General features: G+C 64.0%; 45 protein-coding genes and 3 pseudogenes (1 of these 48 running past the window's edge). 28 read left to right on the top strand and 20 right to left on the bottom strand.

Going from position 1 to position 57,671, the window contains the following annotated elements:
• Position 1: 1 nt before the first annotated feature.
• Together BRAD3257_RS27085 and BRAD3257_RS27080 are read right to left on the bottom strand one after the other, a co-directional pair.
• Positions 2-1,294, bottom strand: a complete 1,293-nt coding sequence (locus BRAD3257_RS27085; RefSeq protein ID WP_122404419.1) for an IS701 family transposase — start codon at positions 1,292-1,294, stop codon at positions 2-4.
• Between the two features lie 441 nt (positions 1,295-1,735).
• Positions 1,736-5,212 (bottom strand): indolepyruvate ferredoxin oxidoreductase family protein, encoded by a 3,477-nt coding sequence (locus BRAD3257_RS27080; protein ID WP_122404418.1) that lies wholly within the window; start codon positions 5,210-5,212, stop codon positions 1,736-1,738.
• A gap of 162 nt (positions 5,213-5,374) precedes the next feature.
• On the opposite strand from BRAD3257_RS27080, the gene BRAD3257_RS27075 reads away from it, so the two are divergent.
• The 3 genes from BRAD3257_RS27075 to BRAD3257_RS27065 all read left to right on the top strand — a co-directional run bounded on the left by BRAD3257_RS27075 (position 5,375) and on the right by BRAD3257_RS27065 (position 8,990).
• Positions 5,375-6,316 carry a hypothetical protein gene (locus BRAD3257_RS27075; RefSeq protein WP_122404417.1) on the top strand — a complete coding sequence of 314 codons (942 nt, stop codon included), beginning with the start codon at positions 5,375-5,377 and terminating at the stop codon, positions 6,314-6,316.
• A gap of 296 nt (positions 6,317-6,612) precedes the next feature.
• A complete protein-coding gene (locus BRAD3257_RS27070) occupies positions 6,613-7,326 on the top strand; it encodes a cysteine hydrolase family protein (RefSeq protein WP_122404416.1) in 714 nt (237 codons plus the stop codon).
• A complete protein-coding gene (locus BRAD3257_RS27065) occupies positions 7,323-8,990 on the top strand; it encodes a regulator (protein ID WP_122404415.1) in 1,668 nt (555 codons plus the stop codon). The genes BRAD3257_RS27070 and BRAD3257_RS27065 overlap by 4 nt, the downstream gene beginning before the upstream one ends.
• A 52-nt stretch (positions 8,991-9,042) precedes the next feature.
• On the opposite strand, the gene soxA is transcribed toward BRAD3257_RS27065, so the two are convergent.
• From soxA to BRAD3257_RS27030, 7 genes are all read right to left on the bottom strand, one after another.
• The gene (gene soxA / locus BRAD3257_RS27060; RefSeq protein ID WP_162500387.1) at positions 9,043-9,822 is read right to left on the bottom strand and encodes a sulfur oxidation c-type cytochrome SoxA; all 780 of its coding nucleotides are present in this window, start codon (positions 9,820-9,822) and stop codon (positions 9,043-9,045) included.
• The gene (gene soxZ / locus BRAD3257_RS27055) at positions 9,819-10,136 is read right to left on the bottom strand and encodes a thiosulfate oxidation carrier complex protein SoxZ (RefSeq protein ID WP_122404413.1); all 318 of its coding nucleotides are present in this window, start codon (positions 10,134-10,136) and stop codon (positions 9,819-9,821) included. The genes soxA and soxZ overlap by 4 nt, the downstream gene beginning before the upstream one ends.
• A complete protein-coding gene (locus BRAD3257_RS27050; RefSeq protein ID WP_122404412.1) occupies positions 10,136-10,603 on the bottom strand; it encodes a SoxY-related AACIE arm protein in 468 nt (155 codons plus the stop codon). The genes soxZ and BRAD3257_RS27050 overlap by 1 nt, the downstream gene beginning before the upstream one ends.
• A gap of 4 nt (positions 10,604-10,607) precedes the next feature.
• Complete coding sequence (gene soxX, locus BRAD3257_RS41180) at positions 10,608-10,979, bottom strand: sulfur oxidation c-type cytochrome SoxX (protein ID WP_244607693.1); 372 nt, start codon at positions 10,977-10,979, stop codon at positions 10,608-10,610.
• A 265-nt stretch (positions 10,980-11,244) separates the two neighbouring features.
• A complete protein-coding gene (locus BRAD3257_RS27040) occupies positions 11,245-12,516 on the bottom strand; it encodes an FCSD flavin-binding domain-containing protein (RefSeq protein ID WP_122404410.1) in 1,272 nt (423 codons plus the stop codon).
• Between the two features lie 52 nt (positions 12,517-12,568).
• A complete protein-coding gene (locus tag BRAD3257_RS27035; protein WP_122404409.1) occupies positions 12,569-14,755 on the bottom strand; it encodes a xanthine dehydrogenase family protein molybdopterin-binding subunit in 2,187 nt (728 codons plus the stop codon).
• Between the two features lie 12 nt (positions 14,756-14,767).
• Positions 14,768-15,217, bottom strand: a complete 450-nt coding sequence (locus BRAD3257_RS27030) for a (2Fe-2S)-binding protein (RefSeq protein ID WP_162500386.1) — start codon at positions 15,215-15,217, stop codon at positions 14,768-14,770.
• A 313-nt stretch (positions 15,218-15,530) separates the two neighbouring features.
• On the opposite strand from BRAD3257_RS27030, the gene BRAD3257_RS27025 reads away from it, so the two are divergent.
• Complete coding sequence (locus BRAD3257_RS27025) at positions 15,531-17,135, top strand: B12-binding domain-containing radical SAM protein (RefSeq protein WP_122404407.1); 1,605 nt, start codon at positions 15,531-15,533, stop codon at positions 17,133-17,135.
• Positions 17,136-17,139: 4 nt separating this feature from the next.
• Here the strand turns inward: BRAD3257_RS27025 and BRAD3257_RS27020 are convergent, their stop codons facing one another.
• Entirely contained in the window at positions 17,140-18,528 is a 1,389-nt protein-coding gene (locus BRAD3257_RS27020) for an MFS transporter (protein WP_122404406.1), read from the bottom strand.
• Positions 18,529-19,879: 1,351 nt separating this feature from the next.
• Here BRAD3257_RS27020 and BRAD3257_RS27015 point away from each other — a divergent pair.
• The 5 genes from BRAD3257_RS27015 to BRAD3257_RS26995 all read left to right on the top strand — a co-directional run bounded on the left by BRAD3257_RS27015 (position 19,880) and on the right by BRAD3257_RS26995 (position 25,900).
• Positions 19,880-21,514: a calcium-binding protein gene (locus tag BRAD3257_RS27015; protein ID WP_129145173.1), complete on the top strand. Its 1,635-nt coding sequence runs from the start codon at positions 19,880-19,882 to the stop codon at positions 21,512-21,514.
• Positions 21,515-21,899: 385 nt separating this feature from the next.
• On the top strand, positions 21,900-23,528 hold the full coding sequence (locus tag BRAD3257_RS27010; protein WP_122404404.1) for a coiled-coil domain-containing protein: 1,629 nt from the start codon (positions 21,900-21,902) through the stop codon (positions 23,526-23,528).
• Between the two features lie 63 nt (positions 23,529-23,591).
• Positions 23,592-24,635, top strand: coding sequence for a TAXI family TRAP transporter solute-binding subunit (locus tag BRAD3257_RS27005; RefSeq protein ID WP_122404403.1), 1,044 nt, complete (start codon positions 23,592-23,594; stop codon positions 24,633-24,635).
• A complete protein-coding gene (locus BRAD3257_RS27000; RefSeq protein WP_244607692.1) occupies positions 24,632-25,261 on the top strand; it encodes a hypothetical protein in 630 nt (209 codons plus the stop codon). The genes BRAD3257_RS27005 and BRAD3257_RS27000 overlap by 4 nt, the downstream gene beginning before the upstream one ends.
• Positions 25,262-25,285: 24 nt before the next feature.
• Positions 25,286-25,900 carry a DsrE family protein gene (locus BRAD3257_RS26995; protein WP_160118846.1) on the top strand — a complete coding sequence of 205 codons (615 nt, stop codon included), beginning with the start codon at positions 25,286-25,288 and terminating at the stop codon, positions 25,898-25,900.
• Between the two features lie 123 nt (positions 25,901-26,023).
• On the opposite strand, the gene BRAD3257_RS26990 is transcribed toward BRAD3257_RS26995, so the two are convergent.
• Positions 26,024-26,767 (bottom strand): SDR family NAD(P)-dependent oxidoreductase, encoded by a 744-nt coding sequence (locus BRAD3257_RS26990; protein WP_122404401.1) that lies wholly within the window; start codon positions 26,765-26,767, stop codon positions 26,024-26,026.
• A gap of 143 nt (positions 26,768-26,910) precedes the next feature.
• Between BRAD3257_RS26990 and BRAD3257_RS26985 the strand changes: the two genes are divergently transcribed.
• The 5 genes and pseudogenes from BRAD3257_RS26985 (at position 26,911) to BRAD3257_RS26970 (ending at position 33,087) form a co-directional block, all read left to right on the top strand.
• On the top strand, positions 26,911-27,681 hold the full coding sequence (locus BRAD3257_RS26985; RefSeq protein ID WP_122404400.1) for a methyltransferase domain-containing protein: 771 nt from the start codon (positions 26,911-26,913) through the stop codon (positions 27,679-27,681).
• A 198-nt stretch (positions 27,682-27,879) separates the two neighbouring features.
• Positions 27,880-28,881: a DctP family TRAP transporter solute-binding subunit gene (locus tag BRAD3257_RS26980; protein WP_122404399.1), complete on the top strand. Its 1,002-nt coding sequence runs from the start codon at positions 27,880-27,882 to the stop codon at positions 28,879-28,881.
• Positions 28,882-28,946: 65 nt separating this feature from the next.
• Positions 28,947-29,507 (top strand): annotated as a pseudogene (locus tag BRAD3257_RS42010) (TRAP transporter small permease); the annotation flags it as partial.
• A gap of 216 nt (positions 29,508-29,723) precedes the next feature.
• Positions 29,724-31,004 carry a TRAP transporter large permease gene (locus BRAD3257_RS42005; protein ID WP_244608027.1) on the top strand — a complete coding sequence of 427 codons (1,281 nt, stop codon included), beginning with the start codon at positions 29,724-29,726 and terminating at the stop codon, positions 31,002-31,004.
• Between the two features lie 154 nt (positions 31,005-31,158).
• Complete coding sequence (locus BRAD3257_RS26970; RefSeq protein WP_122404398.1) at positions 31,159-33,087, top strand: alkyl/aryl-sulfatase; 1,929 nt, start codon at positions 31,159-31,161, stop codon at positions 33,085-33,087.
• A gap of 186 nt (positions 33,088-33,273) precedes the next feature.
• On the opposite strand, the gene BRAD3257_RS26965 is transcribed toward BRAD3257_RS26970, so the two are convergent.
• On the bottom strand, positions 33,274-34,344 hold the full coding sequence (locus BRAD3257_RS26965; RefSeq protein ID WP_122404397.1) for a glycosyltransferase family 4 protein: 1,071 nt from the start codon (positions 34,342-34,344) through the stop codon (positions 33,274-33,276).
• Between the two features lie 275 nt (positions 34,345-34,619).
• Here BRAD3257_RS26965 and BRAD3257_RS26960 point away from each other — a divergent pair, with 275 nt between their 5' ends.
• The 4 genes and pseudogenes from BRAD3257_RS26960 (at position 34,620) to BRAD3257_RS26945 (ending at position 40,564) form a co-directional block, all read left to right on the top strand.
• The gene (locus BRAD3257_RS26960) at positions 34,620-36,383 is read left to right on the top strand and encodes an ABC transporter ATP-binding protein (protein WP_122404396.1); all 1,764 of its coding nucleotides are present in this window, start codon (positions 34,620-34,622) and stop codon (positions 36,381-36,383) included.
• Between the two features lie 58 nt (positions 36,384-36,441).
• A pseudogene (locus BRAD3257_RS26955) lies at positions 36,442-38,645 on the top strand (amylo-alpha-1,6-glucosidase).
• A 23-nt stretch (positions 38,646-38,668) separates the two neighbouring features.
• Positions 38,669-39,190 carry a PRC-barrel domain-containing protein gene (locus BRAD3257_RS26950; RefSeq protein WP_162500385.1) on the top strand — a complete coding sequence of 174 codons (522 nt, stop codon included), beginning with the start codon at positions 38,669-38,671 and terminating at the stop codon, positions 39,188-39,190.
• 23 nt (positions 39,191-39,213) lie between these two features.
• Positions 39,214-40,564, top strand: a pseudogene (locus BRAD3257_RS26945) (MFS transporter).
• Between the two features lie 81 nt (positions 40,565-40,645).
• Here BRAD3257_RS26945 and BRAD3257_RS26940 read toward each other — a convergent pair.
• Complete coding sequence (locus BRAD3257_RS26940) at positions 40,646-41,848, bottom strand: MFS transporter (protein ID WP_122404395.1); 1,203 nt, start codon at positions 41,846-41,848, stop codon at positions 40,646-40,648.
• 134 nt (positions 41,849-41,982) lie between these two features.
• The gene (locus tag BRAD3257_RS26935; protein ID WP_122404394.1) at positions 41,983-42,462 is read right to left on the bottom strand and encodes a cupin domain-containing protein; all 480 of its coding nucleotides are present in this window, start codon (positions 42,460-42,462) and stop codon (positions 41,983-41,985) included.
• Positions 42,463-42,699: 237 nt separating this feature from the next.
• Here BRAD3257_RS26935 and BRAD3257_RS26930 point away from each other — a divergent pair, with 237 nt between their 5' ends.
• On the top strand, positions 42,700-42,984 hold the full coding sequence (locus BRAD3257_RS26930) for a hypothetical protein (protein ID WP_122406772.1): 285 nt from the start codon (positions 42,700-42,702) through the stop codon (positions 42,982-42,984).
• 83 nt (positions 42,985-43,067) lie between these two features.
• Positions 43,068-43,784: a peroxiredoxin-like family protein gene (locus BRAD3257_RS26925; RefSeq protein WP_122404393.1), complete on the top strand. Its 717-nt coding sequence runs from the start codon at positions 43,068-43,070 to the stop codon at positions 43,782-43,784.
• 77 nt (positions 43,785-43,861) lie between these two features.
• On the opposite strand, the gene BRAD3257_RS26920 is transcribed toward BRAD3257_RS26925, so the two are convergent.
• The gene (locus BRAD3257_RS26920) at positions 43,862-44,749 is read right to left on the bottom strand and encodes a LysR family transcriptional regulator (RefSeq protein ID WP_162500384.1); all 888 of its coding nucleotides are present in this window, start codon (positions 44,747-44,749) and stop codon (positions 43,862-43,864) included.
• A 178-nt stretch (positions 44,750-44,927) separates the two neighbouring features.
• Between BRAD3257_RS26920 and BRAD3257_RS26915 the strand changes: the two genes are divergently transcribed.
• The 3 genes from BRAD3257_RS26915 to BRAD3257_RS26905 all read left to right on the top strand — a co-directional run bounded on the left by BRAD3257_RS26915 (position 44,928) and on the right by BRAD3257_RS26905 (position 48,017).
• Positions 44,928-45,752 (top strand): 3-hydroxybutyrate dehydrogenase, encoded by an 825-nt coding sequence (locus BRAD3257_RS26915; protein ID WP_122404391.1) that lies wholly within the window; start codon positions 44,928-44,930, stop codon positions 45,750-45,752.
• An 85-nt stretch (positions 45,753-45,837) separates the two neighbouring features.
• Positions 45,838-46,986 (top strand): patatin-like phospholipase family protein, encoded by a 1,149-nt coding sequence (locus BRAD3257_RS26910; protein ID WP_122404390.1) that lies wholly within the window; start codon positions 45,838-45,840, stop codon positions 46,984-46,986.
• A gap of 86 nt (positions 46,987-47,072) precedes the next feature.
• Positions 47,073-48,017 carry an oxygenase MpaB family protein gene (locus tag BRAD3257_RS26905; protein ID WP_162500383.1) on the top strand — a complete coding sequence of 315 codons (945 nt, stop codon included), beginning with the start codon at positions 47,073-47,075 and terminating at the stop codon, positions 48,015-48,017.
• Between the two features lie 64 nt (positions 48,018-48,081).
• Here BRAD3257_RS26905 and glgA read toward each other — a convergent pair whose 3' ends face one another.
• Positions 48,082-49,497 (bottom strand): glycogen synthase GlgA, encoded by a 1,416-nt coding sequence (gene glgA, locus BRAD3257_RS26900; protein WP_122404388.1) that lies wholly within the window; start codon positions 49,495-49,497, stop codon positions 48,082-48,084.
• A gap of 181 nt (positions 49,498-49,678) precedes the next feature.
• Between glgA and BRAD3257_RS26895 the strand changes: the two genes are divergently transcribed.
• The 3 genes from BRAD3257_RS26895 to BRAD3257_RS26885 all read left to right on the top strand — a co-directional run bounded on the left by BRAD3257_RS26895 (position 49,679) and on the right by BRAD3257_RS26885 (position 53,302).
• Positions 49,679-50,875 carry a CaiB/BaiF CoA transferase family protein gene (locus BRAD3257_RS26895; protein ID WP_122404387.1) on the top strand — a complete coding sequence of 399 codons (1,197 nt, stop codon included), beginning with the start codon at positions 49,679-49,681 and terminating at the stop codon, positions 50,873-50,875.
• Between the two features lie 147 nt (positions 50,876-51,022).
• Positions 51,023-52,090, top strand: a complete 1,068-nt coding sequence (locus tag BRAD3257_RS26890) for an alcohol dehydrogenase (RefSeq protein ID WP_122404386.1) — start codon at positions 51,023-51,025, stop codon at positions 52,088-52,090.
• Between the two features lie 132 nt (positions 52,091-52,222).
• Positions 52,223-53,302 carry an isocitrate/isopropylmalate dehydrogenase family protein gene (locus BRAD3257_RS26885; RefSeq protein WP_122404385.1) on the top strand — a complete coding sequence of 360 codons (1,080 nt, stop codon included), beginning with the start codon at positions 52,223-52,225 and terminating at the stop codon, positions 53,300-53,302.
• A 57-nt stretch (positions 53,303-53,359) separates the two neighbouring features.
• Here the strand turns inward: BRAD3257_RS26885 and BRAD3257_RS26880 are convergent, their stop codons facing one another.
• The 4 genes from BRAD3257_RS26880 to BRAD3257_RS26865 form a co-directional block, all read right to left on the bottom strand.
• Complete coding sequence (locus BRAD3257_RS26880) at positions 53,360-53,638, bottom strand: hypothetical protein (protein ID WP_122404384.1); 279 nt, start codon at positions 53,636-53,638, stop codon at positions 53,360-53,362.
• A gap of 104 nt (positions 53,639-53,742) precedes the next feature.
• Positions 53,743-54,564, bottom strand: a complete 822-nt coding sequence (locus BRAD3257_RS26875) for an enoyl-CoA hydratase (protein ID WP_122404383.1) — start codon at positions 54,562-54,564, stop codon at positions 53,743-53,745.
• A 284-nt stretch (positions 54,565-54,848) separates the two neighbouring features.
• Complete coding sequence (locus BRAD3257_RS26870; protein ID WP_020608151.1) at positions 54,849-55,220, bottom strand: helix-turn-helix domain-containing protein; 372 nt, start codon at positions 55,218-55,220, stop codon at positions 54,849-54,851.
• A gap of 29 nt (positions 55,221-55,249) precedes the next feature.
• Entirely contained in the window at positions 55,250-56,299 is a 1,050-nt protein-coding gene (locus tag BRAD3257_RS26865; RefSeq protein ID WP_122404382.1) for a LysR family transcriptional regulator, read from the bottom strand.
• A gap of 484 nt (positions 56,300-56,783) precedes the next feature.
• Here BRAD3257_RS26865 and BRAD3257_RS26855 point away from each other — a divergent pair, with 484 nt between their 5' ends.
• Both BRAD3257_RS26855 and BRAD3257_RS26850 read left to right on the top strand, forming a co-directional pair.
• Complete coding sequence (locus BRAD3257_RS26855) at positions 56,784-57,050, top strand: hypothetical protein (protein ID WP_122404381.1); 267 nt, start codon at positions 56,784-56,786, stop codon at positions 57,048-57,050.
• 206 nt (positions 57,051-57,256) lie between these two features.
• Positions 57,257-57,671 carry the 5' portion of a cytochrome c biogenesis CcdA family protein gene (locus tag BRAD3257_RS26850; RefSeq protein ID WP_122404380.1) on the top strand. The gene runs 317 nt beyond the window's last position, so the window shows 415 of its 732 coding nt (coding positions 1-415); the start codon lies at positions 57,257-57,259; its stop codon lies off the right edge, out of view.

The raw sequence follows: 57,671 nt of genomic DNA, 5'->3' as shown, positions 1-57,671 counted from the left end.
ATCAACGATGGCGTGACGTACGGCTGGCATGGTTGGCTGAGGCGGAGGCCCGTAGATTCTTTTTTTTCCGCCCCGCGTATGCGAGGCGACGATGTTGCAGGAAGGCGTAGGCAATCATTGTCATCAGGGCGTGGCGATGAAGACCTTGCCATGATCGCCCTTCGAAGTGATCAAGTCCAAGTTCCTCCTTCAACTGCTGATGCGCCTGCTCACAAATCCACCGTGCCTTGATGGTGGCGGCCAGCGTGCGCAGATCCGTCGCCGCCGGAAGATTGGCCAGATAGTATTTCTTCTCCCCGGACGCACGTTGCTCGCCAATGAGCCAGGCTTCGTCGCCTGGGAGATGCTGCTGACCTTTATCCCATATCCGCTGCGGAGGGCCGTCGGCGGTCCGGACACGGACCGCAGCAAATTGGGCTTTAAGCCGACCTTTCGTCCCGCTACGCCAACTCACGGTTTTCCATTTGGCGCCGGCCAGCATTTGCTCGGCCGCAATTGATAAGATATCGGGCACGTGGTGCTTTCGTGGTTTCCCGCGGGCTTTGGTAATCGGCCAAATGAGCTTCACATCGACCGGATACACTTTCAGGTGCCGCGGGATTCCGACAGCCCAGACCAGCCCGCGCTCTGTTAGCCCTTGTCGAAACGGTGCGCTGAGGCCGTATCCTGCATCCGCCAGCACATATCCAAAGCGCACGCTGGCTGCTATCGCGCGGTCAATCTCGGCCAAAGCAATCTCCGGCTTGGACCGTGGCGTTCGATGTTCGACTGGCACGCGAGCGCGCTTCAAACGAGATTCGTCGCTTGTCCAACTGTCAGGCAGAAAGAGACGTAACGCGACCATCACGGGTACTTCGCCGCGCGCAAGCGTCAAAGACACCAGTGTTTGGCAATTTGCCGTTTTACCGAGAGCCGAGGCGTATTGAGCCGCAACACCGACCGAGCGCTCACCCTTCTTGGGAAGTGAGGTGTCATCAATAACCAGCACCGCATCCCTGCCGCCGACAAGTCGGTCCGCCTGGTTGAGCAACTCTGTCTCCAGCGGCGTCGCGTCCCAGACACCGTCCGCAATGAAATGGTGCAACTGGTCGTAGGTGCTGGTGGCAAGGCGTTCCGCCATCGGCTGAACGCTCTTACGATCGCCGGGACCGATCAATCCCGCAACATACAGAGGACACATCCGCTGCCGGGTCTTATGACCCAGTCGGTCCAAGAACGGCATCAGCCAGCGTTCGAGTTCGTCTTCCCATCCCGGCATGGTCAGCCCTCCAAGAGCCGACCACCCATGAATCATTGAAAAATTGATTCGGGAATCCTATAAAACGCGCCAAAATCAACAATCTGCCAAAGTAGTGCTAGCGCGGAATGGGTGAGCTTCCGTCTAAAGCGCGATGAGATTTGGATGAATCGTCATCGCGCTTTAGCTTGTTGTTTACGCATGATCTTTCCGGAAAACCGCGTCGCACTTTTCCGGATCATGCTTTAGCCCTTGGCATCGCTGTGATGCCCGCGCAGGCGGGCATCCAGTCCGCCGCGGTCTATCGTTGAGCCACAATCATCTCGGCATACTGGATCGTCCGGTCGAGCCGGGCGAACACGGCGAGTGCGTGGCGAGCGCGTCCCCACAATCTCGTCATTGCGGGCGAAGCGAAGCAATCCGGAGTCTTTCCACGGCTGCGGTCAGGATTGCTTCGCTTCGCCCGCAATAACGCGTGGAAAGAGCACGGTTCTTTCGCTACTCCGCCGCTGCGGCAAAGCGGCTGTTCTCCAGTTCCGCCTCAAGCCGCGCCGCCTCGGACCTCGCCAGCTTGATATTGGCTTCCTTGACATGACCGAAGCCGCGGATCGTCTCCGGTACGCGCGCGAGCCGTGTCAGCAGCGGGATCTGCTCGGCCTTCAACCCGGCGATGCGCTGATCGATGATCGCGAGATAATCCTCGACCAGCTTGCGCTCGGTCCGGCGCTCCTCGGTGCGGCCGAACGGATCGAACGCGGTGCCGCGCAGGAACTTGAGCCTGGCGAGAATGCGGAAAGCGTGGATCATCCAGGCGCCGAACTCCTGCTTCTGAAGCCGGCCTGTCGCCTTGTCTCGCTTCGCGAAGATCGGCGGTGCCAGGTGATACTTCAGTGTGAAGTCGCCGCCGAACTTCTCGGACACTTTCTTGGCGAAGCTGCCGTCGGTATAGAGCCGCGCAACCTTGTACTCGTCCTTGTAGGACATCAGCTTGAACAGGTTTTTCGCGACTGCCTCGGTCAGCTCCGTGGATGCGGGCGAAGCCGCGCTCTCGGCCTTGCGCACCTTGGCGACAGCCGCAAGGTAACGGTCGGCATAGGGTTCGTCCTGATAGAAGGTCAGGAACTCGGCGCGGGTGGCGATGATCTCGTCGAGCGATTTCGCCGGCGCGGATGCGCGGTTCTTGAACTGGAGCACGCTGCGCACCCGCGACATGTCGTGGGCCGCGAGGCGGCCCCAGGTGAAGGCGAGCTTGTTCATCTCGATCGCGGCGCCGTTGATCTCGATGGAGCGGAGCAGGGCCTCCAGCGACAGCGGGATCGCGCCCTTTTGGAAGGCGAAGCCGAGCATGAAGGGATTGGTGGCGATGCTGTCGCCCATCAGCGCCGCGGCGATGCCCGTGGCATCGACAATGTCGAGGTTCTTGTCGCCGATCGCGTCGCGCAGCACGGTCTGCATCGTGCCCATTTCGAAATCGAGATCGGGATTTTGCACGAAGCTCGCCGTCGGCTGCAAATCGGCGTTGATAAAGGCCTTGGTCACGCCGCGCTCGGCGCGGCTCAGCGCAGTCGGGCCGGCCGAGACGATCATGTCGCAGCCGAGGATGACGTCGGCGCCGCCGGTGGTGATGCGGACCGCGGAAATGTCCTCCGGCTTCGGGGCGATGCGGACATGGCTCATCACCGCGCCGTTCTTCTGCGACAGGCCGGTGAAGTCCAGCGCCGAGCAGCCGCGACCGTCGACATGGGCGGCCATGCCTAGCAGGGCGCCGATTGTGATGACGCCAGTGCCGCCGATGCCGGTGACGAGGATGTTGTAGGGGCCGTCGAGGTCGCGCGCGGGCGGCAGCGGCAGATCGGCGAACAGCTGGCCTGAATCCACCGCCGTGGTCTTCATCCGCTTCAGGCTGCCGCCGTGCACCGTCACAAAACTCGGGCAAAAACCTTCGACGCAGGAAAAGTCCTTGTTGCAGTTCGACTGGTCGATCTGCCGCTTGCGGCCGAACTCGGTCTCCAGCGGCTGCACCGAGACGCAGTTGGAGGCCTGCGAGCAGTCGCCGCAGCCTTCGCAGACCAGCTCGTTGATGAAGGCGCGCTTGGCCGGATCAGGATAGAGCCCGCGCTTGCGGCGGCGGCGCTTTTCGGCGGCGCAGGTCTGGTCGTAGATGATGACGGTGAGGCCCTTGATGTCACGCAGCTCGCGCTGCACGGCATCGAGCTCGCGGCGGTGATGGATGGTCGCGCCTTGCGGGAAGTAGTTGCCTTGCGGGTACTTGCCCGGATCGTCCGAGACGATCGCAAGCCGCTTGACGCCCTCGGCCCAGACCTGGTGCGCGATCTGTGCGACGTTGAAGGCCCCTTCCGCCGGCTGGCCGCCGGTCATCGCCACGGCGTCGTTATAGAGGATCTTGTAGGTGATGTTGATGCCGGCGGCGGAGGCGGCGCGTAGGGCCAGGAGACCGGAATGGGTGTAGGTGCCGTCGCCGAGATTCTGGAAGATGTGCGTCTCGGTCGTGAAGGGCGACTGGCCGATCCAGTTCACGCCCTCGGCACCCATATGCGAGATCAGGTCGGTGCGGCGGGTCGGCATGCTCAGGGCCATGCCGTGGCAGCCGATGCCGGCCATGGCGCGGCTGCCTTCGGGCACGCGCGTCGAGGTGTTGTGCGGACAGCCCGAGCAGAAGAACGGCGTGCGCGCGAGCTTGATCGGTGCGCTGGCGGTGACGGGATTGTCGAACGCCTCCAGGCGTGCCAAGCGCTGTTCCAGCACCGGGCTGTGATGGCCGAGCTTGCGCAAGCGCGCCACCAGCGCGGACGCGACGATGGTCGGCGTCAGCTCGCCCTCACTCGGCAGCAGCGGCGCGCCGCGCTCGTCGCGCTTGCCCGTGACCGTCGGGCGTCTGGACGCATCCACGTTGTAGAGGATGCGCATCAGCTGGTCTTCGATGAAGCCGCGCTTCTCCTCGACCACCAGAACGTCCTGGAGACCTTCGGCGAAACGTTTGGCGCCGCTCTCCTCCAGCGGCCATGTCATCGCGACCTTGTAGATGCGAAGGCCCAGATCCTGCGCGTCCTTGTCGGTGATCCCCAAATCGGCGAGGGCCTGGCGGAGATCGAGATAGGCCTTGCCGGTCGCGACGATACCGAGCCGCGCAGGCTTGGAATCGAGCACGATGCGATCGAGCTGGTTGGCGCGGGCGAAGGCCTGCACCGCCGCCATCTTCGGGCCGAACAGCCGCTTCTCGGCCTCCAGCGGCGGATCGGGCCAGCGGATGTTGAGGCCACCGGGCGGCATCTCGAAATCCTCGGGGAGCACGATCTTGACGCGCTCGGGATCGCTGTAGATCGACGCCGAGCTCTCGACGGTCTCGCTGATCGCCTTGAAGCCGACCCAGCAGCCGGAGAAGCGCGACAGCGCAAAGCCGTAGAGGCCGAGATCGAGATAGTCCTGCAGCGTCGCCGGGTTGATCACGGGGATCAGCGACGCGGCGAACACCTGCTCGCTCTGATGCGCCAGGGTCGAGGACTGGCAGCCGTGGTCATCGCCGGCGAGCGCGAGCACGCCGCCATTGACCGAGGTGCCGGCCGCATTGGCGTGCTTGAGCGCATCGACCGAGCGATCGACGCCCGGGCCCTTGCCGTACCAGATGCCGAACACGCCGTCGACCTTGGCCCCGGGAAACAGCCCAACCTGCTGGCTGCCCCAGACCGCGGTCGCGGCCAAGTCTTCGTTGAGTCCCGGAACGAAGGCAATGTCGTGCTGCTGAAGGTGCGACTTCGCCCGCCATAGCGCATGATCGTACATGCCAAGCGGGGAACCGCGATATCCTGAGATGAAGCCGCCGGTGTTCAGTCCCTGAAGCCTGTCGCGTTCGCGCTGCAACATGGGAAGGCGGACCAGCGCCTGCGTGCCCGACAGGAAGATCCGCTTCGATTCGAGCCGGTATTTGTCGTCCAGCTCGACCTGCAACAGCGTCATTTCAGAAGTCCTCGGCTTTGGTTCTTGGGGTTTGCGCTGCGGGAAGGATTGCGGCTGCGCGACGCGATTGTGACAGTCAAATGCATGGCTCAGCGAAGTCAATATCGCTGGCCGCATCCGTGGCGCTCCTGCTAGTCATGGCTTGCGAGCGGAGGAGCGCGCATGATGGCGTTTGACACACAAATCACCCGAATAGGAGGCGCCTTGATTGGACCGTGGCGCCGGCCGCGGCAGATGCTACAGGCGCAAACCTATGATGCGCATGCCTCGATCCATGATGACGCGACGGCGCAGAAGCTCGGTTTCAAGGGCGGCACCATCGAGGGGCCGACCCATTTCAGCCAGTTCGCTCCACTTTGCGAGCGGCAATGGGGCCGGGCGTGGTTTGAGCGAGGGTGTCTCTCGGTGCATTACCGTAGTGTCTGCTACGAAGGTGAGGAGGTGCAGGCGACGCTGCTAGCCTCTTCGACCGAACAGCCCGAGTGTCAGGTACAGATGCTCAAGCGCGACGGCACCGAGGTGCTGCGCGGCACCGCATCCATCGTTGAGAGCCCGACAGCCCTCGACATCCGCCTCCGCGAGCTCAAGCCGCTGGCTGATCCCGTGATCCTGCGCGACGTCAAGGTGGCGCAGACGAGCAAGCGCCAGACGGTGCGGATGGCTTTCGACCAGAACATGGGCGACCTCTATCCGTTCTCCCTTCGGCAGAAGCTCGCCGTCATCACCGAGAACTCGCAATACTACTCGACCGCAGACAATCCATGGGGCAAGCCCATCATCCCGATGGAGATGCTCAGCGTGCTGTTCCAGTACCGCTCCAAGGACGATCCGCTGCCGGCCAAGGGCCCTGCCGTCGGCCTGTTCGCCGACCAGGAGATCCGCCTGGTGAAGGGCCCGCTGTTCGTCGACGAGGAGTACGAAGTCGAGCGCGAGGTGGTCGCACTCTCCGGCAGCCGCCGCACCGAAAGCGCCTGGGTCAAGACGCGCGTGTTCGCCAAGGCGGGCACGTTGGTGGCCACGATGTTGCTGAACATGGCGACGCTGAAGGACTCGTATGCGCCGTACGAGGAGGAGTATCGGCGGCTGTACGGGGCCGGGCGGTAGTCTCCTCGTCATCCCGCGGCGACGCGGAGCGTCGAGCCCGGGATGGCCGCACCGCATGAGGTGAAATGGATTCCAGGCACGCGCTGCGCGCCACGGAATGACGGAAGATGCCGCTCATCCTCTAGGCAAATGCACGTCGCAAAGCCGTCGCACAGGGAATAAGCAGGCGATCGCATTCTACGCAAGTTTTTGAGTACACTACAAATTCTGTCGCCGCCCGCGCCCCACTGCAATTGTACACAATGGCACGGCGCTTGCAGAACTCTGGCCAAGAGAGTTCTCGCGGGGCCTGCGTCATGTTGAACTCAGCCAATCCGACAAAGGGCGTCGTCAGCGCCGAGCCCGAGCCGATCGCGCTCGACTGGCCGGCCACCGCGCTTCTCATCATCGACATGCAGCGCGACTTCATGGAGCCCGGCGGCTTCGGCGAAACGCTCGGCAACGACGTCAGCCAGCTTGCACGCGCGGTGAAGCCGATCGGCGCGGTGCTGACGGCGGCGCGCGACATCGGCATGCTGGTGATCCACACGCGCGAGGGGCATCTGCCCGATCTCTCCGACGCGCCGCCGGCAAAGATCGAACGCGGCGCGCCGAGCCTTCGTATCGGCGATCCCGGTCCGATGGGACGAATCCTCATTCGCGGTGAGGCCGGCCACGACATCATTCCCGAGCTCTATCCGTTCGACAGCGAAATCGTGATCGACAAGCCGGGCAAGGGCGCCTTCTACGCCACCGAGCTCGGCGATGTCCTGGAGAATTACGGTATCGAGAATCTCTTGGTGTGCGGCGTCACGACAGAAGTTTGCGTCAACACCACCGTGCGCGAGGCCAATGACCGCGGCTATCGCTGCGTCGTCGTGTCCGATGGCTGCGCATCCTACTTCCCCGAATTTCACGAGATGGGCCTGAACATGATCAAGGCCCAGGGCGGCATCTTCGGCTGGGTCGCAAGCTCAGCCGCAGTCTTGGAGGCGATGAAGAGTTCGAACACATTGGGGGTAACATCATGAGCAAATTGACGGGGACGGCCGGCAAGTCTGAGATCAATACGTCCGACTTCAAGCTGGCGCTATGGACATCGGGCGACTGGAACGCGTTTTTCGGCTTCGGTACCAACATCCTCGTCAACATGCTGGTGCTCACGGGCCTGCTTCGCTTCGTGTTGAAGATGCCTGATGGTCTCGTGTTCGGGCGCATCCTGCCCGCGCTCGGGCTGATGATGTGCCTCTCCACCTTCTACTATGCGTATCTCGCCTATCGCCTCGCGCAGAAGACCGGCCGCAACGACGTCTGCGCGCTGCCGTCCGGCGTCAGCGTGCCGCACATGTTCATCGTCACCTTCGTGATCATGCTTCCGATCACGCTGAAGACCGGCGATCCTCTCAAGGGCTGGTCGGCGGGTCTCGTCTGGGTGTTCTTCCAGAGCTTCATTCTCATGATCGGCGGCTTCATCGCGCCGTTCATCCGCAGGATCACGCCGCGCGCGGCGCTACTCGGCACGCTTGCCGGCGTCTCCATCACCTTCATCTCGATGCGGCCGGCGCTGGAAATGTACATGACGCCGCAGATCGGTCTCGTCTGCTTCGCCATCATCCTGGTGAGCTGGTTCGGCGGGGTGAAATATTGGCGCGGCGTTCCCGCAGGCCTCGTCGCGATCGCGGCCGGCATGATCATCGCCTGGGGCTCGAACCTGTTCGGGCTCGGTCTCGGCGGCCTGAGCCTCAAAGGTGTCGGCGCGGCCTTTGCCAATTTCGGCTTTTCTGTGCCGATCCCGGCGGTAAACCATGTCTTCTCCGGCTTCGAATTCCTGGGCATCATCCTCGTCACCGCCATTCCGTTCGGCATCTACGATCTCGTCGAGGCCATGGACAATGTCGAGAGCGCGGAAGCGGCCGGCGACGAATATCCGACCACGCGCGTGCTCACCGCCGACGGCGTCGTCAGCCTGATCGGCTGCCTGATGGGCAATCCCTTCATCAACGCCGTCTATATCGGCCATCCCGGCTGGAAGGCGATGGGCGGTCGGATCGGTTACTCGGCGGCGACCGGCGTCATGGTGGTCGTGCTGTCCTGGTTCGGCATCATCTCGGTGCTGCTGGCACTCGTGCCTGTCGTCGCGATCTCGCCGATCTTGCTCTACATCGGCATGCTGATCGGGGCGCAGGCATTCCAGACGACACCGGTCAAGCACGCGCCCGCCATCGTGCTGGCGCTGACGCCGCATCTCGCCGCCTGGGCCAAGCTCCAGATCGACACGATGCTCGGCTCCACCATGAACGCGGCGGCAACCGTCGGCGGCTTGGCGGCCGACAAGGCCGATGCGGTCAAAGCCGCCGCGATCGCCGCGCTGCCGCAGCAGGGCGTGTTCTACCACGGTCTTGAGGTGATGGGCGGCGGCTCCATCCTCGGCGGCCTCATCCTCGGCGCCATCGGCGTCTTCATCATCGAGCGCGATTTCGAGAAGGCGTCCGCCTTTGCGCTGGTCGGGGCGGTGCTGACCTATTTCGGCTTCATGCACGGCGAAGCCGTCGGCATTGGCGGCGGCTTTGGCGTGACGCCCGCGGTCGCCCTGGCCTACGCCGTGATGGCCGCTGGGCTGTTCGCCGCCGGCAAGCTCGGCGCCAGCGAGCCCTACGCCGCACATCCGGAGATGTCCGCCGCGCCGGCGGAGTAGGCGCAGCTTTCGATACGCGGAACGGTCGAGCGGATGGCTCGGCCGTTTAGGCTCAGGGACGTACGGCCGGCGTCTCCATTGGCAGGCCATGCGCCCGCGACATCAGATAGAGTTCGAGCGCGACCAGCTCGGGCGATCCGTAGTCATAGGCCTGGGCACGGACGCCGCTCATGCAGCTGCGCAGCCGCCGCTCCAGCGAGCCCAGTGTCTGCCATTCCAACCGATAGAGCGGATAGCCGGTCGGTTGCGCTTGCGTGATCGGCGCGCCGGCGAGGCGCTTGTCGAAATTGTCGTCGTGGCAGTTGGTGCAGGCGAGGTTGAGCTGTCCCTCACGCTGCATGTACAGCGCGCGGCCCTGCTCGACAAAGGGTTTGGCTTGCGGACCGTCACCGGCCGTGATCGGGGTGCCGCGCGACTGATGGGCGATGAAGGCGGACAATGCGAGCAGATCGTGGCTCTCATAGGGCAGCGGTATCGCCTGCTGATGATTGGCGCGGCAGAGATTGATCCGCTGATCGAGCGTGACGGGGCGGCCGAGGGCCTTGTCGAAGGCGGGATAGCGCGCCGCGACGCCTTTCATGCTGCTGCGCGCATCGCCATGACAATCCGTGCAGGATTTGGCGGCGCTGCCGGTCTTCTTCGCCCACAGCGCTTCGCCGTCGAGCACGAACAGCATGCCGGGATTGCTGGTGTCGTCCTCCTGCATGGCGCGCGTGTCCGGACCCATGAAGGCATAGCCGGAACGGCGTGCATCGGGCGGGATTTCGCCCGCGAGCAGGGCAGGCGCCGCGGCAAACAATGCTGCCGCGGCTATCGCGCGCCAAGACATCATTCGACCGTGATCGATGCCGAAGCAGCGGAGGAATAGCCGTTGTCGCCGATCCACTCGAACTCGAACTTGCCGCTTTCCTTGACGACCGCGAAAAACGACAAATACGGGTTCGCGGCGATAGCCGGAAACAGATCGGCGCGAAAAATCTCAGCGCCGTTGTAACGGCAGGTGAAGCTCGTGATGATGTTGCGCGGCACCAGATTGCCGTCGGCGGTGTGGCGGAAGCCGGTCTCCATGATGTGCGAGGTCAGCGTGCGGATCTCGACGATGTCGCCGCGTTTGGCCTTCGAGGGGACGTTGATGAGGGCAGCCATCAGTTCATCTCCTCGGTGCAGGCGGCCAGTGTCACGACGACGTCGGCGGCAATTTGCCAGAACGTGTCGTCGGAGAGACGCGCGATCGCAACCACCTTCTGGGTGTCGGCGAGCCGAATCCGTGTCGAGACCTGGGCACGGCCGGAGGCAGGGCCGAAATAGAAATTGCCGATGTTCGGCTGCGGGTTCTTCTCGTTGAAGACGTGGATGCTCTTGACGTGGTCATCGGCCGTCATCGGGCTTGCGACGCTCACCGTCAGCGGCACGGTGTTGCCGTTCTCGACCAGCGGCGGAATATCCAGCTTGATCCTGCCGGTGTGAATCTGCGCTTCGCCGACCACGTTGCGGATCGCCGCGTTGAGCATCGCCGGTGTCGCCTCGAGCGGCCGCAGCGTGACGATCGGGATCGTCCCGGCGACTGTCGCGCCTCCGGCGAGGCTCAGGAATTGTCGTCGCGTGGTCGGCATGAACCTAGTCCCGAAGTGTTGCAAGAAAGGCCACGATGTCCTCGATCTCCGCAGCCGACAAGATCGGCTTGCCGGCGAAGTTACGTCCGACGCGGACGAAGCCGTCGTTGCGATAGTAGGATGGCATGATGGTGTCCGGATTGAAGCGCGAGGCATCGACCAGTCGAAGTCGCAACTGGCTCACCGACCACCGGTTCCCGGCGCCGGAGAGATCAGGCGCAAGGTCGCCCTGGAACCGCGTTTCCGGAAATGGGCCGGAATGGCAGAGGATGCAGGTCGTCGTGCGCGCGAGCACCAGCGCGCGGCCGCGCGCGGCATCGCCGGACGAGCCCGTGAGTGATGCAGGAATGCCGTCGCCGATGATTGTGTAGGGCACGAGGTCATCGGCTTTTGAAGGCGAACAGAAGGCGAGGCTTGCGACGACGAGTGCGGCATTCGCAACTCTTGGAAGAGGCGAGTGAGATCGCCGGGCACTCCTCTGACCTCTCTCGCTTGCGGAAGAGGTCGCCGCGCAGCGGCGGGTGAGGGTTCTTTCCTCTCGGGGGCTCTCGCGTGTGGAGACACCCTCTCTCCGACCCTTCCCCACAAGCGCGGGAGGGGGTGCACTTTGGCTGTGGCGGCAGGCTCGTTTCATTATGGCTCTAGCCAAACGTATTCGCCGTGATGGTTTGAAACCAGCGCTCGGCCTCAGCCGCCTCGCGGGCGCGCAGCTCGCGCGGGGCATCGACCGGGCTGGTCGCGACGCCCTCGACCTCGGCGAAGATGTCGCCTTTGGGCTGGTAATTGCCGATGAGCGAGAAGCCGTAGCCGGGTGCGACGGTGTCGTAGCAGATGCCCGTCAATCGCGGCGCCTCCGGCGTGCGGCCCGCGAGCAAAGCGACGATCGCGCCAGCGCATGCCTTGCCCTGAGCGCTCGCAGCCGATGCCGATTTGGGGATGCCGCCGCCGAGGCAGGCATCGCCAATGACGTGGATGTTCGGAACGAGTTTCGACTCGAAGGTGACGGGATCGATCGGGCACCAGCCGGTCGTGTCCGCGGTGCCTGCGATCCCGGCAATGCGCCCCGCGCGCTGCGGCGGGATGACATTGGCGACATCAGGGGTGTAGTTGCCGAACTCCGTGAGGATGGTTCTCGTCGCGGGATCGACCGAGGTGACGCGACCGCCTTGCGATAGCGCGATGCGCTCGATCATGTCGCCATAGAGCTCTTTCCACGCCTTCTCGAACAGCCGCTGCTGCGAGAAACTGTCCTTGGCATCGAGGATCAGAACCTTCGAGCGCGGCTTCTTCGTCTTCAGGTAATGCGCGATCAGGCTTGCGCGCTCGTAAGGTGCTGGCGGGCAACGGGAAGGATTGGCCGGGATTGCAACGACGACCGTGCCGCCGTCCGCCATCGCTTCCAATTGCCTGCGCAGCAAAAGCGTCTGCGCACCGGCTTTCCAGGCGTGCGGCATCGTCTCCGACGCGGCGGCGTCGTAGCCAGGCAGGGCTTCGGGATGGAAGTCGATGCCGGGCGAGAGCACGAGCCGGTCATAACCAAACGCGGTACCGCCGTCCGTCGTCACCCTACGCTTTTGCGTGTCGATGCTCGTCACAGCCTGAGCGACGATGCTGATGCCGTCGGCCGCGAGCTTGTCGTAGCCGAACTGCTGCGCCTCGATCTCGCGCAGGCCCGCGATCACCTCATTGCTGAAGGGGCAGGAGATGTAGGTCTTGTTCGGCTCGATCAGGGTGACCGGCAATTTTGCATCGGCGCGCTTGAGCGCGCGGGCGCAAGCGGCGCCGCCAAAGCCGCCGCCGATCACGACGATCTGACCCATCGATTGGGCGCGCAGGATCGAAGGTGCGGCGAGCGATGTGGCCGCGACGGCGATGCCGAGGGCGGCACTCCGCCGTGTCACCGGCGTATTCATGAGACTTGTCCGGAAAATGCAGCGGCGGCCGGCGTGGCCGCCGCAGCTCTTCTTACGCGAAGGTGATGTTCTGATCGCGCAGCGGCACCGAACGGATGCGTTTGCCGGTTGCGGCGAAGTACGCATTGAGCACCGCCGGCGCCGCGACGCCGATGGTCGGCTCACCGACACCGCCCCAGAACCCGCCGCTCGGCACCATCACTGTCTCCACTTTCGGCATCTCGCTGATACGCATCGAGTTGTAGGTGTCGAAGTTGGTCTGCTCGATCTTGCCGTCCTTGACGGTGCAGCCGCCATAGAACAGCGCGGAGAGGCCATAGACGAAGGAGCCGGCAACCTGTCGCTCCACCTGCGCCGGATTGACGACGTAGCCGGGATCAGTGGAGGCGACGATGCGATGCACCTTGATCTTGCTGCCGTCGACCACGGAGATCTCGGCGGCGCCGGCGACATAGCTGCCATAGCCCATGACCTGCGCGATGCCGCGATAGACGCCCTGCGGCGCCGGCGTGGTCCAGCCGATCTTCTCGGCAACCGCATTGAGCACAGCGAGGTGCTTGGGGTGGTTGCCCATCAGCTTGCGGCGGAATTCGAGCGGGTCCTGGCCTGCGGCCTGGGCCAGCTCGTCCATGAAGCACTCCATGTAGATTGCATTGTGATTGACGTTGACGCCGCGCCAGAAGCCCGGCGGAACGTGCGGGTTGCGCATCGCATGCTCGATCAACAGGTTCGGCACCGAATAGCCGAACGCGGCCTCGCCCGATTGGGCGACGCCCTGGAACGCTGCCGGATCCATGCCGTTCTGCAGCGCTTCGGGGCGCAGCGAGAACAGGATCGACTGCCCGGACAGGCGGTAGTGCAGCGCGATCAGATTGTTGTTGGCATCGAAGGCGCCGGTCATCTTGCACTGCGTGACCGGGTGATACTTGCCGTGCGCCATGTCCTCTTCGCGCGACCACAATAGCTTGATCGGCGTGCCCGGCATCTGCTTGGCGATCATGACGGCCTGGCGAACATAGTCGGTCTGGCCGCGCCGGCCGAAGCCGCCGCCGAGCATCACCTTGTGGACGTCGCACTTCTCGGCCGGCAGGCCGGACGCCTCCAGCACTGCCGCGAAGGCCGCCTCGCCATTCTGCGTGCCGCACCAGACCTCGCACTTGTCCGCCGTGTAGAGCGCGGTGGCGTTCATCGGCTCCATGGTGGCGTGGTTCTGGTAGGGATAGCTGTAGACGGCCTCGACCTTCTTTGCGGCCCCGGCGATCGCGGCTTTCGCGTCGCCGTTCTTGTTGCCGACATAGGCCGGCTGCGCATCGTCGAGCCCCTCGGCCAGCCACTTCGCAATCGACTCGCTGGAGACCTTGGCGTTGTCGCCCTCGTCCCAGGTGATCGGCAGTGCCTCCAGCGCGGTCTTGGCGTGCCACCAGGTGTCGGCAACGACGGCGACCGCGGTGTCGCCGACCGTGACGACCTTTTTGACGCCCTTCATGCCGGCGACCTTGGCCTCGTCATAGCTCTTCAGCTTGCCGCCGAACACCGGGCAGTCCTTGATCGCGGCGTTCAGCACGCCCGGCAGCTTGACATCGATGCCGTAGACCATGGCGCCGGTGGTCTTGTCGACGGTGTCGAGCCGCTTCACGCCCTTGCCGATCAGCTTCCAGTCCTTGGGATCCTTCAGCTTGACGTCCGCCGGCGGCGTCAGCTTCGCCGCGGCCTCGGCGACCTTGCCGTAGGTCGTGGTCCGGCCCGAGGGCGTATGGGTGATGACGCTGTTCGCGGCCGTGCATTCGGAGGCCGGCACCTTCCATGCGTCGGCGGCGGCTTGGATCAGCATCACGCGCGCGGTGGCGCCACCCTTGCGGACATAGTCCTGCGAGGAGCGGATGCCGCGGCTGCCGCCGGTGGAGAAATCGCCCCAGACGCGCTTGCGGGCCACGCTCTGGCCGGGGGTCGGATATTCGGTCGTGACCTTGGTCCAGTCGCATTCGAGCTCCTCGGCGACGAGCTGCGCAAGGCCGGTGAGCGAGCCCTGGCCCATCTCGGAGCGGGCGATGCGGATCACCACGGTGTCGTCGGGCCTGACCACCACCCAGGCGCCGATCTCGGGCGAGCCGTCGGCGGCGCGGACCACGGCAGGGCCCCCGAAGGGGATGTCGAGGCCGATTGCCAAGCCGGCGCCCAGGGTGGCGCTTCCGATCACGAAGGCGCGGCGGTTCATTTGGAGCGAGACGTGCTTGTTCATGGGGCGGCTCCTTTAAGCGCTTGCGATCGTGTGGATCGCCTCGCGCACCTGCTGGAAGGTGCCGCAGCGGCAGATATTGGTGATGGCCTCGTCGATGTCGGCGTCGGTCGGCTTCGGCTTCTCGTTCAAGAGCGCCGCCACCGCCATGATCATGCCGCTCTGGCAATAGCCGCATTGCGGCACGTCCTGAGCGATCCAGGCCTCCTGCACCTTGTGCAGCGAATCCCCGGATGCGAGCCCTTCGATGGTGGTGATCTTCTTGCCCTCGGCCTCACTGACCGAAAGGCCGCAGGAGCGCATCGCTACGCCGTCGATGTGAACCGTGCAGGCGCCGCATTGTGCAATGCCGCAACCGTATTTGGTGCCGGTCAGGCCGGCGTTCTCGCGGATCGCCCAGAGCAGCGGCGTATCCGGCTCGACGTCGAGGGTGAGGGTTTTTCCGTTGATTGTTAGGTTTGCCATCGCAGTCCCCTGATTGGCCCAATCCACCGATTGAACTCAGGGGCGCAATGTGTCCGGCAAACTGGAACTGTTCAAATCAACAGTCCGAGGGGTGGCTGGAATGCATTGCGTCGCTCTTGGGGGATGGACCGGCGCGTTGTTTTGCCTCATCCCTTGTCGAGCGATTCGGGTTGACGCCTTTTCGTGGGCGCCAATCCGCGGCTTGAAGCGACGTCCGGGGCGGATTGCCGTGCAGAGGCCACAGTTTGTCCTTTTTGCCGGGGTGCAAGATGAGGGCACTTTGGTACACTGCCCCGCCGCCAACAGGAGTTCCATGAACGTGCCGAGTCCCTGCAACGTACTGATGCTCTACCCGCTGTTCTCGGCAGAGTCCTTCTGGAGCTTTGGCGAATCCTGCAAAGTGATGGGCGTCAAGCGTCCCGCCGCCCCTTTGGGCCTGATCACCGTTGCCGCGATGTTGCCCCAGAGCTGGACGGTCCGGCTGATCGATTGCAACACGGCACCGCTCGGCGACGAGGATCTTGCCTGGGCCGATGTCGTCTTCACCGGCGGAATGTTGCCGCAGCAGGCCGACACGCTGCGCCTGATCGAGCTCTGCCGCGCGGCTGGCAAGCCGGTGGTGGTCGGCGGCCCCGATCCCACCTCGAGCCCCCACATCTATGAGCGGGCCGATTTCCAGGTGCTCGGCGAGGCCGAGAGCGTCATCGACCAATTCATCGCGGCCTGGGAAAGTGGTGCGCGGTCCGGCGTCTTCACCGCGCCGAAATTCCAGGCCGACGTCACCAAGACGCCGGTGCCGCGTTTCGACCTGCTCAATTTCGAGGACTATCTCTATCTCGGTGTCCAGTATTCACGCGGCTGTCCCTTCACCTGCGAATTCTGCGACATCATCGAGCTCTATGGGCGCGTGCCGCGGACCAAGACGATCGAGCAGATGTTCGTCGAGCTCGAGACGCTCTACGAGATGGGCTACCGCGGCCATCTCGATTTCGTCGATGACAATTTCATCGGCAACAAGAAGTCGCTGCGGCAATTCCTGCCAAGGCTCGCCGAATGGCAGCGTGCGCACGGCTACCCCTTCGAATTCTCCACGGAAGCCTCGGTCAACCTCGCCGACGATCCGGAACTCTTGGAGCTGATGGGCGCGGCGAATTTCTTCGGCATCTTCGTCGGCATCGAAAGTCCGGACCCGGCGACGCTTGTCGCGATGCGGAAGAAGCAGAATACGCGGCGCAACATCGCCGAGAGCATCCACAAGATCTACGCCGCCGGCATGCTGGTCACCGCGGGCTTCATCGTCGGCTTCGACAACGAGAGTGTCTCGATGGCGGAGTCCATGATCGAGTTCATCGAGGAGGCGGCGATTCCCGTCGCCATGGTCGGCCTGCTCTATGCCTTGCCGAACACGCAGCTCACGCGCCGGCTCGAGCGCGAAGGCCGGCTGCATCAGGGCCACGACGTGGCGCCGACCATCGGCGCCGATCAGTGCACGGCCGGCATCAACTTCGATCCGGTCCGCCCGCTGCGCGACATCCTGTTGGACTACAAGCGGGTGCTGGAACACATCTACAGCCCGGCGGCCTATGCAGCACGCGTCGATCGTTTGATGACACTGCTCGACCGTTCCCGGCAGCGCGCCGAGCTCGCCGAAGGAGACATCCGCGCCAGGCTCGGGGCGATGGAGACGGTGCACAAGGTGGTCACCGCCCTTCCCGAGGCGCGGGGGCCGCTCTGGCAGACCTTCATGAACTGCGCCAAGCGCGACACGTCATCGGCGCGCATCGCCGTGCAGATGATCGCGGCCTATGCGCATCTCGGACCGTTCTCGCGCAAGGTCATCGCGGCCATCGACGCGCGCTTGGCTGCGCTGGATAACGAGACCGTCACTCCGGCGGCTGTCGGCGTGACGGCGGCCTGACGGCTTACTTCACCGCAAGCCGCAAGAAGCTCATCACGCTGCCGAGCGCCGCAAAGCCGGCGCCGAGCGCCAGCGCCAGTGTCGCACCGTCGTGTCCGGCGAGCGCGAAGCACAAGGCGGCGAGCGCGGCCCCGGTGGTTTGTCCCGTCAGGCGCGCGGTCGCGACGATGCCGGAGGCGCTGCCGCTGCGATGCGGCGGCGCGCTCGACATCACCGCCTTCATGTTCGGTGCCTGGAAGAAGCCGAACCCCATGCCGCAGATCACCATCCGCCAGATGATGTCGGCGATGGCGGGGTTGGCCGGAAGCGTCGCGAGCAGCGCCATGCCGAGGCCGAGCAGCACCAGCCCAATGCCGCCGAGCAGGCCGACCGCGTGACGGTCCGACAGGCGGCCTGCGATCGGCGCCATGATGCCGACCACCAGCGGCCATGGCGTCATGAAGAATCCGGTCTCGACCTGCGAGCGGCCGAGCACGTCCTCGAAATAGAACGGCAGCGAGACGAAAGCGAGGCCCTGGACCGCGAAGGAGCACACCGCGGTCGCCGCCGACAGCGCGAACATCGGACGGCTGAACAGGTCGATCGGCAGCATCGGCGCGGGATGCTCGGCATGGCGCCGCGTCAGGATGAAGCCGAGCGCGAGGGCCGTGACCAGCTCAACGCCCACGACGATCGGCGACAGGTTATGCGCTGCGCTGCCAATGCCGGTGATGAACAGGCCGAGGCAGGCGGCGGCGAGGATCGCGCCGAGAAAGTCGAAGCCGTGATCGGCGCGCGGCGTCTTCGGCAGCATCGCAAAGCCGATGCCGATGGCGATGAGGCCGAACGGGATGTTGACGGCGAACAGCCAGGGCCACGGGCCGAGCGCCAGGATCGCGGAGGCGATCGAGGGCCCGAAGGTAAAGGCGGTCGCGACCACCAGCGCGTTGTGGCCGAAGCCGCGGCCGAGCATCCGCCCCGGATAGACGAAGCGCACCAGCGCGGTGTTGACGCTCATGATGCCGCTCGCGCCCAATCCTTGCAGCGTGCGCGCGACCAGGAGGCTCTCCAGCGACCATGCCACCGCACAGAGCAGCGAGGCGATGGTGAACAGGATAAGGCCGCCGAGATAGATGCGCTGATGCCCGACGATCTCGCCGAGCGCTCCGAGCGGCAGCAGCGTCGCCACCAGTGCGATCTGGTAGACGTTGACCACCCAGACCGACTGCTCCGGGCTGACATGCAGATCGGCGGCGATGGCAGGCAGGGCGATGTTGGCGATCGCGGTATCGAGCGAAGCCATCGCCAGCGCGGTGAAGATCGCGGCAATCGCCCAGCGCCGTTGCGCGGCCGGAACGCCGTCGGCGATCGGCGGAGCGGGTTCGCGCGCGGCGGCAGGTAACGTGATTGTCATTGCGTTGGCGCGTTGCTCCGGCGGCAGGCTATGCCTGTACTACGGCTCGGCGGCCGGCCACAGGCTTATGCGTGCATGCTGTGTATGCGCCGATGCCGCACGCGCCGCGGAAAGGGCAGGGCAAGCGCGCCGTTCGCCTGCTTTCGGTGCCGGTCACGACGTTCAAAGCAAAAAGTCGAAAAACAACCCCATGCACAGTAGAAGAGCCCTTGATCTATAAGGGAATTTTCCAACTGCCTTGCGATGACATTCGCAGCCGCGATCAAGTTGACCCGTCGGGCAAAACACTGGCAGGATGAAATCGTGGCAGGACGCTCGGAAGGACCAGCATGCGCGCGTCGACGTCGCATAGTCGTCGCGGCCACGCCCAGAGCCGTCGCCCCTAACGCACTTCCGTCACGGTCGGATCGACCACCGATGGCGGGCTTGCGACTGTCGACTCGCCGCTACTGCCAAAATCGGCGCCGCATCGGCCAGATACCAGTGACTTTTGAACGTCTGCGGCTTCGTCTTTCCTCGGCCTTTTCCAGTCGGGTACGCAGGTTCTGAAGCTCTGCCAATTGAGAGCTGAGTGACGAGACACGCTGACGCAGAACCACCATACGGTCGCACACCTGGCCACGAGTACTCATGACGCGCCCCTAAACTGTGACTATTAAACAATGATCGACGTCGGGCGAAAACAAAATGGGCTCAACCTATAGGTTTAGTTAAATGACGGTTAGCACAGGTTCATTGAAAAAATATGAAATAGCCGACACGCACGGCAGGAGACGTGGCCCGACCGCGGTCCGGGGAGACGGCAAGGGTCAAACCGCCGCTGGATCGTGATTTCGAGCGAGAGCCCAAGTCGCTTCCGAATTCGTCTGCGGGAAACCGCCGCTAGAGTAGAAGCCCCAGCGCCAACCAGGTTGCAACAGACAAGCAGACGCCAATTCCTAAGTACGGCAATGCAATGCGCATCGGTCACTCCTCGGCTTCGAGACGCGACGAGAACACGGTCAGATACGCATATTCGCGGCGCCGAGCCTATATTCCATGCGATGTACGGGCTTTGTCATGTAACCGCCGGAACGCAGCGTGCTTGGCTGAAATCCGGTGTGATCAGGCGTGACTGCTTACCGAGTGCGGGTGAATTCCGATGTAGCGTCATCGAGGCTTTAGCGGGGGTGGGCGGGTGAGCTGGACCGTCGGCTGAACCACCGCTGTTCCCCGCTCTTATTTTGACGCCCGCCCTGATTTAAAAGACTAATTCAATTTTATTAAAAATTGTGATTTAATTTAGAAAATGATACGTTGTAAACGTTAGCGCCACATCCTGCACGAACCCGCAAATGCGAGGGAGGGGCACGTGGCTATTCTATTTGGCGATACGAATGGATCACTCACGGGCCGACAGCACGGCGGAGCCCAGACACTGGTCGGTTCCGATCCGACCAACATGCTGTTCGGAGATGCCGGCGTTGACTTGCGCGACCGCGCGGTCGGCGGCAACGACACCTTGCTGACTTCCGGATCCGGAAGCCTGTTTGGTGATGCGGGCGGAAACATTTCTGATTACGCGCTGGGCGGCAACGACACGTTGTCCGCCGATGTGCCGGCGTCTGCCATCATCCCCGGCGAGACTTTCATTCTGAGCATGTACGGTGATGCCGGAGGCAGCATCTCGGATCGGGCCCTTGGTGGCAACGACAGCCTCAATGTCGAACTGCCGCTGGCCTTCACGCCCGGTGTGAGAGTGAATGCCTATGGCGACGCAGGCGAAACATTGGCCGGTCAAGCCCGTGGAGGTGATGATCATTTCGGCGTTTCCGGTGGCGGGCACCAAACCGTCGCCGTGTATGGAGATGCCGGCGGCAATCTGATCAATCGCGCAGTCGGCGGTAACGACACCTTCGTTGGTCACACCGGACCGGATAGCACTTTTGAGTTCTATGGCGACGCCGGTGGAAGCCTGTTCGGGTATGCCCGCGGCGGAAGCGACAGCTTCACCGCGAGCGGATCCGAGTACAACAATCATCTCTATGGTGATGCCGGAGGCGACATGGCCGGCCATGCAGCCGGTGGTAATGATAGTTTTGCTGTGAGCGGGATCAACCCGTTCAACTTCGTCTTTGGCGACGGCGGTGGAAACATGTCCGCTTCCGCCGCCGGCGGAAACGACACGTTCAACGACTCGAGCGATGCGACACTCGCCGATCGCAACGTCTTTGCCGGCGATGCGGGCGGGAACATGTCCGGTCTGGCCCGCGGAGGGGACGACACCTTCAACAAGACCGGTCTTGGCGGGAGCACGTTCTATGGCGATGCCGCGGGTGACATGTCCGATGGCGCCCACGGCGGCAATGACACCTTCCAGGCTTCGGGCACGCAAGACCAAAATGTCTTCTACGGCGATGCCGGCGGCAACATGGGGGATCAGGCCGTCGGCGGCGACGACACCTATATCGGCGGCAACGTCTTTTCCCAGCTCGCCAATCAGGCGTACGGGGATGCGTCGACCATGTCGGGCCACGCGCATGGCGGGAACGACACGCTGGTCGGCGGCGATGATCCCAATCCACATCCGGCGGGCAGCTACGAAACCACTCTCGTCGGCGATGCCAAATCGATGTCCGACTACGCAAGCGGCGGCAATGACAAGCTGGTAAGCGGCACTGGAAATGACGACATCTGGGGCGATGCGCAGGTGATGCTCGGCTTCGCCAATGGTGGGAACGATACGTTCGTGTTCAATTTCGACAGCGGCCACGACAGGATCGAGGATTTCGGGCAGGCGCTGTCGAACTTGGGATCCGATCACATCGATGTCTCTGCGCTCGGCATCGCGGATTTCAGTGATCTCAGCATCTCAAAGTTCGATCCCGCAACGCATGAGAGTACGATCACGTTCAGCCCGGGCAACGACGTGGTCGTGCATAGCGAGGAAGCGCTCAGGCCCGAGGACTTCATCTTCGCGCCCCATCAGGACCTGCTAATGGCCTGAGCCAAGTGTCTCGTTGCTTAGCTGTCGGTCGAGGACGGAGGCAGCATTCATGCCGCCACGAGGCGGAGTGCATTCCACGGTCTTGTCAGTGGTTCGCGAGCGAGGTTCGAGTGGCAGCTCTCCCATAAAGCTCCCATAAAGAGAGGCTTGCTTTGTTCGCCAGAGAGTGCGTGAGCGGGCCGGGGCCAGCCCGCGCCGGCGACGATTTAATTTGACTTTTGCGCATGAGCAAAATTATATGGATTTAAGTTAATTTATCTATTTAATTTGAGCGCCTTGCCGCGGCGCAGCATCACTATCTACGCGTGTTCTGATGGGTACCGAAACCATGCGCACAGGCCAAGTGATCGCTCCATTGGAGTTGCACTTGAGAGAGGCGTGATCCATGCGCCGATCAATCGATACTGCACCGAAGGGGCGAGAGAACACTCGGATAGAAGACGCGGCGGGGGCTGTTGAGGTCGGTCACCGGTTGCCCGAGACGGGTAGATGGGTCGCGAAGGACGGCTCGCCGATCTGCTTGTCACCGACTCATTGGTGTCCCGAGACCGAGGATGTCGATCCCGTGGAGGCAAAATCGGGCAGTTCGCTCGTTGCGGCTGTCGTTCTGGTCCCCCTCATCTTCGTTGGGGCGGCCCTGCTCGGTGCGTTCGACCCGTTCAAGGCACAGACGATTCCGGAAATGACGCGCATCGACCGCGAGAGCGCCGCCGACCTCGACCGGCGGCCTGAAATCGCGAGCGGATCGCTAGCACTCCTTCAAGGCGAAGCGACGGGGGCCCTGATGCAGGCGATGCCGGCAAGCACAGTGGGACCTCGACAAGGGCTCGACGCAGACGCTCCGCGCAACGACGCACTCTCCGGTGAGCTGGCCGGCGCGCGCAAGGAGCTTGATGAGGCGATCCAGCACACGCACACAGCGGAAATGGCTGCGGAGGAGCTGCGGCAGTCTCTTCAACAGGAGCAAGCCCGCAGCGCCGCAGTCGCGAACGAACTTGCCGGAACCCGCCGCGAAATCGAAACCCGAATCGCACAGGCGCGCAACGCGGATGAGGTGGCCGCGCAGCAGAGAGATGCGGCGGCGCGGGAGATCGCCGAACTGCGGTGGTCCCTGCAGCAGGAGCAGGAAAAGAGCGCCGTCCTGGCGAAGCAGGTGAGCGCCGCGCAGGCAGCAACGGCAAGCGCTGAGCAAGAGCGCTACGAGGCGCAGTCGCGCGCCGCGGCACTCGCAAGCGAACTTGCCGGCATACCTCGCGGATCGCTTGCGGCCGACGGTGCGGCGGCGGAGCAAAGCGAAGCGGCCGGACGGGAGATCGCGGAACTGCGGCAGTCGCTGCAGCAGGAGCGCGAAAGGAACGCAGCCCTCGTGCAGCAGGCGGACGCCGCGCGTTCGACAGCGATGAACGCCGAGCAACAACGTCGTTCCCTCGAAGAGGCCAAGGCTGCCGCGCTGGAGGGCAAACTTGCGGAAGCGCGCCGGGACATCGAAATCCTGAACGGGCAATTGCGCGAGGCGAACGATGCGGTCTCGCAGCAGAGACAGGCCGCGAATCGAGAGATTGCCGAACTGCGGCAGTCGCTGCAACAGGAGCGGAGCAGGACCGAAGCCAGGCAGAGAGACCGCGCCTCGATATCGCGCCGCATCGATGAGCGCGCCCCGATAGAGCAAAGAAACGAAGGCACAATCGCGTCGACGGCGCAGAACGTGATCGCAGCGGAGCCGCCGATGAGTCCAGGGCAAGACGAGGTGGAGGCCCGATTGATCCCGCGTGCCAGAGCGTTGCTCGATCAGGGCAACATTGGCGCAGCGCGGATTGTACTCGAGCTCGCTGCCGAGAAGAACATTGCGCAGGCAATCTTCATGCTGGCGGAGACATATGATCCGGCGGTTCTGTCCGCCTGGGGTGCCTATGGAACGCGCGGCGAGGCGGCTAAGGCGCGAGAGCTCTACGCGAAGGCACAGAGGAGCGGTATTCGCGGAGCCAAGGAACGACTGGACGCATTGCATCACTGAAAGTGGGCTTTTGCGTTTCGACTGGAACGAGTGGTTGCGGTGGGTCATCCGGAAAGAAACAACATGAACAAGGTGCCAAAGTCGCTCTCGTCGCTCCTGCTGGCCGCGCTGGTGCCGATTGCCATGCTGCTTCAACCGGCTTGCCTGGAAGCACAAACCGCAAGAACCGCCAAGACGGATGCACAAATAGTCCGACGGCCGCTCTCTCAGGAGAGCGAAAAGCAGCGGATGAACGCCTGGACAGTCGGGCTCGCCGGCGGGCTGCTCGAGGGCGCGCCGATCCGCCTTGCGGCGGAAATGGCCCGTGTCGTCGATGACGGAGCAGAGCTGCATCTCCTGCCGATCGTCACCCGAGGCGCCACCGACAATCTGAATGCGCTGCTCTATTTGCGTGGTGTCGATACAGCCATCATCAATTCCGACGCGCTGGACGAGTACAAGCTTCAGGTTCCGCAGATCCAAAGCCGCATCACCTACTTGCTCAATCTGTTCCCGTCCGAGTTGCACATTTTCGTGCGACCGGAAATCACGAGCCTGCAAGATCTTGCCGGCAAGAAGGTGAACTTCAACACGCTGGGCACCGCAGCCGCCTATTCTGGACCGCTGATCTTCAGCCGTCTCGGCATCGACGTCGACAAGACGTTCATTCCGCATCAGGTGGCCTTGGAACAGATGCGCAAAGGCGAGATGTCGGCCGTGGTGTTCATCACATCGAAACCCGTCGATGCCTTCGTACGGGGCCGCTGGGAGGCTGGATTCAAGTTCCTCCCGGTCCACTACGACAGGCAGTTCGAGGACTATTATCTGCCGGCGACCTTGGACGCCAACGAGTATCCCAATCTGATCAAGCCAGGTGAGCGGGTCTCGACCATCGCGGTGCCGACGGCGCTGGTTGCGTTCAACTGGCCGCCGCGCTCAAATCACTATCAACGCGTGGCGCGCCTCGTCGAGTACCTGTTCTCGCGAATTGACCGCCTGCAGGGACCCGGTTTCGATCCGAAATGGCAGTCGATCAATCTCGCGGCATCCGTCCCCGGGCTCACCCGCTTCCAAGCCGCGCAGGAATGGCTGGATCGCAAGGCGCGCAGCGTACAGGCGAGGCCATGAAGAGTGCCGCTCCTCCGCTAGCCGTCGCCTTGAACGTAGCCTGCGGAATCGCTTATGCGCAAAACACGAGCGATCCCATGGAAACACTTCGGGCTTGTTCGGCGACGGAGGGGCAAGCCCGGCAGGAATGTCCGCAAGATCTGTCAGGCAAGCTTCCGCCGCCCGGGCGGCGGGCGTCAGACGGTGGCTGGCTGATCAGCGAGACCACCTCGCCAGTCGATTATTCACCGGTCGTCACCGCCACCACCTCGTCCGTCGGCAGCTCGGATGGTGGCACGATGCAACTCGCGATCCACTGCCGCCGAGGGCGCACGGAAGTCACGGTCGCCGGACCGGCGCTGTCACGGAGCGCCAACGAATACGTCATCTCCTTTCGGCTGAATGCGGACACGCCAATGCAATTGACGGCAGCGTCGCCGTCATTCGGCTCCGGCGTCGCTTTCGGCGGCGACGTCGTAAAGTTGCTGAGCTCGCTACCCGAGGATGGTCACATCGTTGTGCGCCTTTTCACCCGCACTGGTCCGGCGCAAGACGGACAATTCCTGCTCAGCGGATTCGAAAACGTGCGCAAGAAAATGGCGGTTGCATGCAAATGGCCACATAGCGTCGCCAGACCAGCAAGGTGATGGTCAGGGAAGGGGAGACACGAGATGAACAATCCAAAGTTGGCGGCGGCAGTCATCAGCGGCCTGGCGATGCTGCTTCTGGTCGAACCGAGCGCGCAGGCGCAGCAGGACAACCGGTTGATCCCGCAGTCGAGCGCGACGAGCCAAGCGAGCCGTCCGAAGCATTCGGTCCAGAAGCAGGCGAGCAAGCCGGGGCAGACTCACACGAGCAAGCAAATCACCGCGACAAGGGCGGCGCTGGCTCAGGCGACAAAACCCGAAATCGACAAAAAGCCGCATCAGCTCATATTGCAGGTCAATTCCAACGACCCTGCGATGATGAACCTGGTCCTCAACAACGCGACCAACGTCGCCGAATACTACCACGACCTCGGTGAGGCAGTGTCGATCGAGGTCGTCACCTTTGGTCCTGGCCTTCACATGCTGCGCGATGACACTTCGCCGGTAAAGCCGCGCATTGAAGTGCTCGCGATGAGCCATCCCGAAATCTCTTTCAAAGCCTGCGGCAATACCCGGGAAAACATGCGTAAGGCGGAGAACAAGGACATAAGCCTGATTCCACAGGCGACCGTCGTCAAATCTGGCGTCGTTCGCGTCATGGAGCTGCAGGAGCAGGGCTGGAGCTACGTCAAACCGTGAGGTCAGGCGGTAATGCGGCCGTCGGGAGTGCAGCTGGCACAACATGCCGTCCCGACCCGAGTGGCCGCTGACGGTCAGACCGACTGTCGGCGGCGTGCCAGACGGTGGCCAAGAGGCCCCGCCCTAGAACTGATACCTCCGCAAGCCCCCATCCACCGGGATCACCGCGCCCGTGATGTAGCGCGCCACAGGCGAGGCCAGAAACACCGCGAGTGCCGCCAGATCCTCCGGCTCGCCCCAATAGCCGACCGGGATTTCTTCTTCGGCAAAGCGCTCGCGATAATCCGGCGGATAGTTGCGGCGGATCTGTTCGCTCATGATGCGGCCGGGCGGGATGCAGTTGATGGTGATGCCGTGGGCGCCGATCTCGCGTGATAGGCCCTTGGCCCAGGCATGCACGGCGGCCTTGGCGGCGAAGGCGGCATTGAGGCCTTCCGGCTCGGACTTGCCGGTGATGTTGATGATGCGGCCCCATTTGCGTTCGATCATCTGCCGCAGCAACGCATGGGCGATGCGGCGGTAGCTGGTGAAGTTGAGCGCGATCGCCTCGTCCCATTTGCCGTCGGGCGCGTCGACGGGGAGGGGACGGCTGCCGCCGGCATTGTTGACGAGGATGTCGACGTGGCCGAACTCCTTCAGCGCGAAGGCCGCGATGTTCTCGGCGGCGCCCTTGGCCATCACGTCCTGCTCGAACGGCGTGATCAATCCGCCTCCGACTTCTTTCACTAGCTCGGCAAGCAGATCGGTGCGGCGCGCCACGCCGACGACACGCACGCCTTCGGCCGCCAGGCCCTTGGCAATGGCGCGGCCGATGCCGATGCTCGCACCCGTGACGACAGCGGTTTTCGATTTGAGCCCGAGGTCCATGGTCACACGCTCTCTTGGTTGTTGCTTTACTTTTTTGCTGTTCGTTTCCTGCCCTGTCCCGGAGGCTTGCGAATTGCCCGACCGGGACGAGCAGTGGTAACCAAGAGCTCTGGCGAAGGAAACCCGAAAAAGAAGAGGCGAAGATGGTCTGGGATCCGCAGCAATATCTGAAGTTCTCCGGCCATCGGCTCCGGCCCGCCGTCGATCTGTTGATGCGGATTCCGGATTTTGCCCCGCGCGCCATCGCCGATCTCGGCGCCGGCGCAGGCAACGTCACCAAATTGATCAGGGAGCGCTGGCCGGATGCACGTGTGACTGGCGTCGAGGGCTCGGCTGAGATGGTTGCCGCGGGACGGAAGGCCGCGCCTGATGTGGAGTGGTCGCATGAGGATCTCGGCCATTGGCGCCCCACACAGCACTACGACTTGATCTATTCCAATGCCGCACTGCACTGGCTGCCCGATCATGCGGCACTGTTTCCGTCGCTGATGGAGAAGGTGACGCGTGGCGGCATGCTCGCGGTGCAGATGCCGCGCAATTTTCTCGCGCCTTCGCATGTGCTGATCGGCGAGACCGCGCTAGACGGTCCGTGGCGATCCAAGGTGGAGCATCTCGTCACCCCGCCGCCGGTGGAAGGGCCGGCCTTCTATCATGATCTTCTCGCGCCGATGTCGGCCAACATCGACATCTGGGAGACCGAATATCTGCAGGTGCTCGAAGGCGAGAACCCCGTGAAGGAATGGACCAAGGGGACCTGGCTGACGCGCTATCTCGATGTCTTGCAAGGCGATGAGAAAGCGGCGTTCGAAGCCGCCTATGGGATGCGCGTCGCAAAGGCCTATCCGAAGAATGCGGCGGGGCAGACGCTGTTCCCGTTCCGGCGCCTCTTCATGGTCGCCCAGCGCAAAGGCTGATTGCACTGCCGCAATGCGGCATAAGCGCTCGCTCCCTTGGACGCGCGCGGGCACCGGGTTGCGCATGCGGCGGTCGTCAAGTTAGCTTGGCTTCGACAAAATTGGGCTTAGGTCTAGTTGTTCGCGTGGCGGATTGCTGCCACTACTGGCCTGAAAAACAAAAAGAACCCGATTTCAGAGTTGTTGGGAGGTACCTTCATGCGCAAGCTGTTTGCCGCGGTCGCTGCCGCGGCTGTTCTCTTGGCTCCCGCCATTGCCCAAGCCCAGAGTCCTATTGTCATCAAGTTCAGCCACGTCGTCGCCAGCGACACCCCCAAGGGCAAGGGCGCGCTGAAGTTCAAGGAGCTCGCTGAAAAATACACCGACGGCAAGGTCAAGGTCGAAGTCTATCCGAACTCCACGCTCTACAAGGACAAGGAGGAGATCGAGGCGCTGCAGCTCGGTTCGGTGCAGATGCTTGCGCCCTCGACCGCGAAGTTCGCCCCGCTCGGCATCAAGGAGTTCGAGGCGCTCGACTTGCCCTGGCTGTTCAAGGACGACCAGACCTACGCCAACGCGATGAAGGGTACGGTCGGCAAATGGCTGTTCCAGAAGCTCGAGGCCAAGGGCATCACCGGCCTCGCTTATTGGGACAACGGCTTCCACATGGTCTCCGCGAATCGGCCGCTGATGAAGCCGACCGATTTCCAGGGCCTCAAGTTCCGCATCTCCGGTTCGAAGATCGCCGACCAGTATTTCCGCTTGCTGGGATCGATTCCGCAGATCATGGCGTTCTCGGAAGTTTACCAGGCCTTGCAGACCGGCGTGGTCGACGGCTGCGAGAACACGGCGTCGAACTATCTGACGCAGAAGTTCTACGAGGTGCAGAAGGACATCACCGTGTCCTATCACGCGCATCTGCAATACGCCGTGATCGTCAACTCGAAATTCTGGTCCGGCCTGCCGCCTGATATCCGTACCCAGCTCGACAAGGCGATGGCGGAGGCGACCGACTACACCAACTCGATCGCGCGCCAGGAGAACGAGGATGCGCTGGCCGAGATCAAGAAGACCGGCAAGACCAATCTGCATTATCTCACCGACGCCGACCGCAAGGCGTGGCAGGAGGCGTTGCAGCCGACTTACAAATGGGCCAAGGGGCGGGTCGGGCAGGAGGTGCTCGATCTCATTGCCAAGGAACTCGACGTCAAGATGAACTGACGGCTGCGGTCCAATAAGAACACGACCAACGGTCGGGGGTGATCGCTCCCGGCCGTTGCGCTTGAATGATCCAACCCGGGGGGACCAAGTTGCTGCGCTTGCTGAATCGTTTTCTCGATCATCTCGAGGAATGGCTGATTGCGACGATGATCGCGGCTGCGACGTCGGTCATCTTCGTCGCGGTGCTGCATCGCTACGGCGCCGGACTGTCGATCGACATCGCCAGATGGGCGGAAGCCCGCAACCTGGCCTTTCTCGCCGAGTCCGCGCGCGCCGCGTTCGCCTGGCTTGCCTCGCTCGACCTGTCCTGGGCGCAGGAGCTCTGCATCTACATGTTCATCTGGATGGCGAAATTCGGCGCCGCCTACGGCGTGCGGACCGGCATCCATGTCGGCGTCGACGTCCTGGTCAATATCCTCCCGGGCGGATCGCGCCGGCGCGTGATCACCTTCGGCCTTCTCTGCGGCGCGCTGTTCACCGCCATCGTCGCCTATTTCGGCGCCGCGTTCGTCAGCCAGATGTGGCAGACCGGTCAGCAGTCCAACGATCTCGAAGCGCCGATGTGGATGGTGTATCTCACCATCCCGCTCGGCTCCGGCTTGATGTGCTTCCGCTTCCTGCAGGTCGCCTGGTCGTTCTACCGGACCGGCGAGCTGCCGCATCACGACACGGCGGGCGTCGAAGGTGTCGAGGCGGACCCGGTGCATCCGGCCCCGGTCACGTCCAGCCAAGTCGTCCGGGACGAGCGCAGCCCGCTCGGCTGGATCCTGATGCTGCTGCCGGTCTTGATCGTCGCCCTGTGCTTCGCGCATGCAGGTCACGTCATCACGTTGCCGCAGGGGATGCGCGTTCTCATCGTTTTCGCACTGCTGCTCTCGTTGATGCTGACGGGCATGCCGATCTCGATCGCGCTTGGTCTGACCGTGCTCAGCTTCATGTTCACGCTGACCGACGTGCGGACGGAATCGGTGGCGCTGAAGCTGTTCACCGGCATCGAGAATTTCGAGATCATGGCGATCCCGTTCTTCATCCTTGCCGGCAACTTCCTGACCCATGGCGGCGTGGCCCGCCGGATGATCACGTTCGCAACCGCGCTGGTCGGCCATTGGTACGGCGGTCTCGCGCTGTCGGGCGTGGTCGCCTGCGCGCTGTTTGCCGCGATCTCCGGCTCCTCGCCGGCGACCGTGGTGGCGATCGGATCGGTGATCCTGCCCGCGATGGTCGCGCAAGGCTTTCCGAAGCGGTTCGGCGCGGGGGTGATCACGACATCAGGCTCGCTCGGAATTCTCATTCCGCCGTCGATCCCGATGGTTCTCTATGCCGTCTCGACCAACAGTTCGGTCGGCAAGCTCTTCATCGCCGGCATCGTGCCGGGGCTTGCGCTCGCCTCGCTGCTCGGCGCCACGACGTTCTATCGCGCCTGGCGCAACGACTATCCGCGGATGCCGAAGGCCACCTTCATCGAGCGTCTCGACGCCTTCCGCAAGTCGATCTGGGGCATCCTGCTGATCGTGATCGTGATCGGCGGCATCTACAGTGGCATGTTCACACCGACCGAAGCCGCCGCCGTCAGTGCGGTCTACGCCTTCATCGTCGCGGTGTTCATCTACAAGGATCTGAAGCTGCGCGACGTGCCGCGTGTGCTGCTGTCGTCGGCAAATCTTTCCGCGATGCTGCTCTACATCATCACCAACGCGGTGCTGTTCTCGTTCCTGATGACCTACGAGAACGTGCCGCAGGCGCTGGCGCAATGGATGATCGACCAGGGGCTGGGATGGATCGGTTTCCTGCTGCTCGTCAACCTGCTGCTGCTGCTGGCTGGCAACGTGATGGAGCCGTCCTCGATCATCCTGATCATGGCCCCGATCCTGTTTCCCGTCGCGGTCAAGCTCGGCATCGACCCCATTCATTTCGGCATCCTGATGACGGTCAACATGGAGGTCGGACTGTGCCATCCGCCCGTCGGCCTCAACCTCTACGTCGCCTCGGGCATCGCCAAGATGGGCATCACCGAGCTCACGGTGGCGGTGTGGCCGTGGCTGCTGACCATGCTCGGATTCCTGGTGGTGGTGACCTATTGGCCCGGCCTGTCGTTGTGGCTGCCACGGCTGCTGGGGATGTAGCCGGACGAAAACGTCGTAGATGGGATGGAGCGCAAGCGTAATCCGGGAGCTTCGTCCTGACGCAAGAGAATCCCGGATTGCGCTGCGCGCAATCCGGGCTACGTATCCTTTTCTTGCCAACCGCCAGATAGACACGGGAGGGGAGGAAACAAACATGACCGACATCATCAACGAGCCGAAGGACGCAACGCCCTCCGTGGTCGCGCAGCACGCGGCCATGCTCAACGCGCTGCCGTTTTCCGATACGCGCGACTTCGACGATGCTGCGCGTGGTTTCCTCGGCACGATCGAGAATGCGACGATCACAAATTCGCAGGGGCGGACGGTCTGGAGTCTCAGGCCCTACTGCTTCCTGTCCGCCGAGCAGGCGCCGCCCACCGTCAATCCCAGCCTGTGGCGGCAGTCGCGGCTGAACATGCGGCACGGCCTGTTCGAGGTCGTGCCCGGTGTCTACCAGGTGCGCGGCCTCGACATCGCCAACATGACGCTGATCGAGGGCGACAGCGGCGTCATCGTCGTCGACACCCTGACTTCGATCGAAGGTGCCCGCGCTGCGCTCGATCTTTACTTCAATCACCGCGGCACCCGGCCGGTCGCGGCGATCGTCTTCACCCATACCCACACCGACCATTGGGGCGGCGCACGCGGCGTGCTGGAGGAGGATGCGCTCGCCAGCGGCAGCGTGCCGATCATCGCGCCGAACCTGTTCATGGAGCACGCCGTCTCCGAGAACATCATCGCAGGGCCGGCGATGCTGCGCCGCGCGCAGTACCAGTTCGGACCTCTTCTCGCCAAGGGCGTGCGCGGGCAGGTCGATTGCGGGCTCGGCAAGTCGATGGCGGCAGGCTCGGTCGCGCTGCTGCGGCCGACCGACCTCATCATGGCGACCGGCGACAGGCGCGTGATCGACGGCGTCGAGTTCGAATTCCAGATGGCGCCCAACAGCGAAGCGCCGGCGGAGATGCATTTCTTCATCCCACGCTATAAGCTGCTGAACCTCGCCGAGAACTGCACGCACAATTTCCACAATCTGCTGCCGTTCCGCGGCGCCGACGTGCGCGACGCGCTGGCCTGGTCGAAATATCTGGGCGAGGCCTTGCGGCTCTGGGACGGCAAGGCCGAGGCGATGTGCGGCCAGCACCATTGGCCGGTGTGGGGGCGCGAGCGCATCGGCACCATGATCCGGCAGCAGCGCGACCTCTACAAGTTCGCCCATGACCAGACCATCCGTCTGATGAACCATGGCCTCACCGCCGCCGAAATCGCCGAAACGATCCAGCTGCCGAAGAGCCTGGAAGGCGCCTGGCACGGCCGCGGCTATTACGGACACATCCGGCACAACGTGAAGGCGATCTACCAGAAATATCTCGGCTGGTATGACGCCAATCCGGTCAATCTCGATCCGTTGCCGCCGGTCGAGTCCGGCAGAAAATATGTCGAGTACATGGGCGGCGCGGAGGCGATCCTCGCGCGCGCGGCTGCGGATTTCGACAAGGGGGAATTCCGTTTCGTCGCCCAAGTGCTCGGCCATCTCGTCTTTGCCGAGCCCGACAATGCGGCGGCGCGCGCACTCTTGGCGGATACCCTGGAGCAGCTCGGTTATGCCGCCGAGAGCGCGACCTGGCGCAACGCCTATCTGTTCGGCGCGCAGGAATTGCGCCAGGGCATGCCGAAGGTGCCGGCGCGTCCGCCGATGCCGCGCGAGACGCTGGCCGCGCTGCGCACCTCTCAGCTCTGGGACGTGCTCGGCATCCGCCTCAACGGCCCCAAGGCGGAAGGCAAGCATATCGTGCTGAACTGGCGCTTCTCCGGCACCGGCGAGACGTTCGTGCTCAATCTGGAGAATTCGGCGCTGACCTACACCGAGGGCGTGCAGGCGGAAGGCGCCGATGCCAGCTTCACGCTGGCGCGGTCGACGCTGGATGAAGTCATTGCGAAGCTGACGAGCTTTCCGGAAGCCGTGGCTGCCGGCAAGATCAAGCTGTCCGGCAACCCGATGAAGCTCGCCGAGTTGATGGGCCTGATGGACGAGTTTCCGAGGATGTTCGAGATCGTGGAGCCGAAGCGGGCGGGGGTGGGATAGGGGAGCGCGTTCCGCCGCGTTCTCGTAGGCAGCGCTTTCCACACACTCGCTGCCATCGCCCGGCTTGACCGGGCGATCCAGTATTCCAGACCAGAGACCGCGGTGCTTGAGCCGAGAAGCTGCGGAGTACCGGATGCCCCGGTCAAGCCGGGGCATGACAGTGTGCCTTGAGGTGAGAGCGACCAGCTACTCTGCGCTGCTCACCAGCTTGATCCGCGGCGCCTTTGCCTCGGTCAGGCTGCGGTAGGCCGCGAGATAGTCCAGCGCCATGCGGCGTGCCGTGAAGCGCGTCTCGAACTGCTTGCGGATCGCGGCGCGGTCGAGTTGCGGAAGGCGGTTCACCACTCCCGCCGCGCTGATGACATCCTCGACGATGAAGCCGGTGAGGCCCTCATCGATGATCTCCGGCACCGAGCCCCGGTTGAAGGCGACGACCGGCGTTCCGCACGCCATGGCCTCGATCATGACGAGGCCGAACGGCTCCGGCCAGTCGATCGGCAGCAGAAGCCCGAGCGCGCCGCTCAGGAAATCGGACTTCTCGTGATCGCTGATCTCGCCGATGAAGTCGACCAGCGGATTGTTCTCGATCATCGGCCGGATCAATTCGTCGTAGTAATCCTGATCGGCGCGATCGACCTTGGCCGCGATCTTCAGCGGAATACCGCAATGGGTTGCGATCTTGATGGCGCGGTCGACGCCCTTCTCCGGCGCGATGCGGCCGAGCACGGCGAGATATTCCTGTTTTGCCGCCTTCGGCGTCAGCAGCTTCTCCGGCAGGCCGTGGTGGATCGTCGTCACCCAGTTCGCCTGCGGCACCGGCCGCCGCTGCGCGTTGGAGATCGAAATGACGGGCATCTTGGAGAAAGTATTGAAGACCGGCTGATGCTCCGGCAGATCGAGCCGGCCGTGCAGCGTAGTCACGAATGGCGTCGGCTGACGGTGGAACAGCGACCACGGATAGTAGTCGAGATGGAAGTGGAGGAAGTCGAACTCCTCGTCGTCACATTTTTGCCGCACCCGCTCCAGCAGCACCATGTGCAGCGCATTGGGATCGCGCACGGAACCGTCGAGACGGAGCGCCTTCGGCCACAACGCATCCAGCTTGCCTGACGTCTGGGAGTCGCCGCTGGCGAACAATGTCACTTCGTGTCCAAGGGCCACCAACTCTTCCGTCAACCAATGCACCACCCGCTCGGTGCCGCCATACAGCTTGGGTGGAACAGCCTCCGTCAACGGAGCTACCTGCGCGATGCGCATCTCACCATCTCCTCTGTGCGATCATGATTGAAAACCCCCGCCTGTACGGCACCGGCAAATGCCAGCCAAGGGAACGTTTCCGCACCTGCGAAGTTCCTTCCCCCAAACGTTACATATTCGACACGTCAGGGGATCGTCGCGATGCTGCCACCACATCTTCGCAGATCGTCCGTATCCGCATGTCGTGATGAGCTTGCCCGGGAACCGAGGCGAAGTGGTCGATGTTCACTCGACCAGTGACGAAACGAAAATCAGCATAACGGGGCGATAGCCATATGGATCAGCTTTCTGGATACGCGCGCAGGCCATTTGCCTTTGTCTTGCGCTATCTTCGGCGTCGCCTCGCGGCGCATTTGCTGATTCTGACCGCGGTCGTGGCCGCCGTCGCCTGCTCCGTGGGCACCCAATACGGCGTCAAATCCCTGGTCGACAGCTTGTCCGCCGGACCCTCACATGGTGGCAGCGTATGGCTGGCATTCATTTTGCTCATGTCGCTGATCACGGCCGACAACTTCCTGTGGCGGATCGCGAGCTGGACGGCGAGCTTCACCTTCGTTCGTGTCACGGGTGACTTACGTCGTGACATATTTCGTCATCTGACCGGACATGCGCCGAGCTACTTCTCGGACCGGATGCCCGGCATGCTGACGAGCCGCATCACGGCGACGTCGAACGCGGTGTTCACCGTCGAAAACATGTTTGTCTGGAACGTGCTACCGCCCTGCATTGCCACAATTGCGGCAATTGCCTTGATTGGAACCGTCAGCCCCTACATGGCCCTCGGGCTGATCGTGATCGCCGGTGGCATGGTCATTGCGATGTTTCGTCTGGCAGCCGCGGGCAAGCCGCTGCATGACGATTTCGCCGACAAGGCCGCGGTGGTCGATGGCGAGATGATCGACGTCATCAGCAACATGCCGCTGGTGCGCGCCTTCTGCGGCATCAGCCACGAGCATGAGCGGTTCGACGCGACGGTGAACCGCGAGATCACCGCGCGCGGCCGCAGCCTGCGCTATCTGGAGAAGCTGCGGCTGACGCATGCCGGCGTGACCGTGCTGTTGACGGTGGCGCTGATGGCCTGGGCGATCACGCTCTGGCAAAAGGGCGAGGCAACCACCGGCGATGTCGTGCTGGTCTGCACGCTCGGTCTCTCCATCCTCAACGCGACGCGCGATCTCGCGGTGGCGCTGGTCGACGTCACCCAGCACGTTGCGCGCCTGACCGAGGCCATCGCCACGCTGCTGGTGCCGCACGAATTGCGCGATCACCCCGAGGCCGAGCCGCTGGTGAAGAGCGGCGCCGCGATCGCGTTCAACAACGTCACCTTCGGCTATCCCGGCGGCGAGAAGATTTTCGAGCGGTTCAGCCTGCGCCTCCAGCCCGGCCAGCGTGTCGGACTGGTTGGGCAGTCCGGCGGCGGCAAATCGACGCTGTTCACGCTGCTCCAGCGCTTCTACGACGTGGACGATGGCAGTATCACCATTGACGGCCAGGACATCTCGAAGGTGACGCAGCTGAGCCTGCGCGAGGCGATTTCCGTCGTGCCGCAGGACATTTCCTTGTTTCATCGCTCCATTCGCGAGAACATCCGCTATGGCCGGCCGAACGCAACCGACGACGAGGTGCTGCGCGCGGCGATCGCGGCGCGCTGCGACTTCGTCGAGAGCCTGCCTGACGGCCTCGACACCATGGTCGGCGACCGCGGTGTGAAGATGTCCGGCGGCCAGCGCCAGCGCATCGCCATCGCGCGCGCCTTCCTGAAGGATGCGCCGATCCTGCTGCTCGATGAGGCGACCGCAGCACTCGACAGCGAATCCGAGGAGGCGATCCGCGAGGCGCTGTCGCGCCTGATGCGTGGCCGCACCGTGATCGCGATCGCGCATCGCCTGGCGACGCTGCGCAATTTCGATCGCGTGGTGGTGCTCAAGGCCGGTAAGATCATCGAGGACGGTGCGCCCGACCGGCTGATGCAGGGTCACGGTCCCTACCGTGAGCTGGTGACCCAGGAGATGAACCGGCTCGCGAAGGTCGCCGCGTAGATCCAGCCGTCTCGTTCGCGTTGGTTGCGTTTCGAATCAAGGCGCAGGGGAGCAGCTCATGGCAGCCGAAACCGTAACCCAGATCGTATCCATATCGCAGGCGACGGAAGCCGTCGCGGAGCAGACGTTCTACATTCCGATGACGGGGCCCGCCGCCCGGCCGCGGCGATCCCTCAAGCACGACGACACCTTCATCGTGCTCGACAGCCATGGCGACATCGGCGCTTCGGCGGGCGGGCCGGACGGTCTGTTTCACTGCGACACGCGCTATCTGGCGCGGCTGGAGCTCGTGCTCGACGATCTCCAGCCGCTGCTGCTCGGCTCGAATTTGCGCGACGACAATTCGGCGTTGACGGTCGATCTCACCAATCCCGACATCTACCGCCAAGGCCGCCTCTTGTTGCAAAAGGATCTGCTGCACATCGTGCGCACGATCTTCCTGTGGCGCGGTGCCGCCTATCAGCGCATTGGCGTGCAGAACCACGGCGACGCGCGCGCCAGCTTCGAGCTGACGCTGCTGTTCGACAATGACTTCGCCGATCTGTTCGAGGTGCGCGGCGAGCGGCGCCCGCGCCGCGGGACCGGCACGAGCCGCCTGTTGGGTCCGACCGACGTGCTGTTCGAGTATCGCGGCCTTGACGACGCCGAGCGCACCACCGGCCTGCATGTCGACCCGCGTCCCACCACGCTGTCCGTGAATGCCGCGACCTGGCAGCTCGAGCTCGATCCGCACCAGGCCAAATCGCTGTTCGTCGCCGTCTCCTGCAACCGGCCGGTGACGGAACGGCCGGCGCGGTTCTTTCCGGGCCTTCTGGCTCATCGCCGCGAGATGCGGCAGTCGACGATGGGCGCTGCCAGCATCGAGACCTCCAACAATATCTTCAACGAGGTGCTGTGCCAGGCCATGGCCGACCTCAACATGCTGATGACCGAGACCCCGCAGGGCGGTACCCCTATGCCGGCATTCCCTGGTACTCGACGACATTCGGGCGCGACGGTCTCATCACCGCGCTGCAGATGCTCTGGGTCGATCCGCGCGTCGCCAAAGGTGTCTTGCGCCGGCTCGGGCATTTTCAGGCCACGGCAATCGATCCGTTCGCGGACGCCGCGCCCGGAAAGATCCTGCACGAGATGCGCGGCGGCGAGATGGCGGCGCTCGGGGAGGTGCCGTTCGCGCATTATTACGGCAGTGTCGATTCGACCGCGCTGTTCGTGCTGCTCGCGGGCAGCTATTTCGAGCGCACCGGCGACGAGGCCACCTTGATCGAGCTCTGGCCGACGATCGAGGCGGGCCTGGCCTGGATCGACGGTCCCGGCGATCCCGACCAGGACGGCTTCGTCGAATACCAGCGTGCGACCGAGAAGGGGCTGGCCAACCAGGGCTGGAAGGACTCCTACGACGCGATCTTCCATGCCGACGGCCAGCTTGCAGAGGGCAATATCGCGCTCGCGGAAGTCCAGGGCTACGTCTTTGCTGCCAAGCAGCTCGCCGCGCGTTGCGCGCTGCGGCTCGGCAAATCGGACTGCATGCGCAGGCTCGAGAGCGAAGCCAGGGCGCTCGCCGAGCGCTTCGAGAAGGCGTTCTGGTGCGAGGAGCTCGGCACCTATGCGCTCGCGCTCGACGGCAAGAAGCGACCCTGCAAGGTCAGGACCTCGAATGCCGGGCAGATCCTGTTCAGCGGCATGATCCGCGAGGACCGCGCGCGCCTCGTTGCTGCCGATCTGATGCGGCCGCATTTCTTCTCGGGCTGGGGCATCCGCACCGTCGCGCAAGGCGAGGTGCGCTACAACCCGATGTCCTATCATAACGGGTCGATCTGGCCGCACGACAATGCGCTGATCGCGCTCGGGCTCGCGCGCTACGGCCTCAAGCACTCGGTGGCGCATGTCTTCAAGGGGCTGTTCGATGCTGCGACCTACATGGATCTGCGCCGGTTGCCCGAATTGTTCTGCGGGTTCCGGCGCGAGAAACGGCGCGGCCCGACGCTCTATCCGGTCGCCTGCGCGCCTCAGGCCTGGGCCAGCGCGACGCCGTTCACGCTGCTGGAGGCGGCGCTCGGTCTCGAGTTCGACGTGACGCGCGGCGAGATTCGCCTGCGCAATCCGCATCTGCCGGCGTTCCTCAACGAGGTGATCCTGCGCGATCTGCGCCTCGGCCAGTCCAGCGTGGACCTGCGTGTTAGCCGGCATGGCGACGACGTCGCGCTCGAGGTATTGCGCACGCGCGGCCAGATCCAGGTCTCGATCGTGCTGGCTCACTAGCGGCGCGTCGTGAGGAGGGTATCATGCGTGCGATCGGAGCGTTGATCCTGGGTGTGGCGATTATGGTTGCCCTCGCGGTCGGACCATTGCGCGCCGCAGAGGATCAGCCCGCAGGCCAGGATGAAGCGAATGCGCCGGCGACGGCGCAGCCGCCGGCCTCGACCGTTCCAGTGACGCCCAAGGACGCCGCGCCGCCACCCTCGGTGACCATCATCGGCGCGAGCGAGGCCCACGGCGTGCTCGGCCGCGACGTTCGCAGCGCCGCCGGCGAGGACATGGGCCGCATCGTCGACGTCATCGTCGATCGCACCGGCCATGTCCGCGCCGCGGTGATCGATTTCGGCGGCTTTCTCGGCGTCGGCAGCCGCAAGATCGTGGTGGACTGGAACGCGCTGCGCTTCGGCAAGATCGCCAACAAGAAGGACAGCATCACGTTGGAACTGAACAAGGCGCAGGTCGCGGCCGCGCCGGAATACAAGGAAGACACGCCGATCGTCGTGCTCGGCGCGTCCGGCAGCCTTCAGCCGCTGCAAGCGATCCAGTGAGGTGCAGGGAGGGCTGACCGCCCGTGCTGTTGTCGAGGAAGCTGACCCATGCAGATCGCAGCGGCCGCGTCGAGCAGGACAACGTCGTTGCGCCGTCGGCTGCAGGCATTCCGGCGCCGTCGCGCCAGAGCCTGCGCGGCCTCGACTGGTTCATCTTCTTCCTCGCCGACGTGCAGACCGGATTTGGTCCTTTCATCGCGGTCTATCTGACGACGCAGAAATGGACCCAGGTCGAGATCGGCCTCGTGCTGTCGATCGGCGGCGTTGTCGCCCTGATCGGCCAGATGCCCGGGGGCGCGATTATCGATGCCGCGAAATCGGAGCGTCTCGTCGCCGCCCTCGCGATTGCGACCATCGGTACTTGCGCGCTGGCCTATGCCGCGATGCCGATCTTCCCCGTCGTGGTGACCGCCGCCACGCTGCATGCGATGGCGAGCTGCGTGCTCGGGCCTGCGATCGCGGCGATCAGCCTCGGCCTCGTCGGCCCGATCGCGATCGGCGAGCGGCTCGGCCGCAACGCGCGCTTCGCCTCACTGGGCAATGGCGTCGCGGCGGCGGTGATGGGCACCGCGGGCTATCTCCTGTCGAGCCGCTCGGTGTTCCTGGTCACCTTCCTGCTCGCGATCCCGACCCTGATCGCGCTGTCGCGCATCCGCGAGAATGAGATCGACATCAGGCGCTGTCACGGTGAGATGCCGCCCGAAGCCGCCGATCGCGGCGACACCAATATCTGGCACCTGATCCGGCAGCGTCCGCTCATCGTCTTCGCACTCAGTGTGCTCTTGTTGCACCTCGGGAACGCCGCGATGATGCCGCTGATGGCGAGCGCGGTGACGGCACGGTCGAGCCAATGGGCAACGGTGCTCGTCGCCTTTTGCATCGTCGTCCCGCAGGCGATCGTGGCGCTGCTGTCGCCGACGGTCGGACGCAAGGCGCAGCTCTGGGCCGGCGGCCCCTGCTGTTGATCGGATTCGGCGCGCTGGCGATTCGTGGCCTCTTGTTTGCGACCGTGCGCGATCCGTATCTCCTGGTTCTCGTGCAAGTGTTCGACGGCATTACCGCGGCGGTGTTCGCGGTGATGGTCCCGCTGATCGTCGCCGACGTTGCCTTTGGCACGGGGCATTTCAACTTGGCGCAGGGAATCGTCGGCACCGCAACCGGCATCGGCGCGTCGTTGAGCACGGTGCTTGGCGGCTATGTCAGCGACAAGTTCGGCAATGCCACGGCGTTCGTCGGGCTGTCCGGCGTTGCCGCGGCGGGGCTCTTGCTCATTTTCTTTGTGATGCCGGAGACACGGCGCACGGTCTGACCCGTGCGAAAGAAATGCGTGGCGCAAACGGGTTCGGCCGGTCAGAAGTCCCGGGGAGAAACTGATCTGGCGTCCGGATTGTGCAAGCGCATGCGGTTGCGGGGCACGATTGGCATCACGCCGGCCGAGGCGGTACGGCCCAGGCGTTAGCGCTTCAAGGCGAGCGTGAGCAGGGCCGCAGCGGCGAGCGCCGCGCCGATACCGGCCACGCACGCATACCATCCGTACTCATCGAACAGACGCCCCAGCACCGCCGTGCCGACCAGCCCGCCGCAGAAGTAGCAGGCCAGATAGGTGCCGCTGGCAATCCCGCGGTTCTCGGCAGCCGCCTGTCCGACGAAGCCCGTCGCGGCGGCCTGGGCGAAGAATGTGCCGATGCCGACCAGCACCATGCCGGCGAGCACTTCGGCCAGATGCGGCGCCAGCATCAGGGGCAGGCCGAGCCCGGCAGCGGCGAGTGCCGCCCAGATCGTGGGCCGCGTCCCCAGTCGCGCGGCCACCTTGCCAGCTAGAAGCGTCGTGAGGATGGAGGGCAGGAAGACGAAATAGACGAAGCCCAGATCCATCATGCCGAGCGACAGCGGCGGCCGCACCAGCACGAAATTGACGAAGGTGAAGGTGCCGATGAAGGCGAAGAGGATACAGAAGCCGATGCCGAAGGCTGCTCGCAGCTGCGGATTGCGCCAATGCGCGATGGTGGCGGCGAGCGGTGAAGCCGCCGGCATCATCGCGTGCATCGGCTGCACGCGTCCGACGGTGAAATAGACCAGCACCGTGCCGGCCAGATTGAGCGCCGCGAAGAAATAGAAATTCCAGGCGAGGCCGAGGCCGTCCGCGACCGCCGCCGAAATCAGCCGGCCGACGAGGTTGCTGGCGACATTGCCGGTGATGTAGGCGGCAAACGCACTGCCGGCGTCCATGGCGCTGCATTGCTCGCCGAGATAAGCGAGGGTGAGCGCGAAGGCGGACGCCATGCAGAGGCCCTGCGTGACCCGCAGGGCGGTGAAGACGGCAAGATTGGGCGCGGACGCCAACAGGCTGGTGGGGATCGCAAGAACTGCCAGGCTGAGCAGGATACCGGTCCGCCGATCGATATGCGGGCTGAAGAAGCCGATGACGAGACCGGCGACCGCCATGCCGAAGGTGCTGGCGTTGACCGCAAAACCCATCGCTGCGGGAGTGACGCCGTAGTGGCGCGTGAGCGAAGGCAGGATCGCCTGCGTCGCGAAGAGATCGACGACGGTCAGGAATGCGGTGAGGCCGATCACGAGCGAGCGCAGGGCGAGGCCCGGCGAGTGCGCATCCATCCTCGTCGCGGCCGGTTTGATCGGCGCGGAAACATCGGTCATGGCGTGATTGTCCGTTGATCTGTCGTTCCGGGCTGGTGCGCACGGGACCGCAATGCGGCCCGGAGCACCAGACCCGGAATCTCGAGGTTCCGGGTTCGCTTCGCGCCCCGGAACGACGGCACACTTGGCGCTCGTCACATGTGATGGTCGTTCGGATCCTTGCGGACATCGCCGACATAGAGAATGACCGTTTCCTTGCCGAGGTTCTTCCACCAATGCGAGGTGCCGTAGACCTCGGGACGGATGTCGCCGGCCTTGTGCACGATCGGATCGACGCAGTTGGAGGCGTATTCGACGATCTCGCCCTGCTGCACGAAGATCAGGGCGGGGCGGTCGTCATGGCTGTGCCAGGGCACGATGCCGCCGGGCTCGATGGTCAGCTTGCGGAAGCGCAGCTCGCGACCATCGATATGGGCGGGCTGCTTGCCGAGGTCGATCGCCCCGAGCGTGACGTCGGTGACGCCGACCGGCTTATAGTCGACCATCTGCTGTGCGTTCGGCTTGATCTTGCCAGCCGGACATTCGCCGGCGAAAACTGGTGTGGCAAATGTCAGCGCCCCGAGAACGGCAACGCCTGTCCAAACCACGCGCGACACGATGTGATGCCTAGACATGGGAACTCTCCTGTGTTGGCCGCAACCGTGGTGGTCGCCGGCTATGGCAGGAGCTTCGTCGAGACCGCGTCGATGTTGAAATGCCGGCTCGCTTTCGATGCGATAGCCCGGCGCTATGTTGATGCGCCGCGGCTATCGAACCGATTGGGCATCGGCATTTCCGCTTCCGGGGGATCTGGCGTCCGATGACAGGGCGCCCGATTGGCGGGCGTTCACGTCAATCCGGAGGAGCATCTCATGACGAAAGTGTCCAAAACCCTGATCTTTACCGCGGCCTTCGCGGTGATCGCCACGTCGGCGTTCTCGGAAGCGGCCTGGGATTTGAAGGCCGGCATGGCCTATGTCTATGGCGGGCCCGGCAAGATGTCGGCGATGGCCATGGCTCCCGCCGAGAAGAACCACGAGGCCATGATGAAGAACGCGAGGAAGGTGCCTGCCAACACCGTGTTCTTCATGGACAACGGCACGCTGTACTCCACTTCCGGGCGGTTGGATCCGACCGGCAATTTCTACGTGAATTGAACCGGTCCGGGCATCGGGGCCGCCCCTTGCGGGCGGCCGAACCGGGAAACTAGTATTCGCCCCAGGAATGCCGGAGCAGAAGGATGACGTCTCTATCCCCAGCCGACGCCGAACGGCTCAGGCTCGCCTTCCAGCGCTGCCGCGACATGGACGGCACGCTGAACGAACAACTCCGCGCCTACGCCGATGCCAGCCGCAAGGTCTTCCCTGCCTATGGCGAGGCGGTCGATCGCCTCGTGGCGCGATTGGACGGGAACGGCGGTGGCGAGACCGCGCCGCGGCCGGGCGATCCGATGCCGCCGTTCATGTTGCCCGACGAGGGCGGGCGGCTCGTGACGCTGCCCGCGCTGCTGCAGCGTGGCCCCGTCGCAGTGATGTTCTTCCGCGGACACTGGTGTCCCTACTGCCGGCTCAATGTCCGCGCCGTGGTCCAGGCGCAGGACCGCATCAAGGCAATGGGTGCGCAGGTCGTCGCGATCATGCCGGAGACGCAGGAATATACTGGACAGCTCAAGGCCGAATCCGGCGCGCCGTTTCCGATCCTGACCGATCTCGACAACGGCTATGCGCTGTCGCTCAACCTCGCGATCTGGCTCGGCGCCGAGATCCAGGAGCTGCTGTCCCATCAGGACATGGCGAAATTCCACGGCAATGACGGCTGGATGCTGCCGATCCCGGCCGTGTTCGTGGTCGGGCGCGACCGACTGGTGAAGGCTCGCTTCGTCGATCCGGATTTTCGCAAACGAATGGAGATCGACGATCTAGTCGAGGCGCTGGAGAGCGCGAGCCGGGAGAACTGAGCCGCGCAGAGTGTTCCACCCTCTCCCCTTGTGGACCACAAATGGAGAAGGAAGAAGCGCGGCGATCACTCACAGTATCACCCCGCGATCTCCCGCCAGTCCGCGCCGCGCAGCATCCGCATCACCGCATTGGCGACCGCCGTCCGCTGTCGGCCGGCGACGCCGTAGAGGCTGACGGTGCGGCGTGCGTCGAGCCCGGTGACTGCGGCACGTTTCAGGCTCTCCGGCACCGGCGAGGTGTGGGGCATCATGGCGATGCCGATGTCGGCCTCGACCAGTTCGATCAGGTCGCGCTCGCTCGAAATCTCGTGGCCGTGATCGACGTCGATGCCGTGCTCGCGCAGGCTGGCGGAGATGCGTCTGGAATGCTCGCAATAGCTCCGGCCGAGCAATTGCTCAGCGCGCAGATCGTCCGGCTCGATCACGTCGTGCTCGGCGAGACGGTGGGCGCGGCTGACGACGAGATCGAAGCCTTCCGTGAACAGTGGCCACACGTCGAGCCGCTCCCAGGCCTCGTCGATCTCGGCGGCGATGCCGAGCTCGGCTTCCCCCTTCTTGAGGAATTCACCGACCTCGCGGCCGGTCCCGCGCAGGAAGCGGAATTCGAGCCGGTTGAACTGCCGTTTGATCTCGCTGAGATGCGGAATGAGCAGCGCGAGGTCGATCGAATGCGTCAGTGCAATACGGAGCGCACCGATCTCTCCGCTCTTGAACGAGGAGGCGAGCGAGCGCGCGCCTACGGCGGCGTCATAGCATTGCTTCAGAAGCGGATGCATGCGCTGACCGAGCTCGGTCAATTGCGCCGCCGGCCGTTCGCGGCGGAATAGGTCACCGCCGAGCTCGGCCTCGAGCTGCTTGATCGCGCGCGTCAGCGACGGCTGCGTCACGTTGCAATCTTCGGCGGCGCGCGTGAAATTCAACAGCTGCGCCACCGCGAGGAAATAGCGGACCTGATGCATTTCCATGGATCGGCTCCCGGCAAAATCGACCGGAAATCTAGCCGATAGGAACCGGGAATGACACCCCGCAAGCGATAGCGCGGACGTATCGACTCGGAAGCTAACCGGCATTTCCGCAAACCCGGGTGATCCCGCACATTTCGAGCCAGCCGCGGCGCGGCGTTGCGCAGAAGAGGTCTGGATCATGAATATCCCTATCAAGACGCAGACGTCCGCTTCGTCCCGCGTGCTGGCCGGCAAGGTGGCTCTCGTCACCGGGTCGACCAGCGGCATCGGCCTCGGCATTGCGCGGGCTCTGGCCGCTTCCGGCGCCGACATCGTGCTCAACGGTCTTGGTGTCGCCGGCGAGATCGGCCGGACACGCGAGCAGATCGCCACCGAGTTCGGCGTGAAGGCAAGCTACTCGCCCGCGGATATGACGAGGTCGACATCGATCGCCGAGATGATCGCTGCGACGCTGGCCCAATCCGGCCGGCTGGACATCCTGGTCAACAACGCCGGCATCCAGCATGTCGCGCCGCTCGACCAGTTTCCGGTCGAGAAGTGGGACCAGATCCTCGCGATCAACCTGTCCTCGGCCTTCCACACCACACGGCTCGTGCTGCCGGCGATGCGGCTGAACGGCTTTGGCAGGATCATCAACATTGCCTCGGCGCACGGCTTGATCGGTTCGCCGTTCAAGGCGGCCTATGTCGCCGCCAAGCACGGCATCATCGGTCTCACGAAGGTGACGGCGCTGGAGACCGCGGAAGAGGGCATCACCTGCAACGCGGTCTGCCCCGGCTATGTCTATACCCCGCTGGTCGAGGCCCAGATCGACGGTCAGGCGAAGGCGCACGGTATCTCGCGCGATCAGGTAGTCCGAGATGTTCTGCTGGCACAGCAACCCAACAAGCGCTTTGCCACCGTCGAGGAGCTCGGCGCGCTCGCGGTGTTCCTGTCGACGGACGCGGCCGCATCGATCACCGGCGCGGCGCTGCCGGTCGACGGCGGCTGGACCGCGCATTGAGATGGAACGGGTTCGTTCCGGCCGGCGTAACAAGCTGCCGCCGACAGCGAATATTCGATCGGTGCAAGCTCAAAAGGAGCGAGACATGGATGGCATGCAGGACAACGCGCGAGGCAACAGCAAAGACCTGCCCGGCCAGGTCGTGCTCGTGCTTCAGGGCGGCGGTGCGCTCGGCTCCTACCAGGCCGGGGTCTACCAGGCGCTGCACGAGGCCGGCATCGAGCCGGACTGGATCATCGGCACTTCGATCGGCGCCATCAATGCAAGCTTGATCGCCGGCAACGAGCCTCGCCAGCGGCTCGCGCGCCTGAAGGAATTCTGGAAGCGGATGGAGCAAAATCCAGTGTGGAATCTGCGCGCCGCGTTTCCGGGCTTCAACGAAAAACTGGCCTATTGGTCGACCGTCACCAATGGCATTCCCGGCTTCTTTCGCCCAAATCCGCTGGCGCATGCCGGCGATTCATTTCCGCTGGGCACCGATCACGCCGGCTTCTATTCGACCGCTCCGCTCGAGAAGACGCTGCGCGAACTCGTCGATTTCAGCCTGATAAACCGCTGCTCGCCGCGGCTGACGGTCGGCGCGGCGCATGTCCGCAGCAGCCGGATGCGCTATTTCGACAGCCGCGACGGCGAGCTGACGGTGAAGCACGTCATGGCCTCGGGCGCGTTGCCGCCGGCGTTTCCGGCGGTGCGCATCGACGGCGAGCTCTATTGGGATGGCGGCATCCTGTCCAACACGCCGACCGAGGCCGTGTTTGACGACAACCCGCGCAAGGATTCGCTGATCTTCGCCGTTCATCTGTGGAATCCGGTCGGTGCCGAACCGACGACGATGGCGGAGGTGTTCAACCGCCACAAGGACGTGCAATATTCCAGCCGGATCGCGAGCCAGATCGCCCGCCAGCAGCAGGCCCATCGCCTACGCCACGTCATCAATCAGCTCGCCGCGCGGCTGCCCGAGAGCGAGCGTGGCGATCCCGCCGTGCGCGAGCTGACGAGCTATGGTTGTCCGACCCGCATGCATGTGGTGCGCCTGCTGGCGCCGCAGCTCGACCGCGAGACCCATACCAAGGACATCGATTTCAGCCCCTCAGGCATCGCCCAGCGCTGGGATGCCGGCTATGCCCACACGAGATCCGTGCTCGCGCGAAGACCGTGGATCGGTGAGTTCGATCCGCTCGCCGGCGTGGTGCTGCACGAGCATATGGACGAGATGCCGATGGCGGCGGAATGAGGGCTTCGTCGTCGTCTTGTGTGATGACGATTTCGCGAACGCGTGGTCTGGGCTAGTGTTGCCGCGTCTTCGTCGCGAGGCTGCAATTGGTCACTGAGAAGGATCTCGAGGCAACTCTTGATAACGTCCGCGCTCACGCGGCAGGGCCGGTTGCCGGTGTGTTCGGTCCGTCCTCGGTCACTTGGCAGATCGACCGCGAGGCCGTGATCTTTCTCGGCGCCGGCCGCGCGCTGCTGTTGCAACTGGCGCATCCCTGGGTCGCGGCCGCCATTGCCGAGCATTCGAAGACCTTTGCCGATCCGATCGGTCGTTTTCATCGCACCTTCGGCATCGTGTTCCCCATGGTGTTCGGCTCGCTCGACCAGGCGCTGCTGTCGTCCCGGCAGCTGCATCGGCGTCACAGCATGATTGTCGGCGAGATGCCCGAGACCGTCGGCCCGTTCCCGGCCGGCTCGCGCTACTGCGCCAACGACATCCCCTCGCTGCGGTGGGTCCATGCGACGCTGGTCGAGACCGCGCTGATGGTGCACGATCTGGTGCTGCCGCCACTCTCGGCGGAGGAGCGCGATCGCTATTGGAGCGAGGCCAGGCTGTACGGCGCCCTGTTCGGATTGACCGGGGATGATTTGCCGGCGGACTGGTCCGGCTTCGCCGCCTACACCACGGCAATGGCGCAGTCGGAGACGCTGACCGTCAGCCCTGCGGCGCGCGAGATCGCCGCACAGATCTTCAGCGGCGCCCGTCCGTGGTTGCGACCGCCGCGCTGGTATCGCGCGCTCGCGGCGAGGATGCTGCCGGAGCGACTGCGCGCCGGGTTCGGACTTGCGCTTGACGAGCGCGACATCAGAGCTGCCGACAACGCGCTCACCTGGATCAGGCGTGTCTATCCGAAACTGCCCGACCGGTTGCGCTACGTCGGTCCCTACCAGGAAGCACAAGCACGGCTGCGGGGTGAGCCGCAGCCTGATTGGATGACACGGTGTCTCAATCGGGCTTGGATCGGGCGGCCGCAAATGGACGCGCGCCGCTAAGAATTGTTCCCGGCGTGCCCCGGACTTGCACAGCAATGACGGCGCCTGTGGAAATGCCTCAGCTTCACACCGATGCCAGCTTCCGGTAGAGCGCGCTGTAACAACCCGCCGAGATGCTCCAGGAGAACGATCGTCCCATGGCGCTGCGGCGCATGGAGTCGAGCTGGTCGTGCGCCACGAAGGCCGAGAAGGCCCGGCGGACGCCGCCGAGGAAAGATTCGCGCGAGGGTTTTGAGAACAGGAATCCGGTCTCGCCGTCGGTGATGGTCTCGGCGAGGCCGCCGGTCTGGTGACCGATCGGCAATGAGCCGAAGCGCTGGGCGTACATCTGGCTGAGACCGCAGGGCTCGAACCGCGACGGCATCAAGGTGAAGTCGCTGCCGGCGAAGATGCGCCGCGCCTGCGCGTCGTTGAAGCCGATCGCGACCCCGATGGCGTCGGGGCGGCGGCGATGCGCGTCTATCAAGGCCTGCTCGAGCGCCGGCTCGCCGGAGCCGGTGACCACGATCTGCCCGCCGGCATCGACGATTTCGTCGGCGGCCGACAGCACGAGGTCGATGCCCTTCTGGTGCACGAGCCGCGCGACGATGCCGAACATCGGGCCGCGCGAGACCGCGAGCCCGAACTGTTTGCGCACGTAATCCGCATTGGCCTTCTTGCCGACCCAGTCGCCGGCCCCGAACTGCTGGGCGAGTTGCGCACAGGAGCGCGGGTCCCAGCTTTCGTCGATGCCGTTGAGGATGCCGGTGAGCTCGGCGGCGTCGGAGCGCAGCTGCAACAGGCCCTCCAGGCCGCAGCCGAATTCGGCCGTGGTGATCTCCCGCGCATAGGTGGCGCTGACCGTGGTGAGGTGCGAGGCGTAGACCAGTCCCGCCTTGAGGAAGGAGACCTGGTCGTAGAACTCGACGCCGTCGATGTGGAAGGAGCTCTCCGGTGCGCCGATCCGCCGCAGCGCCTCCTTCGGGAAGAGACCCTGATAGGCGAGATTGTGAATGGTCAGGATCGACGGCAGCTTGGCGCCGCCCCAGGCAAGGTACGCCGGCACGAGCGAGGCCTGCCAGTCATTGGCATGGATCAGGTCTGCTGCCCAATTCTTGTCCAGCTTGCCCATGGCGAGCTCAGCCGCCGCCGAGGCAAAGCGCGCGAAACGGATGTCGTTGTCGGGCCAATCGTGTCCGGACTCGTCGCCATAGGGATTGCCGGGCCGGTCGTAGAGCTGAGAGCACAACAGCACATAGACCGGCAGGCCGTCCTTGGTCGCGGCCCGGCCGAGCGAGCAGGCCGGCATCTCAGCGAATGCGGGACAGCGACCAACGATCTGAATATGCGTGAGTTGCTCGATGATGTCGCGATAGCCGGGCAGCATGATCCGGATATCGGCAAAGGAGCGAAGGGCGCGCGGAAGGGCGGCAGAAACGGCGCCCAGTCCGCCGACGCGGACGAAGTCGTCCATCTCCGTGGTGATGAACAAGACCCTCAAGAACAGCTGCCCTCTTCCGATCCCGTTCGCTGCTATGCAAGAACGGGTCCAGTTGCCCCGGAATTCTTAAAGCCCGCTTACGCGACGCGTCTGTTCGGTAAAGACTTTCCTACTCAGCCGCCGCCCTCTAGGGTCGCGGCATCAACAACGAAGAACATTGAGGGTTCCAAAGGGCGTCGGGATGCAGCTACCAGACAAGCATGAGGGGACGACGACAAAGGCTTTCGCGGGCCTGCGGGTCCTGGATTTTTCGACCACGATCGCCGGTCCCCACTGCGCGCGCATGCTAGCCGACATGGGCGCCGAGGTCATCAAGATCGAGACCGACGGCGGGGAGACGATGCGGACCCGGCCACCGCTGCGCAAGGGGTGCAGCACCACGTTTGGCCAGCTCAATGTCGGCAAGAAGAGCGTGGTGCTCGACCTCAAGTCCGAGGACGGCAAGGAGGCGGTGCGCCGGTTGGCTGCGACCGCCGATATCCTGGTCGAGAACTTCCGCCCGGGTGTGATGCACCGGCTGCGGCTCGATTACGACAGGCTGCGTCAGGTCAACCCGAGGCTGATCTACTGCTCGATCTCGGGCTATGGCCAGACTGGCCCTTCGGCCGAGTTGCCGGCCTATGCGCCGGTGATCCATGCGGCTTCCGGCTACGACATGGCACATCTCGCGTACCAACCGGGCCGCAGCCGGCCCGACTATTGCGGCATCTACCACGCCGACGTCGTCACCGGCACCTACGGTTTCGGTGCCATTGCGTCAGCCCTCTATCAGCGCACCGTGACCGGGCTTGGCCAGCACATCGACGTCTCCATGCTGGAATCGATGCTGACCTTGACCCTGACGGAGTTGCAGAGCTCGCAATTCGCGGTGAAGCCGCCGCCGCGCCCGATGTTCGGCCCGACCGAGACGGCAAACGGCTATGTCATGATCACGGTCGCCAGCGAGAAGACGTTCCGGGCTCTGATGGGAGTGATCGGCCGCTCCGAATGGATCTCCGATCCACGCTTTGCCACCTATGCTCCGCGCCGCGAGAACTGGGCGGCGCTGATGGATGGCGTCGAGGTCTGGTCGCGGCAGCTTTCGACCGATGCATGCCTGCTCGCGCTTGGCGCTGCCGGCGTCCCGGCCTCGGCCTATCGCACCGTGTCAGAGGCGTTGGCCGATCCGCAGCTTGCGCATCGGCAGGCGCTTTCCGAAGTGCGGGACGAGGGCGGCTCGTTCCAGGTGCTCAATCTGCCGTTCCGGATGTCGGGGGCCGACACGACGCCGGCCAAGACGGTGGCCGTGCTCGGCGCGCACACGGATGCATTGCGCGAAGAGGTTGGGCTCTCCAGCGACGCGTCCATTCCGACAGGCAAAACGGCCGCGACAGGCTGAACGGCTTCGTGCCGCAAGCAATGCGGCGTTGCGTGCCGTCGGGTTGCCATCCTCGATCGCCGTAAACTAGACAGGAGCGAGTTTGTCTCGCTCCGCCGGCCATGGCATGGTGGGCGTGACAACAAGAAATATGCCGGGAGGATGCCAATGAAGAGTTTCAAGGTCGCCGATTTCAAGGCGCCGCTGCAGGAGGTCGACGAGGCCACGCCGCAGCCGTCGGGCACGCAGGTGTTGATCAAGGTGAAGGCGGCCGGCGTCTGCCACAGCGATCTCCACATCTGGGAAGGCGGTTACGATCTCGGCCATGGCCGCAAGCCGCTGTCGCTGAAGGACCGCGGCATCAACCTGCCGCTGACGATGGGTCATGAAACGGTCGGCGAAGTCCTGGCCTTCGGTCCCGACGTGAAGCCCACCGACCAGGGCGATCTCAGGGTTGGCGATATCGGCCTGGTCTATCCCTGGATCGGCTGCGGCAAGTGCGCGACCTGCCTTGGCGGTGACGAGAACATGTGTCTGACACCGCGCTCGCTCGGCGTCTATTGTGACGGCGGCTATGCCGACCACATGCTGGTGCCGCATCCGCGTTATCTGCTCAATCTGAAAGGCCTCGATCCCGCGACGACCGCGCCCTATGCCTGCTCGGGCGTCACCACCTACAGCGCGCTGAAGAAGGTCGAGCAGCATTTCGACACGCCGATCGTGATGTTCGGCGCCGGCGGCCTCGGCCTGATGGCGCTGTCGCTGCTGAAGGCGATGGGCGGCAAGGGCGCGATCATGGTCGACATCGACGCGAAGAAGCGCGAAGCCGCTGAGAAAGCAGGCGCGCTGGCGACCGTCGATCCCAAGGCGCCGGATGCGCTGGAGCAGCTTGCCAAGAAGGCGGGCGGCCCGATCCGCGCCGTGATCGACCTGGTCGGCAACTCCGCCACGACGCAGCTCGGCTTTGATTGCCTCACCAAGGGCGGCAAGCTCGTCATCGTCGGCCTGTTCGGCGGCGGTGCGACCTGGGCACTGCCGCTGATCCCGATCAAGGCGATCACGATCCAGGGCAGCTATGTCGGCAATTTGCGCGAGACGCAGGAATTGCTCGATCTCGTGCGAACGAAGAAGGTGCCGCCGATCCCGGTGACGCGGCAGCCGCTCGCCAAGGCCAATGACGCGCTGTTGCAGTTGCAGCAGGGCGCGGTGGTCGGACGCACCGTGCTGACGCCGTAACAGCGATTCTCTCCGCCGTCATTGCGAGCGCAGCGAAGCAATCCAGAAATCCCTGCGCGGAAACAGTCTGGATGCTTCGTCGCAAGAGCTCCTCGCAATGACGATGCCACCTTCGTTCAAGCAGGAACCCCCATGTCCGCAAACATCGCCTTCCACGTTGCCGTGCTCGCCGGCGACGGCATCGGTCCTGAAGTCATGGCGCCGGCGCTCGAGGTGCTGCGCAAGGTCGGCGATAAATCCGGCCTTGGCTTCCGTTTCACCGAAGCGCCCGCCGGCGCCAACAATTACCTCGCCACCGGCAAGTCGATGCCTGATACGACGATCAAGCTGTGCGAGGAGGCGGATGCGATCCTGCTCGGCGCCTGCGGTCTGCCGTCGGTGCGCTACCCCGACAACACCGAGATTGCACCGCAGATCGAGCTGCGCTTCATCTTCGATCTCTATGCCGGCGTCCGTCCGGCGCGGCTCATTCCGGGCGTGCCGAGCCCGATCGTCGGCGCTGATGCGCGCGGTATCGATCTCGTCGTGATCCGCGAATCCACCGAGGGCCTGTTCGCCTCGATGGGCAAGGGCGTCGTCACCCATGAGGACGCGCGCGAGACCATGGTGATCACGCGCAAGACATCCGAGCGCCTGTTCGAGTTCTCGTTCCGCCTCGCCGAGCGGCGCAAGGCGCGCGGCAAGCCGGGGATGCTCACCTGCGTCGACAAGGCGAACGTATTCAAGGCCTTTGCGTTCTTCCGCGGCATTTTCGACGAGATCGAGAAGAAGCATCCAAGCGTGAAGACCGAGCGGCTCTATGTCGATGCCTGTTCGGCGATGCTGGTGAAGCGTCCCTGGGATTTCGACGTGATGGTGATGGAGAACATGTTTGGTGACATCGTCTCCGACATCACCGCGAGCCTGATCGGCGGCCTCGGCATGGCGCCATCGGCCGACATCGGCGACAAGTATGCAGTGTTCCAGCCGTGCCACGGCACCGCGCCCGATATCATGCTGCAGGGCAAGGCCAATCCGACCGGCATGATCCTGTCGGCGGCGATGATGCTGGATTGGCTCGCCGACAAGTACGGTGTGGAAAGTGCGGCTGAGGCGGGTCAGACCATCGAGCGGGCGGTGGACCAGGCCTATGCCGGCGGCATCAAGCCAATGGAGTTCGGCGGCAGCAACGGCACGGCCGACATCACGAAAGCGGTGCTCGCGGCGCTTTGAGAAGCAATCGAAGAGTTCATCTCACAAGAAAAAAGGGGCCCTCGGGCCCCTTTGCCGTTACCAGCGGCGCCAGTAATGATGACGCCAGCCCCACGGACGTGGGCCGTAGAAGCGCCCGCCGCCGTAATAGCCGTAGGCGCGATAATAGTTCGGGCGCCACCAGCAGCGCCCCCAGGGGTTACACACCCAGCGCACCTGATCGACGTTGGCGGCGGGACCGCCTGCAATCTTGTCCGCCTGCGGGATGCCGTTCGGCATTGCCGCAAGGGCCGGTCCCGACGCGAGCGCCACACCACCTATGGCGGCCAGACCAAGAACAGCAAACTTGAGTTTCATCGCATTCTCCCTCGTTGGTGGCGGGAGAACTTTCGCCAGATCAACTGGTTGCTGCCGCATTGATCTGCACGAGGAATTTAATCTTCGTGAACGTCGGTTCAGCTTCAGCAGCCCCGGAACTGCGGCTTGCGCTTCTCCATGAAGGCCTGCCGGCCCTCCCGGAAATCGGCGCTATCCATGCAGGCGGTACCGATGGCCTTGATCGCGTTCATGTCGCGCGCGCTTTCGTCCTTCAGTACTTGTGCGATGGTGATCTTGGCGGCCTTGATCGCGAGCGGGGCGTTTTCGGAGATGGTCTGCGCGATCGCCATCGTCTCTCCCCAGAGTTGATCGACCGGAAACAGGCGCTCGACGAGGCCGATGCGCAGTGCTTCGGCCGCATCGATGCGCATGCCCGTGTACATCAGGAGCCGAGCCCAGGACGGACCGACCAGCGACACCAGATGTCGCAAGCCGTCATAGCCGTAGGCAATCCCGAGCTTCGCTGCGGGAATGCCGAACTGGCTGCCATGCGCGGCGATGCGGATGTCGGCGAGCATCGCGACCTGCATGCCTCCGCCGAGACAGAAGCCCTCGATGCAGGCGATGGTCGGCTTGGGGTAGTCGGCGAGCAGCGCACGCTGGGCGGCGCTGCGCTTGGCGTACTCCTCGGACGCCGCCGCATTGTGCCTCACCTTCTCGAACTGGCTGATGTCGGCGCCCGAGACGAACGCCTTGCCGCCGGCGCCGCGCAGGATCACCACGCGTACCGTGTCATCGTCGCGCAAGGCCGTCAGCGCCTCGCCAAATCCCTCCCACATCTCCAGCGACATCGCATTGCGCTTGTCGGGATTGTTGAAGCTGATCACGCCGACGCCACCCGCCGTGTGCTTGAGGATCTTGCCATCGGCGTAAGGTGTTCCGGTCGTGCTGAAAATGTCGGACATCGCGCGCTCGCTCGTCGTAGGCGATGCGCAATGTGCGGCGCAGGCGCCGCCGTGGTCAACCGGGGCAGGGTAGGAGAGGCCGCATCCGCCTGTGCTGGGATTGCATGGCGCGCGCGAAGCGCGGCGGCAAATTACCAAGAAGAAGGGGCGGCGAGGCCGCCCCGAGGCAAAACCGCGCGCAAGCGCAGGCGCAGACATAGCTCCTCCGATCTCGTTCAATCCGGCCGCGCCCCCGCGACGCGACGGATTGAACATCGGCCCTAAAGGCCAGGCGTCGATCGGCCTCAGCTCTCGTTCGCCGCGATCGATTCCATCAGCGAGACGAGCTGACGCTGCACCGTCTGGTCCTTGATCTTGCTGTAGGCGCGCAGCAGGCGGAGGCTGAAGGCCGAGTCGAGGAAGAGCAGGCTCTCGACTTCGCGGGCCTTGTTGTCGCCGTCGTAGAAGAAGGTCACGGGCACGTCGAGGGCGGAGGCGATCTGCTGAAGCCGAGCCGCGCCGACCCGATTGACGCCCTTCTCGTATTTCTGAACCTGCTGGAAGCTGACGCCGAGCTTCTCGCCGAGCTCGGCCTGCGAGATCTTCATCTCGACGCGCCGCAGACGGATCCGCTTGCCGAGCTCGATGTCCGGCTTGCCGGCGCTGCGCTGTTTCATTCTTTTCGCCGCTGCTTTCATCTCTGTTTTCACCTTTGTTCTTCGGTTGAAAATCCCCCGAAGAGCTGGGTCAGGGGTTCGCCCATATACGAGTCCTTGAATTCATGCGGATGCACGAACTCTTCCTTAAACCACGGGAAGCGAGCCGGATTGAAAGCCTCGATCAGCCAGTCGATCATGTGCCGCACGCGCGGGATACGGCCGCTACCAGGATGGTAGGACAGCCAGATGTCCAGCGGTCGGTTCAGCTCGACCTCCAGTGGAATCAACTTCCCGCCAAGCGCAATGGCGTAGCTCGGGAATACGCCGATGCCGGCGCCATTCGCGACCGCCCAGTAGTTGGCGCTTGAGACGTTGGTCTTCATGACCAGGAGGTCACGTTCCGAAACGCCCGGGAAGAAGCTCTCGAAAGATTCCTTGGCGGCGAGCTGGTCGGCGAATTGCAGCACCAGGCGATGCTTGATCAATTCCGCCGCCGAGCGCGGCGCGCCATGCTTTGCGATGTATTTCTCGGAGGCCCAGAACATCAGATGCATGCGGCCGAGCCGCACCAGCTTGATGTCGAGCGCCGAGGGACGCGACAGATGGATGGCGACGTCGGCCTCGTGGCGCGAGACGTCGGCCGAGCGCATCGCGCAATGCAGGTCCACCAGGATCTTCGGATAGGCCTGCTGGAATTCGACGAGCCGCGGGGCCAGCCAGAATGTGCCGAGCCCCTCGGTGACGGCAACGCGGACCTCGCCGGACAAGGCGTTGGCCATCGAATCGCTGGCGCGCAGCACGTCGAAGGTGGCGGCCTCCATGCGCTCGACGGCGGAGACCACCAGCGCGCCCTCATCGGTCAGATGCGTGCCGTGAACGTCGCGGGTGAACAGTGTGGTACCAGTCTGGCGCTCGAAATCGTCGATCCGTCGGCGCACGGCATTGATCGAAAGCGACAAGCGCTCGGCAGCCGAGCGAAAACTTCCGCATCGAACGACTTCCAAAAATATGCGGGCGGCATCCCAATCCGAGAGGCCGCTGAGATTTGTCTTTGGGCGTTCCGCCGACGGAACGCCCCTTTCCGCCAAGGAGTGCATACAAGTCCCTTCGGAAAGCTAAACTGGCAGAATCTGGCGCAAACCACAACCACGACGGGTTGGGGAATGACGAGTTTTGAACGTCATCCTTACTGCAGTACGGGTGGTATTTGGATGCTGCCACGGGCTGAGAATTGGGCAGACGGTCGGCCTGACTGAGGGGTTTTGGCGTGAGTTCCGTTGCGAGCCTTGGAGTGGCTGCGGGATTGCCGGCGCTGTCCGCAACGGAAATTCTTGCGCGAAAGCCGATGCCGTCTCCCTCGATGGATCGATCACACCGCGTTCGGCGTTTGCTCCCGGACCGCTCCGGTGACCTTCAACGGCGCTGCATGGCGATGGCGGCCGGTACCGCAGTTCCAGGGCAGAAGCACACAGAAATCAGGTTCGGAGGCGCAGTAGCCTCGTGCTATCTTTGGTCTTCAATGGGGGCCGAAGGGGGCGTGACAAATACGTCTCGCAGGCCGAATTAACGGAAAGAACGCCGGTGTCGCATTCAGACGAACAGTTGCAGTCGGTGCTGGAAACGCTTGAGGAGTGCCGCAGGGCTCTCAACGCGTGCAACAGCCGTGAGTCGGCCGAGATGCTGTCCATTGTCATCCTCGACGTGCGGATGAAACTGAAAGGAATTGACAGTGCCGATCTCAAGGCACTGTGCGACGAGATGCTGCGGAGCGCTGCGAGTGAGCCGCCGCCCCCTTCCAAGCAGACGCAGGACCAGCCCCGGCGTCCGCTGCTCCGCGTGGTGAAGTAGCCGCGCCGCCGAATCTCGCTTTTTGGCGAGGTTTGTGCGCGTCCCGATGCCGCATCTGTGATCACGGAGGGCATCGGGAGGAGCCTTGGTTCTGTGCGCCTCTGTTGCGCAATCTCCGGCATAGGCTACACCAGAGCCGGTTCGGCTCCGGGCCGGGCGCATCCCTTGCGCGCCGTACCGGCACCTGAGATGGCTCCGACTGCATCATGCAAAATGTTTCGATCCCGGCGGCGCTGATTGCCGGCCTCGTCAGCTTCCTCTCGCCTTGCGTCCTGCCTCTGGTTCCGCCCTATCTGATCTACCTCACGGGCGCCACGATCGAGCATGTCGAGAGCGACCAGCCGGCCGCTGCCTCCAAGCGCGCGATCATGATGTCGGCGCTCCTGTTCGTGCTCGGCTTTTCCACGGTGTTCGTGGCGCTCGGCGCCAGCGCCTCGCTGATCGGCGGGCTGATCCGTACCTGGTCGGCGGAGCTGTCGGTCCTCGCCGGCATCGTCATCATCATCATGGGCCTGCACTTCCTGGGCCTGACGCGCATCGGCCTTTTGATGCGCGAGGGACGGCTGCCGATCCCCAAGCCCGTCGGCCTCTGGGGCGCCTATGTCATGGGCCTCGCTTTCG

Source organism: Bradyrhizobium vignae (genome assembly GCF_900324035.1).
GTDB classification, from domain to species: domain Bacteria; phylum Pseudomonadota; class Alphaproteobacteria; order Rhizobiales; family Xanthobacteraceae; genus Bradyrhizobium; species Bradyrhizobium vignae.
Note: the sequence above shows the minus strand (reverse complement) of the source record. Positions and strands in the feature narration are given on the sequence as shown.

Bases quoted from the DNA above. Each gene is read 5' to 3' on its own strand.
- BRAD3257_RS26870 (WP_020608151.1), bottom strand. From the start codon at position 55,220: ATGAAACAGCGCAGCGCCGGCAAGCCGGACATCGAGCTCGGCAAGCGG.
- BRAD3257_RS26995 (WP_160118846.1), top strand. From the start codon at position 25,286: ATGAACAATCCAAAGTTGGCGGCGGCAGTCATCAGCGGCCTGGCGATG.
- BRAD3257_RS26990 (WP_122404401.1), bottom strand. From the start codon at position 26,767: ATGGACCTCGGGCTCAAATCGAAAACCGCTGTCGTCACGGGTGCGAGC.
- BRAD3257_RS26930 (WP_122406772.1), top strand. From the start codon at position 42,700: ATGACGAAAGTGTCCAAAACCCTGATCTTTACCGCGGCCTTCGCGGTG.
- BRAD3257_RS26965 (WP_122404397.1), bottom strand. From the start codon at position 34,344: ATGCGCATCGCGCAGGTAGCTCCGTTGACGGAGGCTGTTCCACCCAAG.
- BRAD3257_RS27000 (WP_244607692.1), top strand. From the start codon at position 24,632: ATGAAGAGTGCCGCTCCTCCGCTAGCCGTCGCCTTGAACGTAGCCTGC.
- BRAD3257_RS26950 (WP_162500385.1), top strand. From the start codon at position 38,669: ATGCGTGCGATCGGAGCGTTGATCCTGGGTGTGGCGATTATGGTTGCC.
- BRAD3257_RS27010 (WP_122404404.1), top strand. From the start codon at position 21,900: ATGCGCCGATCAATCGATACTGCACCGAAGGGGCGAGAGAACACTCGG.
- BRAD3257_RS27005 (WP_122404403.1), top strand. From the start codon at position 23,592: ATGAACAAGGTGCCAAAGTCGCTCTCGTCGCTCCTGCTGGCCGCGCTG.
- BRAD3257_RS26925 (WP_122404393.1), top strand. From the start codon at position 43,068: ATGACGTCTCTATCCCCAGCCGACGCCGAACGGCTCAGGCTCGCCTTC.
- BRAD3257_RS26960 (WP_122404396.1), top strand. From the start codon at position 34,620: ATGGATCAGCTTTCTGGATACGCGCGCAGGCCATTTGCCTTTGTCTTG.
- soxZ (WP_122404413.1), bottom strand. From the start codon at position 10,136: ATGGCTGCCCTCATCAACGTCCCCTCGAAGGCCAAACGCGGCGACATC.
- BRAD3257_RS26885 (WP_122404385.1), top strand. From the start codon at position 52,223: ATGTCCGCAAACATCGCCTTCCACGTTGCCGTGCTCGCCGGCGACGGC.
- BRAD3257_RS27025 (WP_122404407.1), top strand. From the start codon at position 15,531: ATGAACGTGCCGAGTCCCTGCAACGTACTGATGCTCTACCCGCTGTTC.
- BRAD3257_RS27030 (WP_162500386.1), bottom strand. From the start codon at position 15,217: ATGGCAAACCTAACAATCAACGGAAAAACCCTCACCCTCGACGTCGAG.
- BRAD3257_RS26920 (WP_162500384.1), bottom strand. From the start codon at position 44,749: ATGGAAATGCATCAGGTCCGCTATTTCCTCGCGGTGGCGCAGCTGTTG.
- BRAD3257_RS26940 (WP_122404395.1), bottom strand. From the start codon at position 41,848: ATGACCGATGTTTCCGCGCCGATCAAACCGGCCGCGACGAGGATGGAT.
- BRAD3257_RS26895 (WP_122404387.1), top strand. From the start codon at position 49,679: ATGCAGCTACCAGACAAGCATGAGGGGACGACGACAAAGGCTTTCGCG.
- BRAD3257_RS27050 (WP_122404412.1), bottom strand. From the start codon at position 10,603: ATGCCGACCACGCGACGACAATTCCTGAGCCTCGCCGGAGGCGCGACA.
- BRAD3257_RS26910 (WP_122404390.1), top strand. From the start codon at position 45,838: ATGGATGGCATGCAGGACAACGCGCGAGGCAACAGCAAAGACCTGCCC.
- BRAD3257_RS26915 (WP_122404391.1), top strand. From the start codon at position 44,928: ATGAATATCCCTATCAAGACGCAGACGTCCGCTTCGTCCCGCGTGCTG.
- BRAD3257_RS27035 (WP_122404409.1), bottom strand. From the start codon at position 14,755: ATGAACAAGCACGTCTCGCTCCAAATGAACCGCCGCGCCTTCGTGATC.
- BRAD3257_RS27070 (WP_122404416.1), top strand. From the start codon at position 6,613: ATGTTGAACTCAGCCAATCCGACAAAGGGCGTCGTCAGCGCCGAGCCC.
- BRAD3257_RS27020 (WP_122404406.1), bottom strand. From the start codon at position 18,528: ATGACAATCACGTTACCTGCCGCCGCGCGCGAACCCGCTCCGCCGATC.
- BRAD3257_RS26880 (WP_122404384.1), bottom strand. From the start codon at position 53,638: ATGAAACTCAAGTTTGCTGTTCTTGGTCTGGCCGCCATAGGTGGTGTG.
- BRAD3257_RS26980 (WP_122404399.1), top strand. From the start codon at position 27,880: ATGCGCAAGCTGTTTGCCGCGGTCGCTGCCGCGGCTGTTCTCTTGGCT.
- BRAD3257_RS27065 (WP_122404415.1), top strand. From the start codon at position 7,323: ATGAGCAAATTGACGGGGACGGCCGGCAAGTCTGAGATCAATACGTCC.
- BRAD3257_RS26985 (WP_122404400.1), top strand. From the start codon at position 26,911: ATGGTCTGGGATCCGCAGCAATATCTGAAGTTCTCCGGCCATCGGCTC.
- BRAD3257_RS26970 (WP_122404398.1), top strand. From the start codon at position 31,159: ATGACCGACATCATCAACGAGCCGAAGGACGCAACGCCCTCCGTGGTC.
- BRAD3257_RS27080 (WP_122404418.1), bottom strand. From the start codon at position 5,212: ATGACGCTGTTGCAGGTCGAGCTGGACGACAAATACCGGCTCGAATCG.
- BRAD3257_RS26890 (WP_122404386.1), top strand. From the start codon at position 51,023: ATGAAGAGTTTCAAGGTCGCCGATTTCAAGGCGCCGCTGCAGGAGGTC.
- BRAD3257_RS27085 (WP_122404419.1), bottom strand. From the start codon at position 1,294: ATGATTCATGGGTGGTCGGCTCTTGGAGGGCTGACCATGCCGGGATGG.
- BRAD3257_RS42005 (WP_244608027.1), top strand. From the start codon at position 29,724: ATGCGCGTTCTCATCGTTTTCGCACTGCTGCTCTCGTTGATGCTGACG.
- BRAD3257_RS26865 (WP_122404382.1), bottom strand. From the start codon at position 56,299: ATGCACTCCTTGGCGGAAAGGGGCGTTCCGTCGGCGGAACGCCCAAAG.
- BRAD3257_RS27040 (WP_122404410.1), bottom strand. From the start codon at position 12,516: ATGAATACGCCGGTGACACGGCGGAGTGCCGCCCTCGGCATCGCCGTC.
- BRAD3257_RS27075 (WP_122404417.1), top strand. From the start codon at position 5,375: ATGATGGCGTTTGACACACAAATCACCCGAATAGGAGGCGCCTTGATT.
- BRAD3257_RS26875 (WP_122404383.1), bottom strand. From the start codon at position 54,564: ATGTCCGACATTTTCAGCACGACCGGAACACCTTACGCCGATGGCAAG.
- BRAD3257_RS26935 (WP_122404394.1), bottom strand. From the start codon at position 42,462: ATGTCTAGGCATCACATCGTGTCGCGCGTGGTTTGGACAGGCGTTGCC.
- soxA (WP_162500387.1), bottom strand. From the start codon at position 9,822: ATGATGTCTTGGCGCGCGATAGCCGCGGCAGCATTGTTTGCCGCGGCG.